Genomic DNA, 55453 nt, shown 5'->3' on the forward strand with positions numbered 1-55453 from the left:
GGGCGGCCTGCGGTACATACCCTCCGGCCACGAGCCACGCCTGTACGCAGGCTCGCGGCGCGGCGTGCCGTACCAGGCGCGCGGCGACAACGCCAAGGGCCCCTACGGCCGTCACGCCCCGCTCGTCCTCACGCCCGAGGTGATCTCGGCCTTCCGCAAGCGCGCCGACTCCGGGGAGGCGCCCGACTTCCTGACGGAGATATGGCCCCTGGTGGCGAAGGAGGTAGAAACGGTTTACTACACGGCCCTCGTCCCTGTGGTACGGCGTCCGGAGTTCGCCGGGCGCTTCCTCTCCGTGCCGCACGGGTCCCCTCAAGAGGCCGCGCTGCTCGATGCGTTCGGCGTGCCGGAGGCCGACCGCTGGAACTGGGACCGGATCTCCCGGCCGTTTACGGGACGGGAGTTCGCGGGTCCGGGGCAGTGGCGGGAGTGGCTGTCGGCGTATCTGCGCCGGGACGCCGCCGAGGCCGCGCTGGGCAACGTACGGGGCCCGTCGAAGGCGGCCCTGGACGTGCTGCGCGATCTGCGCAACGAGGTGCGGCTGGTCGTCGACCACGGCGGCCTGGCGGGCGCCTCCCGCCGGGACCACCTCGACCGCTGGTACACCCCGCTCAACGCCTTCCTGTCCATCGGGCCGCCCCGCCGCCGCATCGAGGAGCTGGCCGCGCTGGTCGAGACGGGGGTCTTGACGGTGCTCGGCCCCCGGCTGGAGGTGCGGGAGGAGGAGGGGGCCTGGCACGCGCACTCCCCGGAGGTGCCCGGGTCGGACGTCCGTGTGACCACCCTCATAGAGGCCCGGCTTCCGGAACCGGATCTGCGGGGCACCGGCGACGCGCTCCTCGCCCACCTGCTGAGGACCGGGCAGTGCCGGCCGCACACGGTGGACGGTTACGAGACGGGAGGGCTGGACGTGACACAGCGCCCTTACCATCTGATTGACCGTCAGGGACGTTGTCACGCACGGCGGTTCGCCTTCGGCGTGCCCACGGAGGGCGTGCACTGGGTGACGGCCACGGGGGCCCGCCCAGGGGTGGATTCGGTCACGCTTTCGGACGCGGACGCGGTGGCCAGAGCCGCCCTACGTGCGATGGCCTCCGAAACGGAACCTCAAACGGAATCCCGGCCGTGGCCAAATGTTGAACTTGCAAGCATTGATTAGGCGCGCCTAACGTAGGTCGCTCATTCGGTACCGCCGCCCCCACGCGGCCTGCTCGCCCCAGGGCATGCCGTACGACCGACACCGAAGGAGTACCCCCCCACATGTCCGCTCGTCTTAACAGCGCACAGCCCTACGCGATCGGCCTGTTCCGGATCGTCGTCGGACTGCTCTTCGCCTGCCACGGCGCCGCCTCGCTCTTCGGCGTCCTCGGCGGAGCGGCCGGCAGCGACGGCGGCACCATCGACGCCGGCACCTGGCCCGGCTGGTACGCCGCCGTGATCCAGCTCGTCTGCGGCAGCCTGACGCTGCTCGGCCTGGGCACCCGCGCCGCCGCCTTCCTCGCCTCGGGCTCCATGGCCTACGCGTACTTCGACGTCCACCAGTCGATGGCCCTGTGGCCGATCGAGAACGGCGGCGAGGCCTCCGCGATGTTCGCCTGGGCCTTCCTGCTGCTGATCTTCACCGGCTCCGGCGCGCTCGGCGCGGACCGGCTGTTCGCCCGGCGTACGACCTCGGAGCGGAAGCCGGCCGCGGAACAGTCCCCGGTCGCGGCCTGACCTCACGCGCCCCCTCGCGCCCTTTCCGCAGCCGCGGGAAGGGCGCTTCGCGCGTGGACGGAGCGTCCTCGTGTGAACACACCGTGTTGAACACACGAGCCCCCGGTGAACCTCCTGTCACACCCCGGGCGTACGCTGTCTGGCTGTCATTGGCCGCACCTGCCGCTCCCCCGCGACACAGCGGCACGGTTCGGTCGCACGGGGGAGACGACGGGGAGATTTCGCGGTGTTCGAGAGTGTGGGGGCGTTGATCGGCGCCCCATGGATCTACGCGTTGGTGGCCCTGTCGGTCCTCCTGGACGTGTTCCTGCCGGTGCTGCCCAGCGGCGTCCTCGTCATCACGGCGGCGACGGCCGCGGCCGCGGGATCGGGGGCGGCGACCGGGCGGCTGCCGCACGAGGTGCCCGACATCCTCGCGCTGATCCTCTCCGCGGCGACCGCCTCCGTCCTCGGAGATCTGGCGGCCTACCGGCTCGCCCGGCGCGGCGGGGCGCGGCTGGACCGCGCGATCTCCCGTTCCCGGCGGCTGACCACCGCGCAGGAACGTCTCGGCGGGGCCCTCGCGGAGGGTGGCGGCGCGCTGGTCGTCCTCGCCCGGTTCGCACCCGCCGGCCGGTCGGTCGTCTCCCTCATCGCGGGCGCCGCGCACCGGCGCGTCCGCGACTTCCTGCCCTGGTCGGCCCTCGCCGGCCTCTCCTGGGCGGCATACAGCGTCGCCCTCGGCTACTTCGGCGCGACGTGGCTCGGCGCGACGTGGCTGGCGACGGGGGTGTCCTTCCTGGCCCTCTTCGCCGCAGGCGCCGGAGCGGCGTACATCATGCGCCGCCAGCCCGCGTAACCCGCTGGGGGTTCGGCAGGCGCCGGAGCGGCCTACTCCACGCAGCGCCGGCCCTCGCACCCCCTGGGGGCTCCGCCCCCAGACCCCCGATCGGCCCTGAACGGGCCTCGTCCTCAATCGCCGGACGGGCTGAATCGCCCCACCCGGCACCACAAAGGCCACCACCACCGGCCACCTGCGGGCACGCACCGCGTCTGCGGGCACGCGGCCTCGCCCGCCCGCCCAGCCTGGGCGCACCCGTTGCCGCCAGCGGGCATCCACCGCCGTCAGCGGCAACCCCCGGCCACCTGCGGGCACCCACCACCGCCTGCGGGCACACACCCGCTGCCAGCGGCCACCCCCCGCCGCCTGCGGCACCCACCACCGCCTGCGGGCACACGCCCGCCGTCAGCGGCCATCCGCCGCCGTCTGCGGGCATGCGTGCCGCCTGGGGCGGCACGGGTGGGCGCAGGCGGCACCCCGGCAGCGCCGGGCCACGCGACCCACCCCGCACCACAGCCGACCCGCACGATGAGCCGCCGCCCGGCGCAGCCGACCCGCACACCGTCACTCCCGCCCGGCGCAGCCGACCCGCACCGTCACCCCCCGCCCGGCGCGGCCGACCGCGCAGCCGACCGCGCAGACCCCCGTACCTCCAGCTCGGCCAGCAGCTCCGCCGTGGCCTCCGCCACCGCGTCCACCGCTCGCTCGAACACCTCCCGGTTGTGCGCGGCCGGCGCCCGGAACCCGGACACCTTCCGCACGTACTGGAGGGCGGCAGCCCGAATCTCGTCCTCGGTGGCCTCCTCGGCCAGCACAGGCGGGCGAAGCGTCTTGATACTCCGGCACATGCCCCCAGTCTCACCCCGCGGACCCCGATCCGTCGCCCCTTTCCTCATCCGCCGCCCCCTGCCATGATCACCTCCGAGGCGGCCACCACACCCGGGGCCGACCGACGAGAGGAACAGCAGCACCATGGCGAACAAGCTCACTCTGGCGATCCTCGGCCCGGGGGGCATCGGCGGTCTCCTCGCCGGCCTCCTGTCCCGCGCGGGACACCACGTGATCTGTCTGTCCGGCGAGGACACGGCCACCCACCTGCGCACCCACGGCCTGCGCGTCCGCAGCGCGCGGTTCGGCGACTTCACCGTCCCCGTGGCGGCCGACACCGAACTCCGCGTCCCCGTCGACGCCGTCCTGATCACCGTCAAGCACACCTCCCTCGACGCGGCCCTGACCCGCATCCCCTCCGCCGCTCTCGGCGACGCCCTCCTCGTGCCGTTCCTGAACGGCGTCGAGCACCCGGCGGCCCTGCGTGCCCGGTACGGCCCGGAGGCCGTCGCCCCGGCCGTCATCCGCGTGGAGTCGACGCGGGCCGCCGCGGGCGTGATCGAGCACGCGAGCCCGTTCGCGGAGGTCGACCTCACCGGCGACCAGGTCTCCCGCCCCCGCCTCGACGCCCTCGCGCGGGCGCTGACGGAGGCCGGCCCGACGACCCGTGTCCTGCCGGACGAGACGGCCGCGCTGTGGGCGAAGATGGCGTTCCTCGCCCCCTTCGCCCTCCTCACGACCCGGCACGCGCTGCCCCTCGGCGAGGTGAGGACACGCCACCGCGAGGATCTGACCGCCCTGGTCGCGGAGACGGCCGCGGTGAGCAGCGCCTGCGGCGCCCCCGCCGACCCGGCGGCGGCACTCGCCCGCTACGACGCCTTCCCGCCGGCCACCAGGTCGTCCATGCAGCGCGACGCCGAGGCCGGTCGGCCGTTGGAACTGGACGCGATCGGCGGGGCGTTGCTCCGCGCGGCCGACCGGCATGAAGTGCCGGTACCGGTGGCGACGCGCCTGGTGCGGGAGTTGCGGGAAGCGGGCTACTGACTCAGGTCGACGTACCAGTCGTTCGACGCGATCCAGTGCCCCTTCGGGTACTCGAAGTCGAACTGGCCGAGCAGAGTGAAGCCCGCTCTGCGGCACACCCCGTTGGACGCGGGGTGATCCACGCTCGGGAAGGCGTGCAGGGTCCGGTGGCCGCCGGTCTCCCGCACGTCCTTCCTGACGGCCTCGGTGACCGCGCGGGCCGCCCGCACCGCCAGCCCTCTGCCCTGGAACTCGGGCAGCACCGCCCACCCCGTCTCCCAGACCGGTTCGCCCTGCCAGGGCCGCTCCCAGTAACCGATCGACCCGACGGTCTCCCCGCCCTCGCCCAGCACGACCCGGTATATCCGCCCCGAGTCCAGCTCCAGATACCGCCGGTGACGGCCGGCGAGCTTCTCCGGGGTCTCCGGCCCGCCCAGATGGTCGGTCATCTCCGGACTGTTGTTCCGCTCCAGCAGCCAGAAGTCGCCCTCCCCCCAGGGCACCAACCGCACCTGCTCCACGCCGGTCTCCACACCAGTGACGTCCATGCAGCCACCGTAGGACAGGGGTCTGACATCACCCCTTCCTTCATTCGAACGGATGAACCACTCCCAGAAACTCGCGACTCGAAATCGAACACGCGTACCATTGCCGCGTGGCTACGACCTATGACTTTCCCAGCGACCTGCGCGCCGGCCAGGAGGAGCTGCATCAGGTCCGGGCCGAGCTGTCGGCCCTGCTGAAGCGGCTGCCCTGGTCGGTCGAGCCGTTGGACGGCTTCAGCGACGACGGCGGCTGGCGCAAGGTGGAGCGCCCTGCCTCCCCCGGCTGGACGGCCGACGAGCAGGCCGAGGTGGAGAAGCTCCGTCGGCGCGAGCACGAACTGGCCGTGTTCGTGTCCGGTCACCGCTTCTGGGCGGAGATGGGCACCACCGACCGCGTGGAGGCCCGCATGCGCCTCAAGCACGCCCACGAGACGCCACCATCCGGTGAGGAAGCCTAGCGCCGCCCACGACATGCGAGAGGGCCCCCGGGAGAACCCGGGGACCCTCGCGCACTCCTGGCGGGCGTCACCTCGGGAAGCGGGCTTCGATGCCGTAGAGCAGGAAGTCGAGGCCCATCCGGAAAGTCCGGTCGGCGTCCAGGTGGGCGGCATCGCGCACCACCGTGGCCAGCGCAGGAAATCGGCCGGGGCGAAGGTCCGCTCCAGATAGGGCCCGAGCGAGGCCTGCCAACGCCTCTCGTCCATCCCGGTGGCCCGCTCGGCACGCCGCTCGGCGATCTCCCGACGCACCGCCCCGATCACGTACGCGTTGACCGCGGTGACCACCGGCATGACGGCGTCCACGTCGACGCCGCCCAGTGCGGCCACCGCGGTCTCCCCGTTGGCCAGCGCGTGCGGCCCGAGCTGGGGTCGGCCACCCAGTGGATCGGCGAGCCATTCATGCTCGTGAGCGGCGTGCCGGGCGGTTTCGGCAAGAGACCGCAGCACCTCCCGCCAGCCGTCCCCGACCGGCCGGATCCCGGCGTGGACGGCGTCGACCATCAGGTCGAGCAACTCCTCTCGAGATCAGCCGCGGTTCAGGTCCCTCGGTCGCCCCACGGGGACGGCGCGGCTGGCCAAGGGGACGGTGAGATGGGCTTCGCGGCTGCACCGCGGGGCTGCCGGCAGGGCGGGTGATGCGGCGGTGCCCCACGTGGAGAAGCCGGCGGGGCACAGGGTCATCGCCCTCCTGGCAGGCACTGTCTACGCGGCGGCAGGCCAGGTGGGGCCAACCCGGGGAGATCGATCACCAGCCAGGGCCTGGCACCGCTCCGCTCACCCCGGCCCCCAGGCACCCAGGCACCCACCGAAGCTCAGCATCCCCCCAGGCAGCGGTGTCGGCGCCTGCAAGACGGTGCCGGACGACGCCGATCCGGTGCGCACACACGTGCGATTGCCGGCGAGACAGGCGTACACACTGTCGGACTTCACCCCGATCAGGTGAATTCCACCGACCTGCGGCAACCGCACAAGCCCTTCACCAGTCACACACCCGCAAGTCATATTCACCTCAGGGGACCACATGAGCCAGCAGCACCCGCAGCAGCCGCACGAGCCCAACCAGCAGCAGCCCGGATGGGGTGGCCCCCAGACACCTCCGGGATACGCCACCCCGCCGTTCCGGCCGCTCCCGCCCAAGAAGTCCAGCGCGGGAAAGATCATCGGCCTGGGCTGCGCCGGCATCATCGGCCTGTTCGTCGTGATCGGCGTCATCGGCGCCGCGACGAGCGGCGGTGACTCCACCGACGACAGCAACAAGGACAAGTCCGTGGCGGCCGCCGACAAGCCGACGACCGACGACGTCAAGGACGAGCCCGCGGAGGAAGGGCCCGCCGAGGAGGAGGCGCCCGCCGAGTCCACCAAGACGCAGGCCGAGCAGTTCCAGGCCTGCGTGGCCAAGACCGGCACCGCGACCGAGAAGACCGCCGTCAAGCACGTCACGAAGGTCACCGGCGCCGACAAGCGCAACGACATCCTCGACGCTGCCGAGGTGTTCACCGACTTCTCCGGCGGCCTCATGGGCCCCCACCAGGGCGACGGCAAGCTCGTCGCCTCCGCCTTCACGTCGTGCTATGAGTCGGACAACGGCCTGGTCACCGTGTACGACAAGGACGGCGAGATCCTCGCCAACGCCAATTACTGACCCGGCCGTAGTTGCATCCGGCGCGCACGGACCCCGAGCGCACCGACGGCCTCCGCCCACCAGCGGGGGCCGTCCTGGACGCCTGGCTCGCGTTCGTCGCTGCCGTGCCGACCGGCGGCGAGCTGGTCCCGGTCGGCCGGACCTGGGACGCCCTGTACCGGAACGTCAGGACCGCGAGCATGCCAGCGGCCCCCCGGAGACAACTCCGGAGGGCCGCCAATACCCTGCTGAGCAGGGCTTATCTACCTGGTGGGCGCGGACGGTTTCGAACCGCCGACATCCTGCTTGTAAGGCAGGCGCTCTACCCCTGAGCTACGCACCCAGGACGAGTCGACAGCCTACATTGCCCGAGGCCGTGCCCGGCAAACCGCATCCGTGGAGCGGGCCGCGCCGGGCGTCACGGGGGTCCGGGGGTTAACCCCACCCCGGATCCGGGAGTCGGCCGGATCGTCCGGCCGACCATGTCTCCCTACCGTCGTGGGTGTCGAGAACAGAGGCATCCACGCGGGCCGCGGGGTCCGCCGCAGGGGGAGATCATCATGGCCCGTTTCACCGTCAAGGTCCGTACGGTGCTCGCCGCGGGGGCCGTCGTCGCGCTCGCCGCCACCGGGACCGCCTGTTCCTCTGCGGGGGACGACGAGCATCCCGACCACCGGTCGTTCGCTTTGGAGGGTGCCACCCTCACCGTGGACTCCGACGACTCGGCGCTCGAGATCGTCGCGTCGGACGAGCACCGCAAGGGCACGGTCCAGGTCACCCGCTGGTTCGACGGCTCGGTCCTGGTGGGCGACGGACCGGAGGTCACCTGGTCGATGAAGGACGACCGGCTGGTGCTGCGGACGCACTGCTCGGGCGTGGTCGCCGACTGCTCGGCCAAGCACCGCATCGAGGTGCCGCGCGGGGTCGCCGTCAAGGTGGAGGAGGACGACGGCAGTGTCCGCGCGCGGGGCTTCCAGGACGCCCTGAGCATCCGCACCGCGGACGGCTCGGTCCGGGTCACCGACTCCAGCGGGCCCCTGGACCTGCGCTCGGACGACGGTTCGGTACGAGCACAGGTCTCCTCGCGCCAGGTCAGCGCCCACACGCGCGACGGCTCGATCCGCCTCGGCCTGGAGGCCGTACCGGACCAGGTGGAGTCCGGCAGCGACGACGGGTCCGTGACGATCGAACTGCCGCGGGCCACCTACAAGGTGACGACCCGCACCGGGGACGGCTCGGTCGACGTGTCCGTACCCCGCGACGACTCCAGCGAGCACGTCGTGTCCGCGCGCAGCGGCGACGGGAAAGTCACCGTGCGGAACGCGAACTAACGTGCCCGTGTGTTCGTCATTAACCGGTGGGAGAATGACTCCGGGCAGGGCGAACCACAGCACGGGAGAGGGATGTGACGGCGACACCAGCGCGGCCGTACTCGCCGTCGGCACCGCGCGCCCGGCTGCGGGCGCTCGGGGACACCCTCGCACTCGCCGCCCTTCCCCTCGTCGCCGTCGTCCTGCTGCCCCCCGCCGCGTTCGCCGGCGGTGGCACCCGGCGCTGGTTCGGCGGGCGGGCCGAGAGCCAGCGGGCGGAGGCGCAGGCCGCGAAGGACGCCGCCGCGGCCGCCTTCTACGAACTGGACACCGCCCAGCGGGATCTGCGGATCTCCATCGAGACGATCACCGCGGTCGACCCCTCGCCCGCCGCCCGGCGCGCGGTCGCCGACTTCGAGGCCATCGGCCGGCGCATCGACGAGGCCAGTCACCAGTACATCCAGGCCGTCGACGCCCATGACCTGGACCGGGACGACCTGGAGGCCTCCGCCGCCACGCAGGCGCGCGGCGAGCTGACCCGCGCGAAGGCCGAACTGGTCCGCGTCAAGGGCGAGCTGGACCGGTTCACGGACGGCCTCGGGCCGCTCCTCGGCAAGGCGGAGACGCAGCTGGCCCGGCTGGCGCCCGCCGTGGAGCGGGCCCGCCAGAGCCTGCTGGCCGCGTCGAACGCGCTGGACGCGGTCCGGGAGACGGGTCTGAAGGCGGACGGTCTCGCCGCCCGGCTGGCCGCGTTGGCGCCCGAGCTGACCAAGCTCAACCAGGGCGCGGGGCAGCACGGCGTGCCGGGGACCCTGGAGCGGGCCGAGCGGGTCTCCCGCGAGGCGCAGGCGGTCCGGGCGGAGGCCGAGCGGCTGCCGGAGAGGGCCGCCGAGATCGACCACCGGCTGGTGTCCCTGCGCACGCGCGCGCAGGCGCTGACGACCCGGTCCGGGCAGGTCGAACCGATCCTGAGCGAGCTGCGCCGGCGTTTCACCGCGGCTTGCTGGCAGGACCTCCAGCACGTCCCCGACCAGTCTGTGGAGCACGTACGGCAGGCGGAGGCGAAGCTCGCCGAGGCGCAGAGGGCGCGGGACGCCCAGCGCTGGCCGGACGCGACGGCGCTGCTGTCGACGGCGCGGGCCCTGCTGAACTCCACCGACGAGGCCGTCTCGGCCGCCGGTGACCGGCTGACCAGGCTGAACGCCGTGCAGAAGGATCCGCGGCAGGAGATCGAGCGGACCCGCTTCGCGATCCGGGACGCGCAGCGGCTGGCGATGGCCGGTCGCCACACGCCCGACCCGCGGGACGCGCGGCCGCTGGACGAGGCGGTGGCCCGGCTGGAGCGGGCGATCGCCACCCTGGAGAACCGCCACCCGGACTACTGGCACTTCCTGACCGAGACGGAGGCCGTCCGGCACGCGGTGTCCGACGTGGTGAGCCGTATCCGCGAGGACCGCGGCGCCGGGCACTGAGCCCACCGCACACCCAGGCTCTGCGTTGCCCCCGACGCGCACCGGGCGGATATTGGAGGGGCGTACGACTCGGCTCACGCAGCGCTTCCAAGGGAGGCGGAGATGGCCACCCAGCTCATGCACTCAGGGACTCGGCGGCGGATCAGGCTGGACGACCACCTGCCCGTCGATCACCGTCTGAACACGGTCTACCGGATCGGCGCCGGTCTGATGGGCCTCGGGCTGCTCGTCTTCGGGATCTTCGGCATCATCGACCGGATCGGCTTCTTCGACACCGGCGGGGACACCGTCTGGAGCCTCAACACCAACGGCGCGCTCAGCTGGCTGTCGGTCGCCGTCGGCCTGCTGCTGCTCGTCGGCATGGTGATCGGCGGGAACTTCGCGTCCACGCTGAACATGACGCTCGGCGTGCTGTTCGTGGCCAGCGGCTTCCTGAACATGGGCCTGCTGGAGACGGACTACAACTTCCTGGCGTTCGAGATCCAGAACTGCATGCTCAGCTTTGTGATCGGCATCCTGCTGCTGGTCTTCGGGATGTACGGCAGGGTCGGTTCGGCCCTGCCGCACGACAACCCGTACTGGCGGGCCCGTCACCCCGAACTGGCGGAGGAACGGGACCGCGACCGTGAGCGGCGGGAGCAGTTCCCGGCGGAGCGCCGGGAGACGTCCCGGCCTGATGATCAGGGCCCGCCGAGGCCCTGATCGGGGACCGTACCGGTCAGGTGCGGTAGGCGTAGTACGCGGCGGTCGGGTACGACGCGATGATGCTCGCCACCGACCTGCTGTAGGTGTTGGTGGAGTGGTAGGTCAGGTACGGGACGCCCCGGCTGCGGGACGTGACGATCATGGTGTGGTCCTTGGAGCCGTCCTTGTCGAAGTCGACCTGGAGGACGTCTCCGACGTCCATCTGGTAGACGTTGGCGAGGCTGGTAGTCCGCTTGGAGTTCTGGGCGAACCAGGACCACTCGTTGACGCCGATGAACGAGTGCGACTGGATGTCGGCGTTGCCGAACCACCTGGTGTAGTCGTACACATAGCCGGGCACGTGCTTCCAGCCGCCCGCCTTCAGGGCCTGGCTGACGAAGTTGGTGCAGTCGCCGCCCGCGCCCTGCCCGTTGAAGTCCGGGTAGGCGGAGTTGTAGTTCGACCAGTACTGCTTGGCGTACGTGGCCATCGCCTTGTAGTCCAGGCCGCCGGCGGTGAAGTCCTTCGCGTTCGCCGGGCCGGGGTACGAGGTCGACGCTTTGGGGGCCGACGGCGTGGTGCTGGTGGTGGTCGCCACCATGGGCGCGACGGACGGCCTGGCCGTCTGGTTCACCGCGAGGCCCTCGTCGGTGTCGCGGATGCCGGTCAGCTGCCAGTTGCCGTGGCGGTCGGCGGTGAACGTCAGCTCGTGGTGGGCCTGGAAGCCGGTCGCCTTCGGCTCGTCGCCGCGGACCTTCTCGTAGGTGAGGGTCGTGGTCTCGGTGACCGCGACCTTGGCCTTGCGGCCCTTCACGTTCGTGGCGTCCAGCGTGACGGAGGTGCTGCCCTTGCTGTACTTCTCGCCGAGCTGGGCGAGCCGCTCCTTGCGCTGGTCCAGCGAGGACAGGGTGGCGTCCTCGGTGCGGTTCTGCTTCGACGACAGCTTGACGTCACCGGAGAAGCCGTCGGTCAGCGGCTTCCCACGGTTGTCCTGCTTGCCGTCGACCAGGGCTTCGGTGCGGTCGGTGAACACCGCGTCGGCGAGGCGCTGGAAGGTGGCCTTGGTCCTGGCGTCCACCTTGGGGTCGTCGACGACCGCCGCGCCGGCGCTCCAGTTGGGCAGCAGGGCCACGCCTGCGACGACGGAGGTGGCGGCTGCCCCGAGTATCGCGGCGCGGCGCCGCGTACGGCTCAATTTCCTTGACTTCACGAATGTTTCCCCTCTTGCCCCGGCGGCTGGATGCCGGGGTAGCGCATCTTTGCATGCCATGTGTGGCCCGTGTGAAGAGGGGGGCGGCCGTGTGGGCGAGGGAGTTATAGGACCGTCACTGCACAACCGCGTCCCGTGTCAACCCGGTTACTGGACGACGGTCGACCAGTCCGGCGACTGGGCCGGGTCGAGGGTGCGCAGCCGCTCCAGCGTGGCGGGCGTCTGCACGTCCATCCAGTCGGCCAGTTCCTTGAAGGACACGCACTTGACGTCCTTCTTGACGCACACGGTCTTGATGAGTTCGTCGACGGCCTTCATGTAGATGCCGCCGTTCCACTCCTCGAAGTGGTTGCCGATGAACAGCGGGGCCCGGCTGCCGTAGTACACGCGGTTGAATCCGGCCATGTAGGAGTCGACGGTCTCCTGCTGCCACTGCGGGTACTTGGCCGGGTCGCCCTGGGTCTCGCCCTCGGACTGGTTGTAGAGGAAGTTGAAGTCCATGGAGAGGCCCTGGTACTTGCCGCCCTCGTACGGGAGCATCTGGAGCGGGAAGTCCCAGATGCCGTCCTTCTTCGTGGGCCAGATCTGGAAGTCGCCGGCCGAGCTGGCGTCGTAGCGCCAGCCGTAGCTCTTGGCGGCCTTCAGCAGGTTGGCCTGTCCCTCCAGGCAGGGCGCACGGCCGCCGACGACGGCCTTCCTGAAGTCGAAGGGCAGCGGGTCCATGTCGGTGTAGCCGGTGTTCGTCTTCCACTTCTCGGCGAAGTCGAAGAACTGGTCGATCTCGCTCTTCCACTCCTCGACGCTCCAGTCGCCGCCGCCCTTGGCGCCGCAGAAGTGGCCGTTGAAGTGGGTACCGATCTCGTTGCCCTCCTCCCAGGCCTTGGCGAGGTCCTCCAGCGTGGTGCGGACGTGCTCGTCGGTGGGGAAGCTGATCGCCGCCGATCCCTTGGGGTGCTGCGGCGGGTTGTAGAGGTCCGCCTTGCTCTTGGGCAGCAGGTAGATGCCCGTGAGGAAGAAGGTCATGTGGGCGTTGTACCTCTTGGCCATCTCCCGGTAGTGGGTGAACAGGCCGTCGTCGCCGGCCAGGGCGCCGTCCCAGGAGAAGACGACGAACTGGGGCGGCTTCTCACCCGGCTTGAGCGGTACGGGCTTCAGGCCGCCCTTCTGCGGGCCGGTGTACGAGGTGGAGCCGTCCCCCAGCACTTTCGTCCTGCCGTCCCACTCCGGCTCCTCGCCCGCCGACGCCGTCGCCTTGCCGCCCTTGCCGGCGGAGGCGGTCGGCGCGGTGTTGTCCGTGCGGCTCAGCACCAGATAGCCCGCCACCAGGGAGGCGACGACGAGGAAGGCCGCCAGGGTCAGGAAACCCGGATGGGCGGCGGCGGGGCGGTTCGTTGCCCGGGCCTTGCGGCGGCGGCCCGACGGTGGCGTCATGTGCGGCTCATTCTCGAGGGGTTCGGGGACTGCGGTGCGGCCCGGCGTCAGTCGAGCGGGCTCATGGCTCTGGACCAGATGCCGTAGGGGACGCTGTCGTCCGCTGTGCCGTCGATGCCCTTCAGCGGCAGCGGTTCGAGACTCTTCGCCAGGTCGATGCGGTAGACGACGACAGCCGTGGAGACGGCCTCGTGCGTGCCGACGTACCAGGCGGACTTGTCGTCCTGGGTGGTGCCGGCCTTCCCCGCCACCTGGACGCCGTCGGGTGCCGCGTCGGGGTGGGCGGTGCGGAAGGACTCGGTGAGCGCGGAGGTGACCTCCTCGGCCGTGTCGGCGCCGACCGCGCGGGCCGGTCTGGGGAGGTTCAGCGGGACCTTGGTGCCGTTGTGGGTGATCTGCCGCACGGAGTACGGCTCGGTGTGCTTGCCGGCCGCGGCGAAGGTGGAGTAGCCGCTGGCCATGCGGATGGCACTCGGTGTGGAGCTGCCCTGCGTCATCGCGGGCACCTGCGCCCCGAGGCTGGAGGAGAGCAGTCCGGCCGCCTCGGCGGTGGCGCGCACCTTGTCCAGGCCGGTGTCCATGCCGAGCTGCATGAACGGCGTGTTCACCGACAGGGCCAGCGCCCGGTGCAGGGAGATCTGCCCGTAGGACTTGTCGTCGTCGTTGCTGGCGGCGACCTTCTTGCCGCTGCGGTCCCAGTACGGCCCCTCCGGCGTGGTCACCGGCACGTCGTCGTCGCCGTCGTAGACGGACTCCCCGGTGACCGGCGTGGCCTCGCCGTCCCGCGTCTTGTGCACCCCGTGCTCGAGCCCGGCCGCGTACACGAACGGCATGAAGGCGGAGCCGGCCGGGACGGTGGTGGCGTTGGACTCGTTGTAGCCCTGCGTACGGTGGTCGGGGCCGCCGTAGACGGCGAGGATCCGTCCGTCCGCGGCCACCGAGGCGGCGCCGTAGTGGGCGGTCTTCGCGTTCTTCGGGTCGTCCTTCAGGGCCTTGTCGCGGGCCTTGGTGACGGCGTCGGTGAGCTGCGTCTCACGGTCCTTCTCGAAGGTCGTGTAGATCTGGTAGCCGCCGAGGTCGAAGTCCTTGTCGCCGATCTTCGCGGACTTCTTGGCGTACTGGGAGGCGAGTTCGACGAGGTAGTCGCTCTGCTCACCGGTGTCGTACATCGGATTGCTCTTGAGCGGCTCGGGGAATTTCCTGTACGTGGCCCGCTCGGCCTTGGAGAGTTTGCCGATGACGACCATCCGGTCCAGGGTCCAGGTCCAGCGCTCGACGGCACGGGCGCGGTTGGCGCTGCTCAGGGTCGGGTCGTAGAGCCCGGCGCCCTTGAGGAGGGCGGCGAGGAAGGCCGCCTCGCTGGCGTTCAGCTCGCTGACGTCCTTGCCGTAGTAGGCCTGGGCGGCGCGCTGGATGCCGTAGGTGCCGCGGCCGAACCAGCTGGTGTTGAGGTAGCCCTCCAGGATGTCGTCCTTGCTCATCTGGTTGTCGAGCTTGAGGGCGATCATCGCTTCGGTGAACTTGCGCCGGACCGTCTGGCTCTGGTTCAGGTAGACGTTCTTGACGTACTGCTGGGTGATCGTGGAGCCGCCCTGGGTGTCGCCCTGGCCGAGGGTGCGGAACAGGGCGCGGCTGATGCCCTTGAAGGAGATGCCGGGATCGCTGTAGAAGCTCTCGTTCTCGGCGGCGAGGACGGCCCAGCGGACGTCCTCGGGGATGTCCTTGAGGGGCATCGCCTGCCGCTGCACCCAGCCGGTGCGGGCCATGGGCGTCCCGTCGGCCCAGAAGTACACGTTGTCCTGCTGGGTGGCGTAGGTGTTGAGGTTGTCCGGGACGTCGGTGGCGGCGTAGGCGACGACCAGGAAGAGGCTGCTCATGCCCAGGGTGGCGAGGACGCCTCCGAGCGACTGCCGCCAGGAGGGTATCCAGCGCCGCCAGCCGGTGCGGCCGGGCCGCGGGTACCGCGGGCGCACCCGGCGTGCGTACGGGGCGAGGAAGGCCGTGAGGCGCGCGGCGTACGGGGCGAGGACGGCGACGAGGGGTGCCAGTCGGGAGCCGAAGGCGGTCGTGAGCCGGGAACGCACGGGCGGGCGGGGGGCTTTTCTGCCCTTCCGCCGGTCTTCGGATACGGAGGATCCGGATATGGAGGATCCAGGTATGGACGATTGGCCCGGTATGTCGGGATCATCCTCACTACCCGGTATGCCCTCCGGTGGCACCCGCAGTTGCATGGTCTCGTCCGCCCTGAAAGAGGCGGGAACCTTCAACTGCATGGTGGCGTCGGCCGGCTCATGGGGCTCCTCCCCCTGCCCCGCCTGGGTCACTATGTCTCCCTCCGCACTCGGTATTGCTCGCGTAGGCAGACGTACAGACGTACGAGGGTCTGACATGGTTGCCGTCGGAACGGCAGCAAACCCTGAATCCCCCAACCTCGCGGTCATCGCGGCGCCCTCAAATTACCAGCGCCCTTCGCAAGTTCTCCACATAAGAAATCGACAGATGTGAACACCATCGAAACAGGAGGACCGGCGTCCGCGCGGAGAGGGATTAATCTTGCGGCATGCCTCGCTACGAGTACCGCTGCCGGACCTGCGGCGACACCTTCGAACTCAGCCGTCCCATGGCGGAGTCCGCCGCGCCCGCCGACTGCCCCGCCGGCCACGACGACACGGTCAAACTCCTGTCCACCGTAGCCGTCGGCGGCACGGTCTCCGCCCCCGCGCCCAAGGCGGGCGGCGGGAGCGGAGGGGGCGGCTGCTGCGGCGGCGGCTGCTGCGGCTGACACCCGGCCTCTCGCCCGGGTCAGGCCGGTCAGGCCCTACCTCTCGCGGACGCCCTTCAGGAACTCCCGCAGGATCCGCTCCCCCGCCAGCACCCCACGCTCGGGCAGCGCCGTGACCTGCGGTGCCGTCCAGGCCGCTTCGTGCAGCTCGCCGTGGCCGGGGCGCCAGCCCCGGTCCGACACCAGCAGCAGATCGGCGTCGAGCAGGGAGTCACCGGCCGCCAGCGTCAGCTCGGCGCCGGTGCGCCGGGCCACCTCGCGCACGGCCGCGCTCTTGGTCAGCGGCTTCGGCACGGCGTAGATCTTGCGGCCCTGGAGCGACACGGTCCAGCCGCGGTTCTCCGCCCAGACCGCCAGCTCCTTCACCCACTCCTCGGGCAGCAGCTCGCGCTCCACCACCAGGTAGGCGAACAGCTCCTCGGCGATGCGCTCCTTGCGCAGCCACAGCGGATCGGCGAAGGCCGCCAGGTGCGCCTGCACCTCCGCCAGCGGGGCGCACTCGTCGGCCAGCCGCGCGCTCACCACGGCCTGCCAGTCCGGGTCGGACACCCCGTCGACCAGCAGATGCCCGCCGTTGGCGCAGATCGCGTACTTCGGCGGCGGCCCCGGCAGGTTGATGCGCTGGTACTGCTTGCGGGTCCGGGTGGTCGTCGGCACGAACACCGCCGCGTCCCCCAGCTCGGTCAGCAGCTGCGCCGCCGTCTCCGTCAGGTACGACAGGGGACGGCTCTCGTGCACCTCCACGCACAGCAGCCTGGGCGCCCGCGCGTCCGGCATGGTCAGCGCGAGGGCCGCCGCGGAGTAGATGAGCGTACGGTCGAGGTCACTCGCCACCAGCACCGGCATCAGACCGCCACCGCCCTGCCGTCGGCGCCGGTCGCTCCGCGCGTGTACTGCGGGTGGATCAGCCCCACGCAGGTGTACGGCAGGTCACCGACCTCCTCCACCGGCACCCCGCGCTGCCCGGCGAGCAGCCGGACGTGGTCCAGGTCGGCGCCCGCCCCGGCCCGCGCCAGGATCTTCCACGGCACCCGGCGCAGCAGCACCCGGGTGGTCTCGCCGACGCCCGGCTTGACCAGGTTCACGTCGTGGATTCCGTACTCCTCGCTGATGCGCTCGACCGCGGCCCAGCCCTCCCAGGTCGGCTCCCGGTCGGCGGCCAGCAGCTCCTTCACCGTGGCGTCCACGGCGTCCGCGACCTCGGGGAAGCGGGCCGAGACGGCGTCCAGGAAGGCGCCCGACAGGTCCGCTCCGGCCAGCTCGCGGTAGAACTTGGCGCCGTGGAAGTCGTCCGGGCCGACCAGGTCGGCGCGCAGCACGGTCCGCGATATCAGGCCGGACACCGTCGAGTTGAGGCAGGCGGACGGGATCAGGAAGTCCTCGCGCGTGCCGTACGTCCGCACGCAGGAGCCCGGGTCGGCCAGCACCGCGATCTCCGGGTCGAAGCCGGTCGCGCCGCCCGCCGCCTCGAACTCCTCGACCGCCGCCGCCAGTTCCCGGGTGATGGCACCCTTGCCGGTCCAGCCGTCGACGAAGACGACGTCCGCCGGGTCGTGGTGCTCGGCCAGCCAGCGCAGCGCGTTGGCGTCGATGCCCCGGCCGCGGACGATCGACACCGCGTAGTGCGGCAGCTCCAGGCCGTGCCGGTGCTGGGCCCAGCGGCGCATCAGCACGCCGACCGGGGTGCCGGCACGGGCCAGCGAGACGAGCACCGGCCGCGGGGACCGCTCGGCGATCACCAGTTCCGTCACGGCGCCGACCGCCTGCGCCAGCCGGGCGGCGGACGTCTCCAGGGCCGCGTGGAACAGCTCCTGGTAGTGCTCGCTGGGCTGGTACTCCACCGGCAGCGACTCCGCGTAGTGCGCGCCGCCGCTCTGGATGGCCTCCTCGCGCTCCTCGGTCGGCGCCTCCAGCGTCACGTCCGAGAGGTCCTGGAGCAGCCAGCCGACCTCCTCGGGCGCGTACGAGGAGAAGGCGGGACCACGGAGGGGGTCGGGCAGCATGGCGGGCCTTTCGGGTACGTACAGCGGCTCGGGAACGTACGAGGGCACGACCGCGAGGACGACGTGCGAGGTGTGCGCGGCGAGCCGGTCCAGGAGGCCGCCGGGGGCGTGCAGCGCCGGGGTGTCGGCGGTGGAGTCGACGACGGCCACCACGGCGTCGAAGCCGGCGCCCGCGACGTTGTAGGCGTAGCGCTCGCCGGGGCCGTCGGCCGGATCGTCGTGGGCGGGGAAGACGATCCGGCTGCGTATCGCGTAGCCCGGGTCGTCGACCGCGAGGACGGGTGACCTGGTGGTGGTGGAGAAGCGCACCTCGGCGGCCGTGACCTGCTCCAGCTCACGGGCCAGCCGCAGCGGGGCGTACATCAGTTCCTCGAAGCCGAGGACGTGCACACGGCGTGCGCCCTCGGGCAGCGCCTCGGCGAGCCGCGCCGCCATCGCGGGCAGAGCACTCTCCAGCCGGATGCGGTGCTGCGGGGTGAAGCCGTGCCGGCCACCGTCGGGGAGGCCGCGGGGCCAGCGGAGGTCGACCCGTGTGACGTGGCCGGTGGCGGCGGGCTCCGTGGGGTCCGTCATGGCCGGCTCGTGCCGTACGACGAGCTCCTGGCCCTTCTCCAGCACCCCCTCCGGGAGCCGGACCGTGCCGGAGGCCGCCGTCACGAGGTCGACGCGGGCGTCGATCTCGCGGGCGAAGGCCTCCAGGCGGCCCGCGTCGGCCGGGGAGCGCATGTCGACCAGGGCGACGACGACGTACCGGCGGCGCGGGTAGCGCTCGTGCAGGTCGCGGATGGTGTTCAGGACGGTGTTGCCGGTGGAGAACTCGTCGTCGACGAGTACCAGCGGGCCGTCCCCGACGAGCAGCGCCGGGTCCTCCGGCAGCAGCAGGTGGGAGGTGGCGTGCGAGTGGGACTCCTCGAAACCGCCCGCCGGGACGACGCCGGGGACGGGGCGCCGGGTGGAGTGCAGGTAGGGCGCCGGGCCGATGCCGTCGGCGACGGAGTGGCCGAGGCCGGTGGCCGTCTCCGCGTACCCGAGGACGACGGCCTCGGCGGCCTCCGCGCCGAGCAGCTCGCTCACCCGGCGGCCCAGGGCGAAGCCGTAGCCGTACACCACGGACGGCGACTGGGGCACGTGCTTGCCCAGCACGTTCGAGACGAGCAGGTGGGCCCGCTTGGGGTTGCGGCGCAGGGCCAGCCCGAGCAGGTCCGTCAGCTTGTCGTCGCCCACGAGCCGGACCCCGAGCCGCTCGGCGACCCAGCTCCCGGGCCAGACCCCGTTGTTCACTGCGTTGTTCATGCGTCCCTATGTCGTGAGGAGGGTGGTGCTGGTGGTGCTGTGGAGGTGCGGAGGTTCAGCCGGGGATGCCCGCGGCGAGCAGGTCGACGAAGCTGACGTCCTCGTGTGCGACGCCGAAGACCTCGGCGCGCAGCATGGTCCGCTCGGCCCAGGCCCGGTGCGGCTTCACCTCGTTCATCTTGTTCGTGTACGCCGACCTCAGCACGCCCCCGCCGCCGCGCTCCGGCCGCAGGATGTCCGCCGCGTCGCCGTACTCCTCGTGGCTTACCACGGACAGCGCGTGCACGGCCGGTACGTGCGAGGGGTGGATGCAGGTCTTGCCCAGCAGGCCGTTGGCGTGGTCGAGGGAGATCTCGCGCAGCAGTCCGTCCATCGCGTGTTCGATCAGTTTCTCACGCAGCTCGACGGCCTGTCCTTCCAGGAAGGGGCTGTGCCGGAGCATCGGCTTGAACATGCGCTCGGGGACCCGGAAGTACTCCCAGACGGGCCCGGTCACCGTGAACCCGGTGCCGTCGGCCCGCCCCAGCATGTTCACCACGTCGGCGATCACGGAGGCGACGATCTGGACGTCGTAGGCGGTCATGTCGGGCGCCCGGCGCAGGCCGTACGACGAGCAGAAGTCGGTGACGCCGAGGCGCAGCGCGAGGACGCGGCTGCGGTACTTCTCGACGGCGCGGGCGATGCCCTCCAGGGCGTCCACCCGCGACTCGCGGTACATCAGCTCGGGCGTCTCCAGGACGGGCATGCCGAACAGCCGCCGGCCGCTGGCCAGCTCGGCGCCGGCCAGGGCCTCCAGGAAGGGGATGCCGCGCTCCTCGGTGAACTTGGGGAACACGAACCCGCTGAGCAGCCGCACGGCCGGGCCGAGGCGCCGGACCAGGTCCGGGATCTGCTCGGGGGTGCGGACACGGATGAACAGCAGCGGCGGATCCAGGCCGGGGCGGGCGGCCAGGTCCGTGAACTGGCGGACGAGGTTCTCCTCGCCCGCCTCCACGTCCTCGTCGCCGATGGAGTCCTCCAGGCACAGCACCATGGACACCACGCCACGCCCGGCCTGCTTCAGGATGTCCTCGGCCAGCCGGGGCCGGGTGGCCGGACTGTAGAGCGTGGCCCCGAGGGCGGCGGACAGCACCCGGGCCGGAGAGTCCGTGTCGAACGCACACGGCTCCCGGTGGAACAGGCGCTGCCGCACCTCAGGGGCGAGGTGCCCGAAATGACGCATATATCTCCCCCGTGGTGCAAGTCGAGCGTGTGGATTCGGCAAGAGGTGGCCGGTAATAGTACGTAGAGACCCATGTCCTGGGTTCCCACCGGCCATGAATTTCAGGTAACTCCAGGTAGCACAGAACGACACAACCCGGCAGGACCCGGCATCGTCCGATACGGGCGTGCCGGTTGCCGTCTACCCGCATTGTCGTGAGCAGAACCGAGAGGGCAGGATGAGCGCATGACGCACGCGATGCTGAAGGGGTCGAACGTCCCGCTGAAGGCCACCACGGTGCGGGCCGTGCTGCGCTGGACACCCGGGCAGGGGGTCCCGGACGTCGACGCCTCCGCGCTGCTCCTCGGCCCCGAGGGTCGTGTGCGATCCGACGAGGACTTCGTCTTCTACAACCAGCCCCGGCACCCCTCCGGGAAGGTCTGGCGACTCGGCAAGAAGCGTGGCGCCGAGGGCCTCACCGACACGATCCAGACAGATCTGGCCGGTGTCGAGTCCGACGTCAGCCAGATTCTGCTGGTCGCTTCGGCGGACGGCGCCACCTTCGACCGCGTACGCGCCCTCAGCATCCTGCTGTACGACGCGGCGGCCGCCGAGGGTGAGCCGCTGGCCACCTTCGACATCCGTCCGGAGACCGGCGAGGAGACGGCGCTGATCTGCGGCGAGCTGTACCGCCGCGGGGAGGGCTGGAAGTTCCGCGCGCTCGGCGAGGGCTACTCCAACGGCCTCAAGGGCCTCGCCACGGACTTCGGCATCTCCGTCGACGAGTCGGAGGGAGCCGCGGCCAACGCCGACATCGACGCCGGCTCCACCCCCAGCCTCTCCCAGCCGCTGCCGCCGGAGCAGCCCACGACGGGCGTCCCCCAGCAGCCCGCGGCCTACGGCTTCCCCGCGTCCCTGCCGACGTACGGCTACGGCTATCCGGAGGCGGCGCCGGCCGGGTCGGCCCCCGCCGCGGAGTTCCGCATGCCGCCGCAGGGACCGCAGTTCATCGGCCGGTGAGTCCGGTGCGGACGACCGGGGCGGCGGGAAGCTAGCGCTCGGCCTTGGTCTTGTAGCCGCGCCCCCACTGCAACCCCCACCCGTACAACCGGTCCAGCTCGGCCTGGAAGCCGTACACGAACCGCACCTCGCGCCTGACCATCATCTCGCCCTTCACGTTCTCGATCATCACCACCGCGCACGAGCGGGCCTGGGGGTGCCGCTCATCGAGGCCTATCTCGATGCGCGGCCCGTTGCTCGGGTAGAGCGTGACGATCGCGTGCGTACGGTCGAAGGCCGGCGTCTGGTCGTAGATGTAGACGAAGACCAGCAGCCGCTTGATGGAGTCCCGGTGGTCCAGGTTGACGTAGATCGTCTCGCCGGACGCCGAACCGAACCGGTCGTCACCGCTCAGCTTCACGAACGGCGCCGCGTTGATCTCGCCGAGCAGGCCGCCCAGCGGCTGGACGACGCCCTTCGTCCCGTCCGCCAGCTCGTACAGGCAGCCCAGGTCGAGGTCGACGTTGACCATGCTCTGGCTGTGTCCGATGACCTCCGGCGGGCGCAGCGCCTTCAAGGGGTGACGCAGCAGGCTCTCCCGCGGGTTGCCGCCGAAGTCGGAGGTGCGCATCCGCCACGCCAGGTTGATGCGCAGGTGCCCGGTGGCGGCGTCCTGCTTGGTGAGCGAGACCTGGCTGTGCCGTTTGGTCAGCTCTATCGCATTGCTCGCCGCACTGCCCGAGTCGAAGTCTCCGGCCCGACCGGGCCGGAGTCCGTCGAAGAAGCCCATTACCGCCCCCAAGTTCCACGCCCGAAAAACGCCTGTCCGCACAGTCCCCCGGAAACGACCGGCGGGGCGGCCGTCGAGGACTCGTCCTCGACGGCCGCCCCGCTCAGAGCGTTCCTCACCGGGAAGCTGATCACACTCCGGACGAGACCTCAGTCTTGTCGTCCGAGCCAGAGTTCCCCTCTGCCGCCGCCAGTGCCCGGTTACGGCGCACGGAGGACCAGAAGGACCAGGCGATCAGGACCACACCGACCATGCCGGTGATGAACTCGTGGATCTCGTACTGGATGGTGACGAGCAGGATCACCGCGAGGGCGCCGATCGCGTAGTGCGCGCCGTGCTCCAGGTAGACGTAGTCGTCGAGGGTGCCCTGGCGGACCAGGTAGACCGTGAGCGACCGGACGTACATGGCGCCGATACCGAGGCCGAGCGCCATCAGCACGATGTCGTTGGTGATGGCGAAGGCGCCGATCACACCGTCGAAGGAGAACGACGCGTCCAGGACCTCGAGGTAGAGGAACATGAAGAAGGCGGCCTGGCCGGCCAGGACGATCGCGGGCTTCTTCCGGCCGGTCCGCTCGGCCTCTTCCTCCGCCTCGTGCTCGCGCTCCTCCTCTTCCTCGAGCTTGCCCTCGAAGTAGCCGGAGAGGCCACCGACCACCATGTACGTGATCAGGCCGCCGATGCCGGAGAGCAGGACGGTCTCGGCCTTGTCCGCGGGCCCGGCGTGCAGGTGGGCGTGGGTGGCGAAGGTCATCGAGGTGACCAGCAGGACGATCAGGGCGATGCAGACCGACAGCATGTCGACCTTGCCCAGCTTGGCCAGCGGGCGCTCCAGCCAGCCGAGCCACTTGATGTCCCGGTCCTCGAAGATGAAGTCGAGGAAGATCATCAACAGGAACATGCCACCGAAGGCAGCGATCGCGGGGTGCGCGTCGGTGACCAGTTCCTGGTAGCGGTCCTTGTCGGTCAGGGCGAGGTCGACGGCCTCGATCGGCCCGAGCTGCGCGCTGATCGCGACGATCACGACCGGGAAGACCAGCCGCATGCCGAAGACGGCGATCAGGATGCCGATGGTGAGGAAGATCTTCTGCCAGAAGGCATTCATCTTCTTCAGGATTCCGGCGTTGACTACTGCGTTGTCGAAGGAGAGCGAGATCTCGAGGATGGACAGGATCGCCACGACACCGAAAGCGGTCCACCCCCCGTAGAACACCGCTGCGACGAGGCCGAGCGCGGTGACCGCGAACGACCACCCGAAGGTTTTCAGAACCACTGGCTACCCAATCCTGTCTCTGGGTCCCGGTCCCCCCAAGCGAAGCCTGGGGGAGGGTTTCCCCCGCGCCGTACGCGGCTTTACGAAACGTTGACTCCGAAGTCTAGAGCGATGCCCCGCAGTCCCGACGCGTACCCCTGGCCCACCGCACGGAACTTCCATTCCCCCTGGTAGCGGTAGAGCTCGCCGAAGATCATGGCCGTCTCGGTCGAAGCGTCCTCGCTGAGGTCGTACCGGGCGAGTTCCTGGCCGTCGGCCTGGTTCACGACCCGGATGAACGCGTTGCTGACCTGGCCGAACGTCTGGCCGCGCTCGTCGGCCAGGTGGATGGACACGGGGAAGACGATCTTGTCGCACTGGGCGGGCACCGTGGCGAGGTCGACGATGAGCGACTCGTCGTCGCCGTCGCCCTCACCGGTGAGGTTGTCGCCGGTGTGCTCCACCGAGCCGTCGGGACTCCTGAGCTGGTTGTAGAAGACGAACCACTCGTCACCCATGACCCGTCCGCCGGTGCACAGCAGCGCGCTGGCATCCAGGTCGAAGGGGGCTCCGGTGGTGGAGCGCGCGTCCCAGCCGAGGCCGACCATCACCTGAGTGAGGTTCGGCGCGACCTTGGACAGGGAGACGTTGCCTCCCTTGGCGAGCGTGACGCCCATGTGCTGGTCCTCCCCTAGGTCGTGCTTCTTCGGTTGTCTGCACGTCCGGCGCCGCCCGTAAACGGTGCGGCGCCGGACGAAGCCGTCACGTCATGGACGACGGCGTCTCTCAGGAATCGGCTCAGACGTTGACGCCGAAGTCCTGCGCGATGCCGCGCAGGCCCGAGGCGTACCCCTGGCCGATGGCGCGGAACTTCCACTCCGCGCCGTGCCGGTACAGCTCGCCGAAGACCATGGCGGTCTCCGTCGAGGCGTCCTCACTGAGGTCGTACCGGGCGATCTCCGCCTCGCCGGCCTGGTTCACGACGCGGATGAACGCGTTGCGCACCTGGCCGAAGGACTGCTGGCGGTTCTCGGCGTCGTAGATCGAGACCGGGAAGACGATCTTCTCGACCTCCGTGGGCACGGCGGCGAGGTTGACCTTGATCTGCTCGTCGTCGCCCTCGCCCTCACCGGTGATGTTGTCGCCGGTGTGCTCGACGGAGCCGTCGGCGCTCTTGAGGTTGTTGAAGAAGACGAAGTTGGCGTCGCTGGCGACCTTCCCCGAGCTGTTCAGCAGCAGCGCGCTGGCGTCCAGGTCGAAGTCGGTACCGGTCGTGGTGCGGACGTCCCACCCCAGACCGACGATGACCGCGGTCAGGCCCGGGGCCTCCTTGGTCAGCGAAACGTTGCCGCCCTTGCTGAGGCTGACTCCCACGAGTCCTCCATTGGTGTCCAGGGGCGGGGAGCCCCGTAGTGCGTCGGATATCGGATCAACGATTCGATCCTAGTGAGGGGTTCCCGCACCCCGCAGGCCCTGGAGCCGAAGAATCACGGGGTGTCGGCCGCGACGGCCACGAGATGGCACCGGACTGCGGAGCCGGCCGGGAACGCCGGTGACGGCCGGGATCAGAGCGCGTCGAGTGCCGAGACGTACGCACCGAGGTCGCGGGCGTCCGGCAGCGCGTTGACGACGGTCCAGCGCACGACGCCCTCCTTGTCGATGACGAAGGTGCCGCGCACCGCGCAGCCCTTGTCCTCGGCGAAGACCTCGTAGGCGCGGGACACCTCGCCGTGCGGCCAGAAGTCGCTCAGCAGCGGGTAGTCCAGGCCCTCCTGCTCGGCGAAGACGCGCAGGGTGTGGATGGAGTCGTTGGATACGGCGAGCACCTGGGTGTCGCGGTCGGAGAACTTCGGCAGGTTGTCGCGCACCTCGCACAGTTCGCCGGTGCACACACCGGTGAAGGCGAAGGGGTAGAACAGCAGGACGACGTTCTTGCTGCCGCGGAAGTCGGACAGCTTCACGGACCGGCCGTGGTTGTCCTTGAGCTCGAAGTCGGGGGCCTTGTCGCCGACCTGGATCGCCATCGTCGTGGAACCCTTTCTGGGGCTTCGCCGGAACCGGTTACGGCATTCGGGTGAGAACACCCCCGGAACGCCGTGAACCACCCTACGCAGCGGCCACGACGCACCTGTGGACGGGCCGATGCGGGATCGGCCCGTCCACAGGTGCTTGAGAGGGGTTTGTTGCGGTTTTCCGCTACCTCGACGAGGTCATTTCCTGGACGTGGTCACTTCTTGGACTTGGCGGCCTTGGGCGTCACCAGCCGGCTGCCACTCCAGTCCTTGCCCACGCTGACGCTCTTGCTGGCCGACAGACCCGCCGTCGTCGCGGCTTCAGAGATGTCACTCGGTTCCACGTACCCCGTCCGGCCGGTCTTCGGCGTCAGGAGGAGGATCGAACCGCCTTCTTCGATGTACGTGGTGGCGTCCACCAGCGCATCCGTCAGGTCGCCGTCCTCGTCGCGGAACCAGAGCACCACGGCGTCTGCGACGTCGTCGTAGTCCTCATCCACCAGGTCGCTGCCGATGACTTCCTCGATGGACTCGCGGAGCTCCTGATCGACGTCGTCGTCGTAGCCGATCTCCTGGACCACCTGCTCGGGCTGGAACCCCAGCCTGACGGCAGGGCTCGTCCGCTCCTCCGCGTGGTCCGCGGTCGCGCTCACGGGTTGCCTCCTGATCATGTTTCGGGAATAACTCAGCCACGCGCGTGCGCGAAGCATTGGCCGTAGTCCACACGGGCCGGACGGATCGCGCAAGTACCCGGCGGTTCGGACCGCCGAAACGGTGACGATCCTGGCGGTGTCGACGCAACTCCCGGCACGCGAGGCGGACGGAAGGTGACGTGCACCACACCTATCTGCCCCGTTTGCGTATTTGAGAACCACCCAAGGGTACGAGACTCGAACGGGTGCCGGTTACCTCGGGGTAGAGATGACGTTTGCGGCCCCTAGGTACACGATGGGGGCGGTGCAGGTACTGGAGAACGTACGGGACGTCCAGCCCCGCAGACAGCCCCACGCACAGCCCCACAGCCCCACACAGCCCCTCTGACAGGTAAGGAACAGCGTGGCTTCCGGATCCGATCGCAATCCGATCATCATTGGCGGCCTTCCGAGTCAGGTTCCTGACTTCGATCCCGAGGAAACCCAGGAGTGGCTCGACTCCCTCGACGCCGCCGTCGACGAGCGCGGCCGGGAGCGGGCCCGCTATCTCATGCTGCGCCTGATCGAGCGGGCCCGCGAGAAGCGCGTGGCCGTGCCCGAGATGCGCAGCACGGACTACGTCAACACCATCCCCACACGAGCCGAGCCGTTCTTCCCGGGCAACGAGGAGATCGAGCGGAGGATCCTCAACGCGACCCGCTGGAACGCGGCCGTGATGGTCTCGCGCGCGCAGCGGCCGGGGATCGGCGTCGGCGGCCACATCGCCACCTTCGCCTCCTCGGCGTCGCTGTACGACGTGGGCTTCAACCACTTCTTCCGCGGCAAGGACGAGGGCGACGGCGGCGACCAGGTCTTCTTCCAGGGCCACGCCTCCCCCGGCATCTACGCGCGCGCGTTCATGCTCGACCGGCTGAGCGAGCAGAACCTCGACGCGTTCCGCCAGGAGAAGTCGAAGGCACCGTACGGCCTGTCCTCGTACCCGCACCCGCGGCTGATGCCGGACTTCTGGGAGTTCCCGACCGTGTCCATGGGCCTCGGGCCCATCGGCGCGATCTACCAGGCGCGGATGAACCGCTACATGCACGCGCGCGGGATCGCCGACACGTCGAAGTCCCACGTGTGGGCCTTCCTCGGCGACGGCGAGATGGACGAGCCGGAGTCGCTCGGCCAGCTGACCATCGCCGCGCGCGAGGGCCTGGACAACCTGACCTTCGTCGTCAACTGCAACCTCCAGCGCCTGGACGGCCCGGTGCGCGGCAACGGCAAGGTGATCCAGGAGCTGGAGTCGGTCTTCCGGGGCGCCGGCTGGAACGTGATCAAGCTGATCTGGGACCGCACCTGGGACCCGCTGCTCGCGCAGGACCGCGACGGCACCCTCGTCAACAAGATGAACACGACCCCGGACGGGCAGTTCCAGACCTACGCCACCGAGTCCGGCGCGTACATCCGCGACCACTTCTTCGGCGACGACCAGCGGCTGCGCGCCATGGTCGAGGGCATGACCGACGACCAGATCCTGCACCTGGGCCGCGGCGGACACGACCACCGGAAGATCTACGCGGCGTTCAAGGCGGCCGTGGAGCACACCGGCCAGCCGACGGTCATCCTGGCGAAGACGGTCAAGGGCTGGACCCTGGGCCCCAACTTCGAGGGCCGCAACGCCACGCACCAGATGAAGAAGCTGACGGTCGACGACCTCAAGCGCTTCCGCGACCGGCTCCACCTCCCCATCTCCGACAAGGAGCTGGAGAGCGGCGCGCCGCCGTACTACCACCCGGGGCGCGACTCCGAGGAGATCCAGTACATGCACGACCGGCGCAAGGGGCTCGGCGGGTACGTCCCGACCCGTGTCGTGCGCGCCCAGCCGCTGCCGCTGCCCGACGACAAGACGTACGCGAGTGTGAAGAAGGGGTCCGGTCAGCAGTCCATCGCCACGACCATGGCCTTTGTGCGGCTCCTGAAGGACCTCATGCGGGACAAGGAGATCGGCAAGCGGTTCGTGCTGATCGCGCCGGACGAGTACCGCACGTTCGGCATGGACTCGTTCTTCCCGAGCGCGAAGATCTACAACCCGCTGGGCCAGCAGTACGAGTCGGTCGACCGTGAGCTGCTGCTCGCGTACAAGGAGTCCCCGACCGGGCAGATGCTGCACGACGGCATCTCCGAGGCAGGCTGCACGGCCTCGCTGATCGCGGCCGGTTCGGCGTACGCCACGCACGGCGAGCCGCTCATCCCGGTGTACGTCTTCTACTCGATGTTCGGCTTCCAGCGCACCGGCGACCAGTTCTGGCAGATGGCGGACCAGCTGGCGCGCGGTTTCGTGCTGGGAGCGACCGCCGGCCGTACGACACTGACCGGCGAGGGCCTCCAGCACGCCGACGGGCACTCCCAGCTGCTCGCCTCGACGAACCCTGGCTGTGTGGCGTACGACCCGGCGTTCGGCTTCGAGATCGCGCACATCGTCAAGGACGGTCTGCGCCGGATGTACGGCCCGGACAGCGAGGACGTCTTCTACTACCTCACCGTCTACAACGAGCCGATCCAGCACCCGGCCGAGCCGGAGAACGTGGACGTCGAGGGCATCCTCAAGGGCGTCCACCGCTTCAGCGAGGGCACCTCGGGGTCGATCCCGGCGCAGATCCTCGCCTCGGGCGTGGCCGTCCCCTGGGCCGTGGAGGCCCAGCGGATCCTCGCCGAGGAGTGGGACGTCCGTGCGGACGTCTGGTCGGCGACCTCCTGGAACGAGCTGCGGCGCGAGGCGGTCGAGGTCGAGCGGCACAACCTGCTGCACCCGGAGGAGGAGCAGCGCGTGCCGTACGTGACGCGCAAGCTCAGCGGGGCCCAGGGGCCGTTCGTGGCCGTCTCCGACTGGATGCGGTCGGTGCCGGACCAGATCGCGCGCTGGGTGCCCGGGCCGTACCAGTCGCTGGGCGCGGACGGCTTCGGCTTCGCGGACACCCGTGGGGCCGCGCGCCGCTTCTTCCACATCGACGCCCAGTCGGTGGTCCTGGCGGTGCTGACCGAGCTGGCCAAGCAGGGCAGGGTCGACCGGTCGGCGCTGAAGCAGGCCATCGACCGGTACCAGTTGCTGGACGTGGCCTCGGCCGACCCGGGGGCGGCGGGCGGCGACGCGTAGCGGCATCCCCCGACGGGGCGGCCGAGGGGCGGCGGAGCCCGATGGCTCCGCCGCCCTTACGCGTTCTTTACCATGCGGGCATGGAGCAACAATCGGCGCAGGAACGCTGGGAGCGGCGGACGCAGCGGCCGCTGCTGGCGCTGGCCGTGGTGTTCGCCGTCGCCTACGCCGTACCCATCGTGCACAGCTCGGCCGGACCCTCGCTGAAGTCCGCGTGCGCCTGGATCGAATGGGGGGTGTGGGCGGCCTTCGCCGTGGACTACGTGGTCCGGCTGGTGCTGGCCGAGCAGCGGCGGGCGTTCGTCCGTACGCACTGGCTGGACCTGTGCGCGGTGCTGCTGCCGCTGATCCAGCCGCTCAGGCTGCTGCGGCTCGTGTCGACCCTGCTGCTGGTGGGGCAACGGGCCCGGATGGCCTCGCAGGTCCAGCTGACGACGTACGTCGCGGGCTCGGTCGTGGGGCTGCTGATCTTCGGCTCGCTCGCGGTGCTGTCGGTCGAGCGGGAGTCACCGGAGGGGAACATCCGGTCGCTGGATGACGCGCTGTGGTGGTCCTTCACGACGATGACGACCGTGGGGTACGGCGACCACGCGCCGACCACGGGGCTCGGGCGGCTCATCGCGGTCGGGCTGATGCTGTCCGGGATCGCGCTGCTGGGTGTCGTGACCGCGAACATCGCCGCGTGGTTCATCGAGCGGTTCGAGAAGGACGACGTGGAGGAACGCGAGCAGACGGAGGCGATCCGGACCCTCACGGACGAGGTCCGCGCCCTCCGTGCGGAGGTGACGGCCCTGCGTGCCCCGGCCTCCACGGGGGCCTCCGCCCCCGGATCCCCGACCTATGTCCACTCGCCACCCGACTCGGCGGGATAGAAAGCGGGGGCGAAGGACGGGTCTGGGGGCGCGGCCCCAAGGTTCGGGACGGGAAGGGGCGGCGAGGGCGAGGACACCCCCGCCGGAGCCCCCCGCCTCACAGCAACCCGTTCCCCGCCGCCCCCGAGAGCCAGACCAGCGCCAGCAGCGTGTCGATCGCTCCGAGGACCACGGCGACCAGGGCCGGCACCGGGCGGGGTCCCGCCCAGCTGCGGCCCATGGCCAACCAGCCGCAGACGATCGCCGCGGGGCCGAGAACGATCCCCAGCGCGAAGAATCCGGCGACCGCGCAGACCAGGCCGACAATGCCGAGCGTCGCGCTGTCCGGCCCGGTCCGTGACCACGTCCGGCCTCGTGAGCGGGGGTTCCTGCGCGTTCCGTGTCCGAAGCCCGCCATCGTCAACTCCCTTGAACCTGGGGCTGCTTCGATGGTTCGGGTACCCGCCTCACGCCGGTTATGCAGCAACGGGCGAGGGCCGGCGGCGCGCTGTCCCCCTCCGGCAGCGCGCCGCAGCCCTGGCCGCCCTCCCATCCGGAGGGCTTGACCCACTGTGACCTGCGGCGCGTACCGGAGGCGAGAAACCTTTAGCGTTGTCACCCTGATAGGGGAATTCCGCTGAAGTTCCGTCAGGATCGGAGATCCGGCAGCACCGAAGTCCCGTCAGGCGTAGGTCCCGGCAGAACCGAAGCCGCGTCAGGGCCGAGGTCAGATGTGACCGACCCCGGCGCCCGCCTCCGCGTTCACCCCGCGCTTGGTGAGCAGCGCGACGAACACGGCCACCACCGCGACCCCGGCCGCGACGAGCGACGCGAGGCTCATCCCGGAGATGAAGGTGTCGTGGGCGACGTCGGTGATCTTCGCGGCGACCTCCGCGGGCGTGCCCGGCGCCACCGGCGCCACCCCGACCTGGACGGCCTCGGAGGTCTGGTCGAGCTGGGCCGGGGTGAGTTCGGGCAGGCCCGCGCCCGTCCAGTTGCCGGGCAGGTCGCTGTCGACCTTGGAGGCCATCACGCCACCGAGGACGGCCGTACCGAGGCTGCCGCCGATCTGCATGGCGGCCTGCTGGAGACCGCCGGCGACTCCGGACAGCTCCATGGGGGCGTTGCCGACGATGACCTCGGTGGCGCCGACCATGACGGGGGCGAGGCCGAGGCCGAGCAGGGCGAACCAGACGGACATCGCGAGGCTGCCGGTGTCCGTCCCCAGGGTGGACATGCCGAACATGGCGACCGCCACGCACACCATGCCGCCGGCCAGCGGGATGCGCGGGCCGACCTTGGTGATCATCGCGCCCGCGAGCGGGGAGCCGACGATCATCATGCCGGTGAGCGGGAGCAGGTGCAGGCCGGCGTCGATCGGGCCCATACCGTGCACGTTCTGGAGGTAGAACGTCACGAAGAAGAGGCCGCCCATGAAGGCGATGGCCATCAGGACCATCAGCACGACACCGGCGGACAGCGGCACCGAGCGGAACAGGCCCAGGGGGACGAGCGGTTCCCCGACGAAGTTCTCCCAGAGGGCGAAACCCGCGAACAGCAGCACCGAGCCGCCGACGAACGCCCAGGTCCTGCCGTCCCCCCAGCCCCACTCGGGGGCCTTGATGAGGGCCCAGACGAGGCAGAACATCGCGCCGGAGAGCAGCACGATGCCGAGGATGTCGAAGGAGCGCGGGGCCTTCTCGGCGCGGTGGTCGAGCAGCATCACCACGCCCAGGGCGACGGCGAGGATGCCGACCGGCACGTTGATGAAGAAGACGGACTGCCAGTTGACGCGCTCGACGAGGACGCCGCCGAGGATCGGGCCGCCGGCGGTGGACGCGCCGATGACCATGCCCCAGATGCCGATGGCCATGTTGAGCTTCTCGGCCGGGAAGGTCGCCCGCAGCAGGCCTAGCGCGGCCGGCATGAGCAGCGCGCCGAAGACGCCCTGGAGAACGCGGAAGGTGACGACGAACGCGATGCTGTCGGACAGGCCGATCGCGCCGGAGGCGGCGGCGAAGCCGACGACGCCTATCAGGAAGGTCTGGCGGTGGCCGAAGCGGTCACCGAGCTTGCCCGCGGTGATCAGGGAGACGGCGAGGGCGAGGAAGTAGGCGTTGGTTATCCACTGCACCTCGGCGAAGGTGGCGCCCAGGTCCTTGGCGATGGCCGGGTTGGCGATGGCCACGATCGTGCCGTCCAGGGCCACCATCATGACCCCGACGGCGACGGTGATGAGCGTGAACCACGGGTGGCCGCGCAGCCCCTTGGCCGGTGGCTGGTCCGACGGGGTGGAGGGCGACTTGTCCGCCGGCCCCGTCGTGTCGATGGTGGTCTGACTAGTCATGCGTCCGAGGCTAATGACAGCCACTGACAGTTGACAAACCGATTCACAAGTCGGTAACTGACACGTCACTTGCCCTTGCCCCAGCGGGGTGGACGGCAGAAGGAGAGGGCCGCCATGGAGACCACCACGCCGCCACGGCCAGGGCTGCGGGAGATGAAGAAACGCCGCACCCACGACGAGCTGCTGCGGGCGGCCGTCCGTCTGTTCACCTCGCAGGGGTACGAGCGGACGACCGTCGACGAGATCGCGGAGGCCGTGGACGTCTCGCAGCGCACCTTCTTCCGCTACTTCGCCGGCAAGGAGGAGGCCGCCCTCGCCCTGGAGGGCATCACCGTCGGGCATTTCGTCGCGGGGGTGCGCGCCCGCCCGGCCCACGAGGCGCCGATGGAGGCCCTGCGACAGGCGGTCCTGGAGGGCTGGAGCTCCCTCAGCGAGGCCATCGAGTCGATCGCGTCCGTCGAGCTGTATCTGCGCATGTACCGCGTGATCGAGTCGACGCCCGTCCTGCTCGCCGCCCATCTGCGGCGCTCGGCGGAGACCGAGGAGGCGATCGCGCGGGTGCTCGCGGAACGGGAGGGGCTCGACGTGGACGCCGACCCCCGGCCGCGGCTGGCGGTGGCCGTGTTCGGCGCGGTGATGCGGGTGACGGAACGGCAGTGGATCACCGGCGAGGACTACAGCCTGGAGGGGATGCGCGAGCTGACGTCCCGCTACCTCGATCAGGTGGGACCGGCCCTGCTGGGCGGCTGGCGCGCCGACACGTGACGTACGACGTGATCGCGTCCGCCTGGACGGGTGTGGGGTCCGAAGGGTGCTATGACCACCGACACGCCCGATGAAACGTGATCCCCGTCACTCCTGTCACCCGAGACCTTCTCGTTCTCCTAGTGTGTCCTCCCAGTGACTTCCTTCGACACCTCCCCGCAACTGACGGCATGGCGCACACTGCTCGCGCTGGCCGTGGTGTTCGTGATGCTGGCGACCACCGGTTGGACCGCCATGCACCGGCACGAGGGGACCACCGCGCTCAAGTCCTCGCTCAGCGCCTGGGAGCGCGGCCGGGTCGCCGGGCGGCAACTGCCCGACCCGCAGGCGGCCCCGGCCCGGCTCGCGCGGTTCTTCGCCTCCCTCACCGCGGCCCAGCGCGGCAGACTCGCCGAGCGCTATCCCCTCGCCGTCGGCAACATGAACGGCGCCCCCGCCACGCTCCGCTACCGCGCCAACCGGATCGCGCTCCAGGAGCAGATCGGGGTGGAGCGGGCCCGGACCCGGGACAAGCGGCTCTCGCCCGCCGGACAGCACGAGGCCGGGCGGCGCATGCACCGCCTCGAGTCGATGGCCGGCGTCGACCGCCAGATCCTCGCCTTCGACCCGGAGGGCACCGGCCGGGTCGCCGAGGTGTTCGGCGACCTCGACCGCGCCGAGCGGATATCCGTCGTCGTCCCCGGCGTGGACACGGCCCTGCTCACCTTCCAGCGCACCAACCGCGAGTACTCGGCGCCGGTCGGCATGGCCCAGGCGCTGTACGCGGCCGAGCGCGAGGTGCGCCCCTCGACGCGTACGGCCGTGATCGCCTGGGCCGACTACACCTCGCCGGCCGGGCTCGGCATCGACTCGGCCACCGCGATGCGCGCCGAGCGAGGCGCCGTACGGCTGAACGCGCTGGTGCGCGGCCTGCCCGGCACCTCCCCCGTATCCCTGTTCTGCCACAGCTACGGCTCCGTGGTGTGCGGGGTCGCCGCGCACACGCTGCCGGACCGGGTGTCCGACATCGCGGTCGCCGGCAGCCCCGGGATGCGGGTGGAGAACGCCGCGCAACTGCACACCGGGGCCCGGGTGTGGGCGATGCGGGACTCCGACGACTGGGTGCAGGACGTGCCGTATCTGGAGCTGGGCGGTCTCGGGCACGGCGCGGACCCGGTGGCGTCCGGGTTCGGCGCGCGGGTGCTGTCGGCCCGCGAGGCCAGGGGCCACGGAGGCTACTTCGAGCCCGGCACGGACAGCCTGCGCAACTTCGCGGACATCGGCACCGGCGAGTACGGCTCGGTGCGGTGCGCCGACGACGATGACGCGTGCCGGGCGGATCTGCCCGGCACGACCACGGCCGGACGCGCGTAGAGACGCAGGAATTGCGGTGCGCGCGGGGAGGGGACGAGGGAGCGAGTGCCACATACGATGAGCCGCATGGGTGACGTACTGGCCGGATTTCATGCCGCCTGGGAGTTCGAGTCCGACTCCGTCCTCATCCGCTACGAACGGGGCATCCGCACACCCAAGCTGTTCTCCGCGCTGGGCGAGCGACGGATCCCGCTGGCCGCGATCGAGGCGGTCACGCTCGAACCGGGCAGGCGCGGGACGGTGGTGCTGCGCATCGCGCCGCGGCCCGGCGCCGATCCGCTGACCGAGGCGGCGGCAGGACAGCTGAAGGACAACTGCGATCCGTACCGGCTGGTGCTGCCGGGCGAACGGGACGCGCTCGCGGAGTACTACGCCGACGAGCTGCGGGCGGGGCTGACGGAGTCCGGTCCCGCCGAGCGGTTCCTGGTGGCCGCTCCGGAGGTGCCGCTGTCGTTCAAGGCGTACGACGCGAAGGCGTCCTTCGACGGGCGGACCGTACGGTTCCGCTGGTTCTGGACGGGGGCCTCGTCCGCGAAGTGGAAGGCCGGCGACCAGAGCTTCGCGGTGTCGGAGCTGAGCGGGGTGGAGTGGCGCTCGCCCGAGGTCTTCGAGGGGTATCTGCGGCTGCTGCGCGGGGACGACCTGCCCGCGCAGGCCGACCAGGACCCGGCGACCGTGGTGTTCGGGCTGGGGTACGGGGCCGTGCACGAGTCGCTGCCGTTCGCGGCGGCCGTGCTGTCCGCGGTACGTCGCGGCGGTGGGCCCATGGCCGCGGTGGCGGCCTCGAGCCCACGCCGCGATCCGGCGGACGTGGCCGAGCGGATCCGTCATCTCGGCGAACTCCACACGGCCGGACTGGTCACCGACGAGGAGTTCTCCGCGAAGAAGGCGGAGCTGCTCGCGGAGCTCTAGTCCCTAGCGGAGCTCTAGTCCCTAGGAGAGGGCTTCCCGGCCGGCCGAGGTGAAGGTCATGTCCGCGTACCGGTCGCCCGCGACCTTGTCCGCGATCGGCTCCAGGAGCGCCAGCTCGTCAGCGCTCAGCTCGATGGCCGTCGCGCGTACGTTCTCCTCCACCCGGCCCGCCTTGCGGGTCCCCGGGATCGGGATCACCGGCAGGCCGTGGACGCCGGCCTGCTGCTGGACCCAGGCCAGGGCTATCTGGGCCGGGGTGGCGTCGTGGGCCCGTGCGACCGCGCGGACCGGCTCCAGGAGGGCGGCGTTGGCCGCCGCGTTCTCGCCGGTGAAGCGGGGCTGCTGACGGCGGAAGTCGTCGGCGGTGAGGTCCTTGTCGGCGTCGGCGAAGGAACCGGTGAGGAAGCCTCGCCCGAGCGGGGAGTACGGCACGAGCGCGACACCCAGCTCACGGGCGGCGGGCACCACCCGGTCCTCGATGTCCCGGCTGAACAGCGACCACTCCGACTGCACGGCGGCGATCGGGTGCACGCCCTGCGCGGCCCGCAGCTCGGCGGCCGTGACCTCGCTCAGGCCCAGGTGCTTGACCTTGCCCTCGCGCACCAGCTCGGCCATCACGCCGACGGTGTCCTCGATCGGCACGGCGGGATCGCGCCGGTGCATGTAGTAGAGGTCGATGACGTCGACGTCCAGGCGCTTCAGGCTGGCCTCGACGGCCTGGCGGATGTAGGGCGCGTCGTTGCGGATGACCCGGCGGGAGGGATCGTCCGCGGGGATCGACAGGGCGAACTTGGTGGCGATGACGACCTCGTCGCGGTGCGCCTTGAAGAACGGGGCGAGGAACTCCTCGTTGGCGCCGGCGCCGTACGCGTCCGCCGTGTCGTACAGGGTGACGCCCAGGTCCAGGGCGCGGTCCAGGGCGGCCCGTGACTCCTTCGCGTCCGAGGGGCCGTAGGCGAAGCTCATGCCCATGCAGCCCAGGCCCTGCACGCCCACCTCCGGGCCCGCGTCGCCGAGTCGTGCCATGGGGATCCTGCTGTCGGTCATCGGGTCCTCTCCGATTCGTACGCCCGTGTGGCGTCCGAGTAGAACGTGATCTTCCGGTCGAGTACGGCGAGGGTGTCCTGGAGTTCGGCGATCCGCGCCCGGACGTCCCGGCGGGTCTGTTCGAGCAGCTCGCGGCGCTCGCCGAACGTGTCCTCGCCCTCGCGCACCAGCTCCGCGTACCGGACCGTGTCGGCGACCGGCATACCGGTCAGCCGCAGCTTTCCGACGAGGTCGAGCCAGTCGAGGTCGCGGTTGCTGTAGCGGCGCTGGCCGGTGTGCGAACGGTCGACGTGGGCCATCAGCCCGATCCGCTCGTACCAGCGCAGGGTGTGCGCCGTCAGGCCGGTGAAGGCGGCCACCTCGCTGATCGTGTAGCTGTCCTGCCCGTCGGGGCGGGGATGCCCCGGTGGCGGGGCGGAGCAGACGTCTGCGGGGTGGTCTTCTTCGGTGGTCACGGGTGTGGTCTGCAACACCGTCATGCCCTCCACGCTATGACCTTCGAGCGCACTCCAAGCAAGCGATTACGGTAAGAAGTCCGAAGGTAGGCTCATGGCCATGTCGCTCACGAGCCTCGCGCTGATCGAGAACTGGCCGGTCCCCTCCGCCGCGGCGGGTGTCGTACGGGCCGACGGTACGGTCCTGGGCACGCACGGCCCGGTCGGCCGGCGTTTCCCGCTGGCCTCGGTGACCAAACCGCTGACCGCGTACGCCGCCCTCGTCGCCTACGAGGAGGGCGCGGTCGAGCTGGACGAGCCGGCCGGGCCGCCCGGAGCGACCGTCCGCCATCTGCTCGCGCACACCTCCGGTCTGGCCTTCGACGAGCACCGCGTGACGGCGCCGCCCGGCGACCGCCGGCTGTACTCCAACGCCGGTTTCGAGCAGCTCGGGGACCACATCGCGAAGGCGACGGACATCCCGTTCGCGGAGTATCTGCGGCAGGCGGTGCTGGAGCCGCTGGGGATGGCGGCGACCTCGCTGGAGGGCTCGCCCGCCAAGGACGGCGTGTCGACCGTCGAGGATCTGCTGCGGTTCGCCGCCGAGGTGCAGGCGCCGCGGCTGCTGGACCCGCGGACGGTGGCGGCGGCGATGACCGTCCAGTACCCCGGCACCAAGGGTGTGCTGCCGGGATACGGCCACCAGAACCCCAACGACTGGGGGCTCGGCTTCGAGATCCGGGACTCCAAGTCGCCGCACTGGACCGGCGGTTCCTCCTCGCCGCGGACCTTCGGACACTTCGGGCAGTCCGGTACGTTCCTGTGGATCGACCACGAAGCAGGGGCCGCCGCCGTGGCGTTGACGGACCGCGCGTTCGGACCGTGGGCGGCCGAGGCATGGCCCGTGTTCACGGACGCGGTGCTCGGCGAGGTGCGGGGCGCCGGTGCCGCCCGCTGATCTCCTCCGCTAACCTCCCTCTGCACAGCACCCAATGCGTGGATCTCGGGGGAGAACGATGACAGGCGTTCAACAGGGCGGCCATTTCCGTCCGTTGGAGAGCGGTGACCCGACCTCGGTCGCGAGCTACCGGCTGGCCGCGCGGCTCGGCGCGGGCGGCATGGGCACGGTCTACCTGACGTACACGCCCGGCGGGCATCCGATCGCCCTCAAGACGATCCGTCCGGAACTGAGCGAGGACCCGGAGTTCCGCCGCCGGTTCCGCCAGGAGGTGCAGGCCGCCCAGCGTGTGCAGGGCTTCTACACCGCGCCGGTCATCGACTACGACACCGAGCACGCCCAGCCCTGGCTGGCCACCGCCTATGTGGCCGGGCCCTCGCTGGCCGCGGCCGTCGGCGAGCACGGGCCGCTGCCGGTGCCGTCGGTCCTGCTGCTGCTCGCGGGCATGGCCGAGGCGCTGTCGGTCATCCACGGGGCGGGCATCGTCCACCGCGACCTCAAGCCGTCCAACGTGCTGCTCGCCTCCGACGGTCCGCGGGTCATCGACTTCGGGATCGCCCGCGCCGCCGACGCCACCGCGCTGACCGGTACCGGCGTCTCCATCGGCACGCCCGCGTTCATGTCGCCCGAGCAGGCCGCCGGGAAAAAGGTCACGCCCGCGTCGGACGTGTTCGCGCTCGGTCAGGTGGCCGCGTTCGCGGCGCGCGGCACCGGGGCGTACGGGGACGGGCCCTCCCACGCGGTGCTGTACCGGATCGTGCACGAGGAGCCCGATCTGAGCGGGCTCGCGGAGCAACTCGGCTTCATCGCCCGCTGCCTGGCCAAGGACCCGGCCGAGCGGCCCTCCCCCGCCGAGATCATCACCCTGTGCCAGGAGGCGTCGCCGACGCCGCTGCGCCAGTCCGGGTCGTGGCTGCCGGAGGCCATCGCCGCGCAGATCACCCAGCGGGTGTCGGCCTCGGCCGCGCTGGCGGCGCCCCCCGCACCGACGGCGCCGGTCACCCAGCCCGACCTGAGCCCGCCCCCGCAGCCCCCGCAGACCCCCGCGCAGGCCCCGGTGCACGCGGCGCCCACCGCCGCGGCCACGCATGTGCCGCCGACGCCCTCGTTCGGGCCGGTCGTCCCGCCGCCCCACCCACAGGCCCCGTACCAGCCGTCGTACAGCCCGCCGACCGGGCCGCAGCCGCCCTTCCCTCATCAGCAGCACGCCCATCCACAGCCCGCCTGGCGTCCGCTGCCGCTGCCGCCGAAGAGGAGCCAGACCGGAAAGTGGATCGGGATCGGCATCGCGGCCGTGGTGGGCCTGTCCTGGCTCGGCGGCTGCGCGTCCTTCATCAAGGGCCTCGGCGACTCGTCGGACGCCTCGGCGACGAGTGGCGGCACCAGCGGCGGAACCAGCGGCAGCACCGACTCGCAGAGCACGCGGCCGCAGCCCGATCCCACCCCGGTCATCTACCGGGGCATCAACATTCCCGAGAGCTACTCCGTCCGGTTCGCGGACTCCCCACCGAAGCCCATCGAGGCCCCCGACGGCAGCAGCCCCCGCTACGAGTCGGACAGCGACCTCTACTACTACGACGCGGGCGGCTCGAGCAGCGACCCTGTGCTGGGCAGCAGCGGCGAGAAGGTCGTCCTGCTGAACAACGCCCAGAAGGGCTCGCTGGCCACCTGCCGCGCGGAGACCCGGTACACCAAGGAGATCGCGCTCTCCCAGGTCTCCAAGGGGTCGCAGATGTGCGTGCACAGTTCCTTCGGCCACATCGCCCTGGTCACCTTCAAGGGCAGCGCCCCGGAGAACGACCCCAGCGACTACGTCACGGTGGACGTCACGGTGTGGCGCAACGCGGAGGACCCCAGCTCGGAGGGGTAGGCCGGCTCAGGCCGACATCTCCCAGACCAGCACCTCGGCCGGGCTCGCCCCGGCCACCAGTTGCAGATCCTTCTCGTCGGCGGCGCGCACCGCGTCCCCCGGCCCCAGCTCGTGCGGGCCGAGCCGGACGGTGCCGCCGACGACATGGACGTAGACCCGCGGCGCGTCGGGCACGGCCGTCCGCTCCCCCGCCGACAGCCGCCGTACGTGCAGCATCGCGCCGGCCTCCGGGACGGCGTACGGCGTGGAGTCGGCGATGCCGCGGACGAGGTCGTAGGCGGGCTCGCCGCCCGGCTCCAGCGGGGCCAGCCACATCTGCACGAAGGTCAGCGGTCCCGTGCCGTCGTTGCGCTCGACGTGCCGCACCCCGGCCGCCGAGCTGAGCCGCTGCACGTCGCCGGGGCGCACCGACGTCTCGTGGCCGCGGGAGTCGCGGTGGGTCAGCTCGCCCTCGACGACCCAGGTGACGATCTCCGTGTGGCTGTGGGGGTGTTCGCCGAAGCCGGCGCCGGGGGCCAGGCGCTCCTCGTTGCAGGCGATCAGGGCGCCGAAGCGGAGGTTGCCGGGGTCGTAGTGGGGGCCGAAGGAGAAGGCGTGCCGGGTCTCGATGCCGGCCGCCGGGTCCCCGCCCGGGTAGCGCTCGTCGGCGCGGCGTACGTCCATCACGGGACCACCGTAGACCCGCCGGCGGACGGGCCGTGCCCTCGCCCGCGACCCGCCCACGCATGGTCGCGTCCCGATAAGGCAGTCTTGTCCACGTGCCCGAACCCGAAGTCCGCAACACCCGAGCCGCAGCACACGCCGCCCACGCCCACACCGCGACCCTGAAGCGGCTGGAGAAGTCCTCCGGGAGTCTCGCCGCCCAGGCCATCACGCGCATGGACGAGACGCTGCCGTGGTACCGGGCCATGCCCCCGGAGAACCGTTCCTGGATCGGTCTGGTGGCCCAGGCGGGCATCGCCGCGTTCACGGAGTGGTTCCGCCGTCCCGACGCCCCGCAGGCCATCTCCACCGATGTGTTCGGGACGGCGCCGCGCGAGCTGACCCGGGCCATCACCCTGCGGCAGACCGTCGAGATGGTGCGCACCACGATCGAGGTGATGGAGAGCGCGATCGACGAGGTCGCGGCCCCCGGCGACGAGAACGTGCTGCGCGAGGCGCTCCTGGTGTACGCCCGCGAGATCGCCTTCGCCACCGCCCAGGTGTATGCCCAGGCCGCCGAGGCACGCGGTGCCTGGGACGCGCGGCTGGAGTCGCTCGTCGTGAACGCCGTGCTCAGCGGGGAGGCCGACGAGGGCGCCGTCAGCCGGGCCGCCGCCCTCGGGTGGAGCGCGCCCGAGCATGTGTGCGTGGTCCTCGGGACCGCGCCGGACGGGGACTCCGAGCTGACGGTGGAGGCGATCCGGCGGGCCTCGCGGCACGCCAAGCTCCAGGTGCTCACCGGGGTGCTCGGCTCGCGGCTCGTCGTCATCGCGGGCGGCAGCGACAATCCGATGGCCGTGGCCAAGTCCCTGATCGGGCCGTTCGCGGCGGGGCCGGTCGTCGCGGGCCCTGTGGTGCCCGACCTGCTCGCCGCGACCCGCTCCGCGCAGGCCGCCGCCGCCGGACTCAAGGCGTGCTCCGCCTGGCAGGACGCGCCGCGGCCGGTGCTGGCGGACGATCTGCTGCCGGAGCGCGCGATCGCCGGTGATCCCGGCGCGCGCGAGCAGTTGGTGGAGGAGATCTACAGACCGCTGGAGGAGGCGGGCTCCGCGCTGCTGGAGACCCTCGCCGTCTATCTCGAGCAGGCGTCCAGTCTGGAGGGTGCCGCGAGGATGCTGTTCGTCCATCCCAACACCGTGCGCTACCGGCTTCGACGTGTGACTGACGTCACCGGTTGGTCGCCGTCGGATGTACGCTCTGCGTTCACCTTGCGCATCGCGCTGATCCTGGGGCGTCTCGTCGACGGGGACCCCCAGAGCTAGCGTTTTGTCGGAGGCCCACAAAACCCCCTGCCGTTCTTCGTCCCTGTCCCCACGGGCGGCCGTGCCCGTACCCAAGAGAGAGTGTGAGAGTGCTCGTACTCGTCGCTCCCGGCCAGGGCGCACAGACGCCCGGCTTCCTGACCCCCTGGCTCGAACTGCCCGGCGCCGCCGCCCGTGTCGCCGGGTGGTCGGACGCCATCGGACTGGACCTCGCCCACTACGGCACCCAGGCCGACGCGGACCAGATCCGCGACACCGCCGTGGCACAGCCGCTGCTGGTCGCGGCCGGAATCCTGTCGGCCGCGGCACTGGGCGACCTCGCGGACATCGCGCCCGGCGCGGTCGCCGGTCACAGCGTCGGCGAGATCACCGCCGCCACGTTCGCGGGTGTCCTCGACGACACCGCCGCGCTGACCCTCGTCCGCAAGCGGGGCCGGGCCATGGCCGAGGCCGCCGCGATCACCGAGACCGGCATGTCGGCGCTGCTCGGGGGCGACCCCGAGGTCTCCGTGGCGCACCTGGAGAAGCTGGGCCTGACCCCGGCGAACGTCAACGGCGCCGGCCAGATCGTCGCCGCGGGCACGCTGGAGCAGCTCGCCGTGCTGAACGAGGACAAGCCGGAGGGCGTGCGCAAGGTCGTTCCGCTGAAGGTCGCCGGCGCGTTCCACACGCTCCACATGGCCCCCGCGGTCGAGACGCTGGCCGCCGCCGCCAAGGAGCTGTCCCCCGCCGACCCGAAGATCGCCTACGTCTCCAACAAGGACGGGCAGGCCGTGGCGACCGGCGCCGAGGTCCTGGACCGGCTGGTCGGCCAGGTCGCCAACCCGGTCCGCTGGGACCTGTGCATGGAGACCTTCCGGCAGCTCGGCGTGACGGCGCTGATCGAGGTGTGCCCCGGCGGTACGCTCACCGGTCTCGCCAAGCGCGCCCTGCCCGGCGTGAAGACGCTGGCGCTGAAGACCCCCGACGATCTCGACGCGGCCCGCGAGGTCATCGCCGAGCACAGTGCCTGACAAGGAGCCGACGAGCATGTCGAAGATCAAGCCCAGCAAGGGCGCCCCGTACGCGCGCATCCTCGGCGTGGGCGGCTACCGCCCCACCCGGGTGGTGCCCAACGAGGTGATCCTCGAGACGATCGACTCCTCCGACGAGTGGATCCGCTCGCGCTCCGGCATCGAGACGCGGCACTGGGCGAACGACGAGGAGACCGTCGCCGCCATGTCGGTCGAGGCGTCCGGCAAGGCGATCGCCGACGCCGGGATCACCGCCCAGCAGATCGGCGCCGTGGTCGTCTCGACCGTGTCGCACTTCAAGCAGACCCCGGCCGTGGCCACCGAGATCGCCGACAAGCTCGGTACGAACAAGGCCGCCGCCTTCGACATCTCGGCCGGCTGCGCGGGCTTCGGCTACGGCCTGACCCTCGCCAAGGGCATGATCGTCGAGGGTTCCGCCGAGTACGTCCTGGTCATCGGCGTGGAGCGGCTGTCCGACCTGACCGACCTGGAGGACCGGGCCACCGCGTTCCTGTTCGGCGACGGCGCGGGCGCGGTCGTGGTCGGCCCCTCGCGGGAACCGGCGATCGGCCCGACGGTCTGGGGTTCCGAGGGCGACAAGTCGGAGACCATCAAGCAGACCGTGCCGTGGACGGACTACCGCGACGGCGAGGTCGCGAAGTTCCCGGCGATCACCCAGGAAGGCCAGGCGGTGTTCCGCTGGGCCGTGTTCGAGATGGCGAAGGTCGCCAAGGAGGCGCTGGACGCCGCCGGCATCACCTCCGCCGAACTGGACGTCTTCATCCCGCACCAGGCCAACGAGCGGATCATCGACTCGATGGTGAAGACCCTCAAGCTGCCCGAATCCGTCACGGTCGCGCGTGACGTACGGACCACCGGAAACACCTCGGCCGCCTCGATCCCGCTCGCGATGGAGCGGCTTCTGGCGACCGGCGAGGCGAAGAGCGGCGACACCGCGCTCCTCATCGGATTCGGGGCGGGTCTCGTGTACGCCGCGACGGTCGTTACCCTCCCCTAGGCACTCCGTGCCGGATCATGCGGTCCGGAACGGAAGACACCCAATGCCACACCCTCTGGAACACAACGAAGGAGCGCCGACATGGCCGCCACTCAGGAAGAGATCGTCGCCGGTCTCGCGGAGATCGTGAACGAGATCGCCGGCATCCCGGTCGAGGACGTCCAGCTGGACAAGTCCTTCACCGACGACCTGGACGTCGACTCGCTGTCCATGGTCGAGGTCGTCGTCGCCGCCGAAGAGCGCTTCGACGTCAAGATCCCCGACGACGACGTCAAGGACCTCAAGACCGTCGGCGACGCGACGAACTACATCCTCAAGAACCAGGACTGAGCCACTGCTGGGGCCGGATGATCCGGCCTGCCCCGCCACCCGGCGGTGGCGCCGCTGAATCCCGATCGTTGGAGAAAGAATTCCCGTGAGCCCGACCAATCGCACCGTGGTCGTCACCGGTATCGGCGCAACCACACCGCTGGGTGGCGACGCAGCCTCTACCTGGGAGGGCCTGATCGCCGGCAAGTCCGGCGTCAAGCCCCTTGAGCAGGACTGGGCGGCCGAGCAGGCCGTCCGTATCGCGGCGCAGATCGCCGTGGAGCCCACCGAGGTCATCCCGCGGCCGCAGGCCCGCAAGCTGGACCGCTCGGCGCAGTTCGCGCTGATCGCGGCTCAGGAGGCCTGGAAGGACGCCGGGTTCGAGGCCAGGGCCGGCGCCGAGACATCGGACGCTGCCGCGTCGGGCGCGTCCGTCGACCCGGACCGCCTCGGCGCGGTCATCGCCTCCGGCATCGGCGGTGTGACGACCCTGCTGGACCAGTACGACGTGCTGAAGGAGAAGGGCGTCCGCCGCGTCTCCCCGCACACCGTGCCCATGCTGATGCCGAACAGCCCGTCCGCCAACGTGGGTCTGCTCGTGGGCGCCCGCGCGGGCGTGCACACGCCGGTCTCGGCGTGCGCGTCGGGTGCCGAGGCCATCGGCTACGCCATCGAGATGATCCGTACGGGCCGCGCGGACGTCGTCGTCGCCGGGGGTACGGAGGCGGCGATCCACCCGCTGCCCATCGCCGCGTTCGGCAACATGATGGCGATGTCCAAGAACAACGACGACCCGCAGGGCGCCTCGCGTCCCTACGACACCGGGCGCGACGGCTTCGTGCTCGGCGAGGGTGCCGGTGTGATCGTCCTGGAGTCCGCCGAGCACGCCGCCAAGCGCGGGGCGCGGGTGTACGCCGAGGCGGTCGGCCAGGGCATCTCCGCCGACGCCCACGACATCGTGCAGCCGGAGCCGGAGGGCCGCGGCATCGCGCACGCCCTGCAGAACCTGCTGGACCGCACCGACCTGGACCCGGCGGAGATCGTGCACGTCAACGCGCACGCGACGTCGACGCCGGCCGGTGACGTGGCCGAACTGAAGGCGCTGCGCAAGGTGTTCGGGGACGACACCGACCACATGGCGGTCTCGGCGACGAAGTCGATGACCGGTCACCTGCTCGGCGGCGCGGGCGGTGTGGAGTCGGTGGCGACGGTCCTCGCGCTTTACCACCGGGTGGCTCCGCCGACCATCAACGTCGAGAACCTCGACCCCGAGGCCGAGGCGAACGCGGACATCGTCCGCGGCGAGGCGCGCAAGCTGCCCGTCGAGGGCCGTATCGCCGCGCTGAACGACTCGTTCGGGTTCGGCGGGCACAACGTGGTGCTGGCGTTCCGGACGGTCTGAGAACCGCTTGTACGTGTGTGAAGGGGCCCCACCCGGAGGTGGGGCCCCTTCGCGTTCGGTCTCGCGGCGTCCGGTCCCGCATGTCACACCACCTGGTGCAGCCACCTCACGGGGGCGCCCTCACCGGCGTAGCGGAACGGCTCCAGTTCGTCGTCCCAGGGCTTGCCCAGGAGCTTGGCGATCTCCGCCTCCAGGTCCGTCTCACCGCGCTGGGACCGGGTCAGGGCGGCGCGCAGCCGGTCCTCGGGGATGAGGATGTCGCCGTGGATGCCGGTGACGGCGTGGAAGATGCCCAGGTCGGGGGTGCAGCTGTAGCGCTCGCCCTCGGCGGTGGCGCAGGGCTCGGCGGTGACCTCGAAACGCATCAGGTGCCAGCCGCGCAGCGCCGAGGCGAGCTTGGAGGCGGTGCCGGCCTCGCCCCGCCAGGAGAACTCCGAGCGCCAGGTGCCGGGCGCGGCGGGCTGCCGGATCCAGTCGAGGCTGACGCGTGTGCCGAGCACCCCGGCGACGGCCCACTCGACGTGCGGGCACAGCGCGCGCGGCGCGGAGTGCACGTACAGAACTCCACGTGTCGTCACCGGGACCTCCGGGCAGAGCGGGACAGTCTTGCAGGCTGGCATGGCGGCTGTGGCGGGCGGCCACGCTGATGGCGAGGCTACCGTGCGGCGGCGCGAGGAGTGTGACGTACCGTCGGTCCCGGGCCGCCGAACGGCCCCCATTCACCCGGCAGGACGCCTGTACCGGCGTGATCGTTGCTTCCTGTCGGGTTCGGGAACTCCCGGACGTTGTCCTGGGTGGGCCGGCGAATCGTCCGGCCGGGGACCGGCCGGCGAGCGGGACGACCGAGGGGACACCAGGGGATGCCGAAGTTGAGCCACCGCTCGCGGGCCGTGGCCGCGGTGACGGCCGCGGTCGTGCTGGGCGCGGCGGGCTGCGACGTGCTGGGCGGGGACGGGCCGGGCGAGTCGGACGCCCAGGAACAGCGGAAGCCCTCGGCGTCGCCGGCTCCGGTGTGGGACAGCAGCCCCGCCTCGCTGGCCGCGGTGGGCGACTCCATCACGCGCGGCTTCGACGCGTGCTCGGTGCTGTCGGACTGTCCCGAGGTGTCCTGGGCGACCGGCGACAGCGGCGAGGTGAACAGTCTGGCCGTACGGCTGCTGGGGGTGGCGAAGGCGGCCACGCACAGTTGGAACTACGCGGCGTCCGGGGCGCGGATGGCGGATCTGCCGGCGCAGATGGCGCGGGCGGCGGCGAAGAAGCCCGCGCTGGTGACGGTGATGGCGGGGGCCAACGACGCCTGCCGGGCGTCGGTGGAGGCGATGACGCCGGTCGCCGACTTCAGGTGGGGGTTCGAGGAGTCGCTGCGCACCCTGCGCCGGACCGCGCCCGCCGCGCAGGTGTACGTGGCGAGCGTGCCGAACCTGAAGCGGCTGTGGTCGCAGGGGCGGACGAACGTGCTGGGCAAGCAGGTGTGGAAGCTGGGCGTCTGCCCGTCGATGCTGGGCGACGCGGACGCGCTGGACTCGGCGGCGAATCTGCGCCGGGAGACCGTGCAGCAGCGGGTGGAGGACTACAACACCGTGCTGAAGGAGGTCTGCGCGAAGGACCTGCGGTGCCGGTTCGACGGCGGCGCGGTGTACGAGTTCCGCTTCGGGACCGACCAGTTGAGCCACTGGGACTGGTTCCACCCGAGCAAGGACGGTCAGGCCAGGCTGGCCGAGATCGCCTACCGCAAGGTCACCGCCCGCGGCGCGTGACTTAGGGTTTCACCCATGAGCGAACACTTCGGAACACTTTCCGACGGCACCCCGGTGCACCGCTGGACCCTGGAGCGGGCGGGCGTCCGGGTGCGGGTCCTGTCGTACGGCGGGATCGTGCAGTCGGTGGAGGTCCCGGACCGGGACGGGCACATGGCGGACGTGGTGCTCGGGTTCGCGGACCTGGACGGCTATGTCACGCATCCGGAGCCCTATCTCGGCGCGCTGGTCGGGCGGTACGCGAACCGGATCGGCCGGGCCCGCTTCCCGCTGGACGAGGTGACGTACTCCCTCGCGCCGAACAACGGCCCGAACTCGCTGCACGGCGGTCAGCGCGGTTTCGACAAGCGGGTGTGGGAGGTGCGGCCGGTCGAGCACGGGCTGCGGCTGAGCCGGGTCAGCCCGCACGGCGAGGAGGGCTTCCCGGGCCGCCTCGAGGTCACGGCGACGTACACGCTGGACGCGTCGGGAGCGCTGCGGTTCGTGTACGAGGCGGTCACGGACGAGCCGACGGTGGTGAACCTGACCAACCACAGCTACTTCAACCTGAGCGGCTCGGGCCACGCCGGCGGGCACGAGCTGCGGCTGGCCGCCTCCCGGTACACGCCGGTCGACGACGGCCTCATCCCGACGGGCGAGCTGGCCGAGGTGGCGGACACCCGCTTCGACTTCCTCACGGCCCGCAAGGTCGGGGGCGGCTTCGACCACAACTTCGTGCTCGACAAGGGCGTCACGGCGGAGCCGGTCGAGGTGGCGGAGCTGTACGACCCGGCGTCCGGGCGGGTGCTGACGGTGGCCACGACCGAGCCGGGGATCCAGCTGTACACCGCGGACCACCTGGGCGAGCCCTTCGGGCCCGGCGAGGGCATCGCGCTGGAGACCCAGCACTTCCCCGACTCGCCGAACCGCCCCGAGTTCCCGAGCACCGAGCTGCGGCCGGGCGGGGTGTACCGGTCGGAGACGGTTTACGGGTTCTCGGCACGGTAGCCGGGGCTTCTCCGCACGGTGGCCGGGGACCGCTTCCGGGTGGCTCTCGGGCCCGGGGAACGTAAATAGCCCCGGTCCAGGGGTCAGGTCCCGGACCGGGGCTGCTCTTGGGGCGCAGGTCCCACGTCAGACGTTAATCGTCGCGGTGCTCCTGCGGTCCGCGAGAGACCTACCCACCTGGATTTCGTACGAACCCTTCACAAAGAACCACCGGTGGGCCGCCTCCTCCCAGATCTCGAACGCGCGGCGCGGGAGGGTGACGACGGCCTCGGCGCGCTCCCCCGGGCCCGCCTCGACGGCGGCGAAGCCGGGCGGCCGGCGTGCCGGGCGGCCGGCGTCGGGCTCGGTGGGCGCGAGGTGGGCCTAGAGCTCGACGGTGTGGAGGGTGTCGTGGGTGACGCCGTCGGGGAGGTCCGTGCCCTCCACTGGATCTGCCCGTTGGGGGCCGAGCCGGTGCCGATGAGACGCCCGGACAACCAGGCGGCCAGACCCCGGACACCCGGAACACGCACGCGGCCTTCGCGCGGTGCGGACGGGTGCCCCATGGCGTGAACCACACCTGTCACGCGATACTTCCGGCGTCCCGCGCCACGCGCCCCACCGCGACGGAAGGACCTCAATGGCCCCGCGTTCCCCACGAGTTCGTGCAGGACTCCTCGGCCTGGCCCTGGCGGCCTGCCTCTCGGTGCCGACCTCGGCCACCGCGGCCACCTCGCCCGCCGCCGCGGCCGATGCGTCCTCGGTCGCGGCCCCCACCGTCGAGGAGCTGCGGCTCGACCGGGCGGCGCCGCGGGAGATTCTCGCGGCGTCCGGATTCGACACCGTGACCCCCGAGTTCGCGCGGCTGCTCGGCGCCGCGCGCTCCTATGCGCAGGCCCGCCGTGTCGTCGTACGCGAGGGTGCGGCCCTGTGGCGGCGGGCGGTGGACCGGGCGCAGGGGCGGGGGCCGGCCGGCGGGGAGCTGAGCCGGGACGACGACCGGCCGCTGTACTGGGCGCGGTTGGGAATGTCGCGCGAGGTGCGGGAGTGGGAGCCCGGGTTCGGGCTGAGCGAAGGGCGACGGGCGGCGCTGATCGGCGACTTGGAGCGCGCCTCGCGCGGGCAGACCGACATTCGCCATCCACGGGGCGCCACGGGGCTGAAGCGGGTTCTCGTCACCGGTTTCGACCCTTTCACGCTGGACCGTGACGTGCGGATCTCCAACCCGTCCGGGGCGAGCGCGCTGGCGCTGGACGGCACGGTGATCGAGACCGCCCGGGGTCCGGCCCGGGTGGAGACGGCCGTGTTCCCGGTGCGCTGGCGGGACTTCGCGGAGGGCACGGTGGAGCGGGCACTGCGGCCGTATCTGCGGCAGGTGGACCTGTTCACGACCGTCAGCCAGGGGCGCGTGGGCCGGTTCGACGTCGAGCGGACCAACGGGGCCTGGCGGGGCGGTTTCCCGGACAACGAGAACGTGAGCCGGACCGGGACCGTCCCGGTCGCCGATCCGGCCTCACAGCCCCAGTGGACGACCACGACCCTGCCGTACCGGGAGATCGTGGCGGCGGACACCGGCCGGTTCCCCGTCTACGACAACACGAGCGTGACCGAGATCCCGGTGGGCGGCACCGGTCCCGTCGTACGGCCGGACGGGCCCACCGCCGGGTCGAGCGCGCGGGCCGGGGGCGGCGGCGACTACCTCTCCAACGAGATCGCCTACCGGGCGACCCTGCTGCGCGACCGGCTCGGGCTGCGCGAGGCGCTGCCGGGCGGCCATGTCCACACGCCCGTCCTCCAGTTCGGCGCCGGGAACACCGATCCGGCCACGGGGACGGTGACGGACCCGGAGTTCGTGCGCAACCGGCTGGACATCATCGCTCAGGTGCGGGCGATCGTGGCCGTGGCGGTCAGTGGGACCGCGGGATAGCGTCCGGCTCCTCGCGGTCGTTCTCGTCCCTGGTCTCCTCGCCCAGCAGGTCCCGTGCCATGAGCGTCGCTCCCGCGACCGCGCCCGGCATCAGGAACACCGCGACGAAGGGGACCAGGAAGGCGACCGCGAGGGGTGTGCCGAAGCCCCAGACGAGGGTCCGGCGGGAGCGCAGCAGGGCGAGCCGGGACCGTGCGTCGACGGTACGGCGCTGGAGGGCGACGGACGTCAGTTCCTCGGTCAGGAAGAAACCGGTGACGAAAAGGCCGATCACCGGCACGACCGTCTGGCCGAGAAACGGGATGAAACCGAGTGCGAAAAGCAGCACGCCCCACACCAGCGCGCGCAGCACGACCCGCAGGCTGTCGCGGGCCGAGATCCACAGCTCGCGCCAGAGCGGCAGCCCGGACACCGGGGCCGAACCGTCGGGGGAGACATCACGGTCGACCGTCTCGGAGAGGGTCTCGTAGAACGGCTGGCCGATGAGCAGCGTGGCCGCGGTGAAGGTCACCACGGCGAGCAGGAGGGCCAGGGCGAACAGCACGGCGGTGAGGAACCCGCGGAACAGTCCGCCCCAGGGACTCGACCAGTCGTCGGCGAACGGTGTCGCCCAGCCCACGAAGTCCGCGCCCCACACGGCGAGCGCCACGAGCGCGCCCAGGTAGAGGACCAGCGTGATCAGGCCGGGCACGAGCCCGAACCCGTACTGCTTCCCGTGCCGGGCCACCCAGCGCTGGCCCTGCAGGAGATATCCGAAACCCGCCCCGAGATCATGCATGGCCGGATCCTATCGGGGCGCGGGCATGCCATCCGCGCCGCTGCGCACCGGGCGCGGGACCGGTGCGGAGAGACGGGCGGTTCGGTGCCCGAACTCCTGTCCCGGCGACACCCGTAGGCCATCCGGGCTATCGATGACACCAACACCGTCTCGTTGCAGTTGAGTCGAACGGGTAGACCTCGCCGTACCGATCCACGGAAGCACTCACGATCACGGCAAGTACAGAGGAGGTACGCGTGCGCACCACGAAAGCCACCCCTGCCGGACCGTTGCCGATCACCGCCCTCGACACCTTCTCCCCACAGGCATGGTCGACCATGGCACACGCAAGCAGCGGTCTTGTTGAGGAGAGCGGATGACCCAGGAGATCCATGGCACCGTCGCGGCGGGCTTCGAGGCGGTGCGGGACGAGTTCGCCGCGTTCGTGGCGACCGAACGGGACGATTACGAGGGTCAGTTGTGCGTGTACGTGCACGGCCGGCGGGTCGTCGACCTGTGGGCCGGGGACGGCGCGGACGGCGACTCCCTCTACGGCGTGTTCTCGTCCACCAAGGGTGCCGCGCACCTGGTTGCCGCGCTCCTCGTCCAGGAGGGGACGCTGGAGCTGGACCGCAAAGTCACCTACTACTGGCCCGAGTTCGCCTCCGAGGGCAAGGGCGCGTTGACCCTGCGCGACCTGCTCGCGCACCGGGCCGGTGTGGTCGGCACCGACTCCGGATTCTCCCGTCAGGAACTGGCGGACGACCGGCAGATCGCCGAACGCCTCGCCGACCAGCGGCCGTTCTGGCGCCCTGGCACCGCGTTCGGCTACCACGCGCTGGTCATCGGCGCGCTCAGCGGCGAGGTCGTACGGCGGGCCACCGGCCGCACGCTCCAGGAGGTGTACGAGGAGCGGGTGCGGGCGCCGTACGGGCTCGACTTCTTCCTGGGGCTGCCGGGGGCGCACGAGCCGCGGTTCCGGTCGACGCAGGCGATGGCGCCGACGGATGAGCAACGGGCGCTGCTCGACGCGCTGCCGAGCGGGCCGCACACGCTTGCCGCCGTCGCCTTCAACCGGCATGCCGCCGAGCCGACCGATCTCGAAACGCTGCCCAACGATCCGCTCGTCCGGGCGAAGGGGCCGGCGTCGGTCGGTGGCGTCGCCTCCGCGCGGGGGCTGGCCGGGATGTACGCGGCGGCCATCAGCGAGGTCGGGGGGAAGGTGCCGCTGTTGAAGGACGACACGGCGGCCGAGTTCGGGCAGTTCCACTCCGTGGGGTACGACCTGGTGGCGCGGGCGCACAAGTCGTACGGGCTGGGGTTCCAGGCCACCGCCGACACCTGGTACCCGGCGCTGGGTGTCGGGGCCTTCGGGCACAGTGGGGCGGCGGGGAGTCAGGGGTTCGCGGATCCGCGGAGCGGGGTGGCGTACGGGTACACGCGGCGGCGGTTCGCGTTTCCGGGTGGGGCGGGGGTGGAGAACGAGAGGTTTGTCGCCGCGGTGCAGGGTGCTGCGCCGGCTTTGGGGTGAGGGGGGCGCTGGGGGGGGTGGGGGTTCGGTCGCCCCCGCCGCCCCTTCCCGTCCCGAACCTGGGGGCTCCGCCCCCAGACCTCCCGGCCTCTGCCCACCCACCGCCCGACTCGGTGGGGAGAAGGGTGGGCGCACCCCGGCCCGTCTTACAGCTTCACGATCATCTTTCCCGTGTTGTCGCCCCGGAGCACGCCGAGGAACGCCTCCAGGTTGTTCTCGATGCCCTCGACGATGGTCTCGCGGTACTTGAGGGCGCCCGAGGCGACCCAGGGGCCGACCTCCTGGACGAACTGGGGCTGGAGGTCGTAGTGGTCGCCGACCAGGAAGCCCTCGACGCGGCCGCGGGTCTGGATGAGGCGGGCGAGGTTCCTGGGGCCGGGGGCCGGCTCGGTGTTGTTGTAGACCGAGATCATGCCGCAGATGGCGATGCGGCCGCCCTCGTTGAGGGAGCCGATCGCGGCCTCGAGGTGGTCGCCGCCGACGTTGTCGAAGTAGACGTCGATGCCGTCCGGGGCGGCCTCGCGGAGTTGCTCGCTCACGGAGCCGTTCTTGTAGTTGAACGCCGCGTCGAAGCCGTACTCCTCCACCAGGAGCTTGACCTTCTCGTCGGAGCCGGCCGAGCCGATCACCCGCGAGGCGCCCTTGAGCCTGGCGATCTGGCCGACCTGGCTGCCGACCGCGCCGGCCGCGCCGGAGACGAAGACGACGTCGCCCTCCTTCAGGGCGGCGGTGCGCAGCAGGCCGGCGTAGGCGGTGAGGCCGGTCATGCCGAGGACGCCCAGGTAGGTGGAGAGGGGGGCGGCCTCGGGGTCGACCTTCACGGCCTGCGCGGCGTCGAAGGTGGCGTACTCGCGCCAGCCGCCGAAGTGAAGCACATGGTCGCCCACGGCGATGCCCTCGGCGTTGGAGGCGACGACCTCGCCGACCGCGCCGCCCTGCATGGCCTTGCCCAGCTCGAAGGGGGCCGTGTAGGACTTGGCGGCGCTCATCCGGCCGCGCATGTACGGGTCCACCGAGAGGTACGCGTTGCGGACGAGCACCTCACCGGCGCCGGGCTGCCGGATCTCCGCCTCGGCCAGCTCGAAGTCCTCGGCCTTGGGCCAGCCGACGGGACGGCTGAGCAGACGCCATTCGCGGCTGACGGACGGGAGCGTGGGGGTGTCGGACATGGTGCCCTTCCTTGTGTGCTGTGTGGCGCCTGTGCGGTGACATGCGCGCGGCCCAAATACTTCAGTACCTGAAACAACCATGCGCCTGGATATTTCATGATGTCAAGTAAGCGGGTACCCTGGAAGGCATGTCCACACCCCAGACGACCCGCCGGCCCGACGCCCTCACCCTGGAGGTCGTCGAGCTGATCGGCGAGGTCGTGGCGCGGTTCTACCAGGACTACGAGGAGGCCGCCGCCGGGCACTCCCTCACCGGCGCGCAGGCCCGGCTGCTCAGCCTGCTCTCCCTGGAGCCCCTGCCCATGCGGAAGCTCGCGGTGAAGCTGAAGTGCGAGCCGTCCAACGTGACCGGCATCGTCGACCGCCTGGAGGCCCGCGGCCTGGTGGAACGCCGGCCCGACCCGGCCGACCGCCGCGTGAAGCTGGCGGCGGCGACGGACGAGGGACGCCGGATCGCCAAGGACCTGCGGGAGTCCCTGCGGTTCGCCCGCGAGCCGCTGTCGGGGCTGGACGAGGAGGAACGGATCCTGCTGCGGGGAATGCTCCAGCGGATGCTGGCGGCCTAGGCCGCGCCGGGCAGACGACCGTGCCCGGTCCGCGGCCACCGGGCCGCGGACCGGGCACGCCGGCTCAGGTCAGGATCAGGATCAGGATCAGGTCTTCTTGCGGGTCGTCATGAAGCGCTGGATCAGGATGAACGCGCACAGCAGCACACCGGTGGCGATCTTCGTCCACCAGGAGCTGAGCGTGCCCTCGAACTGGATGAGGCTCTTGATCAGGCCCAGCACCAGTACGCCGAACAGGGTTCCCAGCACATATCCGGAGCCACCCGTCAGCAGTGTGCCGCCGATGACGACCGCGGCGATCGCGTCGAGTTCCATGCCGGTGGCGTGCAACGGGTCGCCGGACTGGATGTACAGGGTGAAGAGGAGTCCGGCCAGCGCCGAGCAGAACCCGCTCACGGTGTACACGGCGATCTTCGTGCCGCCCTGCGGGAGTCCCATCAGCAGGGCCGACTGCTCGTTGCCGCCGACGGCGTACACCCGGCGTCCGAAGCGGGTGTAGTGCAGGACGTAGAACGCCACCGCGAGGACGACCAGCGAGATGATCGCGCCGAGCGACAGGAATCCCATCCCCAACGACACCTGCGTCTCGGCCATGCTGCTCACCGAGGAGTCGCTGATCGAGATCGACTCCTTGCTGATGACCAGGCACAGGCCGCGGAAGAGGAAGAGGCCGGCGAGGGTCACGATGAAGGGCTGGATCTCGAAGTTGTGGATCACATAGCCCATCAGGAAGCCGCCGAAGGCTCCCACGGCCAGCGCCATGGGGATCACGACCAGCAGCGGTAGTCCCTGGCGCTCCACCAGCCAGGCCGTGAACATCGTCGTGAAGCCGATCACCGAGCCGACGGACAGGTCGATGCCGCCGGACAGGATGACGAAGGTGACACCGACCGCGGCGACCAGCAGATAGCCGTTGTCGATGAACAGGTTGAGGAAGACCTGCGGTTCGGTGAACCCGAAGTTCTGGTACCGGGCCAGGCCCCCGAGGTACATGACCAGGAACAGCAGGGCCGTCACGGCGACGGGGAGGCGTCGGTCGCCGAGCAGACGCGCGGCCTTGGACGGCGTACGGCTGTCGGAGGCCTTGGGGCTCTGGGTGGTCGCGCTCATCACGACACCTCCATCTTGGGAGCGGCCTCGGTCGCCGCGGCGGAGTCCGCCGGGGCCGCGGCCGGCGTGGCGCTTCCCTTGGAGCCGAACCTGGCACCGAACACCTTGGCGCGGAACTTCGGGGACTGCATCAGGCATACGGCGAT

The 55453-nt window shown here is 71.0% G+C and carries 52 protein-coding genes, 1 tRNA gene and 2 pseudogenes (2 of these 55 running past the window's edge); 28 read left to right on the forward strand and 27 right to left on the reverse strand.

Translation table 11 applies throughout. From position 1 onward, the window contains the following. The 3 genes from ACFWJX_RS21175 to ACFWJX_RS21185 form a co-directional block, all read left to right on the forward strand. On the forward strand, positions 1-1159 hold the 3' portion of the coding sequence (locus tag ACFWJX_RS21175) for an FAD/NAD(P)-binding protein (RefSeq protein WP_383245309.1). The gene continues 767 nt to the left of window position 1, outside the view; only the last 1159 of its 1926 coding nucleotides appear in the window; its start codon lies off the left edge, out of view; it ends in the stop codon at positions 1157-1159. 101 nt (positions 1160-1260) lie between these two features. Further along, complete coding sequence (locus ACFWJX_RS21180) at positions 1261-1716, forward strand: DoxX family protein (protein ID WP_383245312.1); 456 nt, start codon at positions 1261-1263, stop codon at positions 1714-1716. Between the two features lie 226 nt (positions 1717-1942). Then, positions 1943-2554, forward strand: a complete 612-nt coding sequence (locus ACFWJX_RS21185; RefSeq protein ID WP_383245314.1) for a DedA family protein — start codon at positions 1943-1945, stop codon at positions 2552-2554. 578 nt (positions 2555-3132) lie between these two features. On the opposite strand, the gene ACFWJX_RS21190 is transcribed toward ACFWJX_RS21185, so the two are convergent. Further along, complete coding sequence (locus ACFWJX_RS21190; RefSeq protein ID WP_383245317.1) at positions 3133-3384, reverse strand: DUF2277 domain-containing protein; 252 nt, start codon at positions 3382-3384, stop codon at positions 3133-3135. Positions 3385-3508: 124 nt separating this feature from the next. On the opposite strand from ACFWJX_RS21190, the gene ACFWJX_RS21195 reads away from it, so the two are divergent. Next, positions 3509-4408 (forward strand): ketopantoate reductase family protein, encoded by a 900-nt coding sequence (locus tag ACFWJX_RS21195; protein ID WP_383245320.1) that lies wholly within the window; start codon positions 3509-3511, stop codon positions 4406-4408. Here the strand turns inward: ACFWJX_RS21195 and ACFWJX_RS21200 are convergent. Further along, on the reverse strand, positions 4402-4935 hold the full coding sequence (locus ACFWJX_RS21200) for a GNAT family N-acetyltransferase (protein WP_383245323.1): 534 nt from the start codon (positions 4933-4935) through the stop codon (positions 4402-4404). The two genes, ACFWJX_RS21195 and ACFWJX_RS21200, sit on opposite strands and share 7 nt — an antisense overlap. Before the next feature lie 107 nt (positions 4936-5042). Between ACFWJX_RS21200 and ACFWJX_RS21205 the strand changes: the two genes are divergently transcribed. Next, entirely contained in the window at positions 5043-5390 is a 348-nt protein-coding gene (locus tag ACFWJX_RS21205; RefSeq protein ID WP_383245326.1) for a hypothetical protein, read from the forward strand. Between the two features lie 67 nt (positions 5391-5457). On the opposite strand, the pseudogene ACFWJX_RS21210 reads toward ACFWJX_RS21205, so the two are convergent. Continuing rightward, positions 5458-5933: pseudogene (locus ACFWJX_RS21210) on the reverse strand (TetR/AcrR family transcriptional regulator C-terminal domain-containing protein). A gap of 520 nt (positions 5934-6453) precedes the next feature. Between ACFWJX_RS21210 and ACFWJX_RS21215 the strand changes: the two are divergent. Further along, positions 6454-7074: a hypothetical protein gene (locus ACFWJX_RS21215; RefSeq protein ID WP_383245329.1), complete on the forward strand. Its 621-nt coding sequence runs from the start codon at positions 6454-6456 to the stop codon at positions 7072-7074. A gap of 247 nt (positions 7075-7321) precedes the next feature. Here ACFWJX_RS21215 and ACFWJX_RS21220 read toward each other — a convergent pair. After that, positions 7322-7396: transfer RNA gene (locus ACFWJX_RS21220), tRNA-Val, on the reverse strand. A 217-nt stretch (positions 7397-7613) separates the two neighbouring features. On the opposite strand from ACFWJX_RS21220, the gene ACFWJX_RS21225 reads away from it, so the two are divergent. The 3 genes from ACFWJX_RS21225 to ACFWJX_RS21235 all read left to right on the forward strand — a co-directional run bounded on the left by ACFWJX_RS21225 (position 7614) and on the right by ACFWJX_RS21235 (position 10537). Beyond that, positions 7614-8384 carry a DUF4097 family beta strand repeat-containing protein gene (locus tag ACFWJX_RS21225; RefSeq protein ID WP_383245332.1) on the forward strand — a complete coding sequence of 257 codons (771 nt, stop codon included), beginning with the start codon at positions 7614-7616 and terminating at the stop codon, positions 8382-8384. A gap of 74 nt (positions 8385-8458) precedes the next feature. Beyond that, the gene (locus ACFWJX_RS21230) at positions 8459-9835 is read left to right on the forward strand and encodes a hypothetical protein (RefSeq protein WP_383245335.1); all 1377 of its coding nucleotides are present in this window, start codon (positions 8459-8461) and stop codon (positions 9833-9835) included. Between the two features lie 102 nt (positions 9836-9937). Further along, positions 9938-10537 (forward strand): DUF4383 domain-containing protein, encoded by a 600-nt coding sequence (locus ACFWJX_RS21235; RefSeq protein WP_383245338.1) that lies wholly within the window; start codon positions 9938-9940, stop codon positions 10535-10537. 16 nt (positions 10538-10553) lie between these two features. Here ACFWJX_RS21235 and ACFWJX_RS21240 read toward each other — a convergent pair whose 3' ends face one another. The 3 genes from ACFWJX_RS21240 to ACFWJX_RS21250 all read right to left on the reverse strand — a co-directional run bounded on the left by ACFWJX_RS21240 (position 10554) and on the right by ACFWJX_RS21250 (position 15433). Further along, positions 10554-11729: an amidase domain-containing protein gene (locus ACFWJX_RS21240; protein ID WP_383245341.1), complete on the reverse strand. Its 1176-nt coding sequence runs from the start codon at positions 11727-11729 to the stop codon at positions 10554-10556. Positions 11730-11876: 147 nt separating this feature from the next. After that, positions 11877-13160: a hypothetical protein gene (locus ACFWJX_RS21245; RefSeq protein WP_383245344.1), complete on the reverse strand. Its 1284-nt coding sequence runs from the start codon at positions 13158-13160 to the stop codon at positions 11877-11879. Between the two features lie 47 nt (positions 13161-13207). Continuing rightward, a complete protein-coding gene (locus tag ACFWJX_RS21250) occupies positions 13208-15433 on the reverse strand; it encodes a transglycosylase domain-containing protein (protein WP_383245741.1) in 2226 nt (741 codons plus the stop codon). Between the two features lie 287 nt (positions 15434-15720). Here ACFWJX_RS21250 and ACFWJX_RS21255 point away from each other — a divergent pair, with 287 nt between their 5' ends. Next, positions 15721-15942, forward strand: coding sequence for a zinc ribbon domain-containing protein (locus ACFWJX_RS21255; RefSeq protein WP_383245347.1), 222 nt, complete (start codon positions 15721-15723; stop codon positions 15940-15942). 36 nt (positions 15943-15978) lie between these two features. On the opposite strand, the gene ACFWJX_RS21260 is transcribed toward ACFWJX_RS21255, so the two are convergent. Genes ACFWJX_RS21260 through ACFWJX_RS21270 form a run of 3 tightly spaced genes read right to left on the reverse strand, consistent with a single transcriptional unit; the run spans position 15979 to position 20460 of the window. Beyond that, positions 15979-16788, reverse strand: coding sequence for an HAD family hydrolase (locus ACFWJX_RS21260; protein WP_383245349.1), 810 nt, complete (start codon positions 16786-16788; stop codon positions 15979-15981). Continuing rightward, the gene (locus ACFWJX_RS21265) at positions 16788-19238 is read right to left on the reverse strand and encodes a phosphoribosyltransferase (RefSeq protein WP_383245352.1); all 2451 of its coding nucleotides are present in this window, start codon (positions 19236-19238) and stop codon (positions 16788-16790) included. The genes ACFWJX_RS21260 and ACFWJX_RS21265 overlap by 1 nt, the downstream gene beginning before the upstream one ends. A 55-nt stretch (positions 19239-19293) precedes the next feature. Then, on the reverse strand, positions 19294-20460 hold the full coding sequence (locus ACFWJX_RS21270) for an HpcH/HpaI aldolase/citrate lyase family protein (protein ID WP_383245355.1): 1167 nt from the start codon (positions 20458-20460) through the stop codon (positions 19294-19296). A gap of 225 nt (positions 20461-20685) precedes the next feature. Here ACFWJX_RS21270 and ACFWJX_RS21275 point away from each other — a divergent pair, with 225 nt between their 5' ends. Further along, a complete protein-coding gene (locus tag ACFWJX_RS21275) occupies positions 20686-21459 on the forward strand; it encodes a TerD family protein (protein ID WP_383245358.1) in 774 nt (257 codons plus the stop codon). A gap of 31 nt (positions 21460-21490) precedes the next feature. Here the strand turns inward: ACFWJX_RS21275 and ACFWJX_RS21280 are convergent, their stop codons facing one another. From ACFWJX_RS21280 to ACFWJX_RS21305, 6 genes are all read right to left on the reverse strand, one after another. Beyond that, positions 21491-22228 carry a Tellurium resistance gene (locus ACFWJX_RS21280; RefSeq protein WP_383245359.1) on the reverse strand — a complete coding sequence of 246 codons (738 nt, stop codon included), beginning with the start codon at positions 22226-22228 and terminating at the stop codon, positions 21491-21493. Positions 22229-22358: 130 nt separating this feature from the next. Then, the gene (locus tag ACFWJX_RS21285; RefSeq protein WP_383245362.1) at positions 22359-23501 is read right to left on the reverse strand and encodes a DUF475 domain-containing protein; all 1143 of its coding nucleotides are present in this window, start codon (positions 23499-23501) and stop codon (positions 22359-22361) included. Positions 23502-23581: 80 nt separating this feature from the next. Beyond that, a complete protein-coding gene (locus ACFWJX_RS21290) occupies positions 23582-24157 on the reverse strand; it encodes a TerD family protein (protein ID WP_383245364.1) in 576 nt (191 codons plus the stop codon). Positions 24158-24278: 121 nt separating this feature from the next. Further along, positions 24279-24854, reverse strand: coding sequence for a calcium homeostasis/redox stress adaptation protein (locus ACFWJX_RS21295; RefSeq protein WP_383245367.1), 576 nt, complete (start codon positions 24852-24854; stop codon positions 24279-24281). Positions 24855-25045: 191 nt separating this feature from the next. Continuing rightward, on the reverse strand, positions 25046-25504 hold the full coding sequence (locus ACFWJX_RS21300; protein WP_073493220.1) for a peroxiredoxin: 459 nt from the start codon (positions 25502-25504) through the stop codon (positions 25046-25048). Between the two features lie 203 nt (positions 25505-25707). Beyond that, positions 25708-26145 carry a DUF3052 domain-containing protein gene (locus tag ACFWJX_RS21305; RefSeq protein ID WP_167396176.1) on the reverse strand — a complete coding sequence of 146 codons (438 nt, stop codon included), beginning with the start codon at positions 26143-26145 and terminating at the stop codon, positions 25708-25710. Positions 26146-26548: 403 nt separating this feature from the next. Here ACFWJX_RS21305 and aceE point away from each other — a divergent pair, with 403 nt between their 5' ends. After that, entirely contained in the window at positions 26549-29281 is a 2733-nt protein-coding gene (gene aceE / locus ACFWJX_RS21310) for a pyruvate dehydrogenase (acetyl-transferring), homodimeric type (protein WP_383245370.1), read from the forward strand. 80 nt (positions 29282-29361) lie between these two features. Continuing rightward, a complete protein-coding gene (locus ACFWJX_RS21315; protein ID WP_383245373.1) occupies positions 29362-30153 on the forward strand; it encodes a potassium channel family protein in 792 nt (263 codons plus the stop codon). Between the two features lie 97 nt (positions 30154-30250). On the opposite strand, the gene ACFWJX_RS21320 is transcribed toward ACFWJX_RS21315, so the two are convergent. Then, complete coding sequence (locus tag ACFWJX_RS21320; protein ID WP_383245376.1) at positions 30251-30550, reverse strand: small hydrophobic protein; 300 nt, start codon at positions 30548-30550, stop codon at positions 30251-30253. 309 nt (positions 30551-30859) lie between these two features. Further along, positions 30860-32479, reverse strand: a complete 1620-nt coding sequence (locus ACFWJX_RS21325; RefSeq protein ID WP_383245379.1) for an MFS transporter — start codon at positions 32477-32479, stop codon at positions 30860-30862. A gap of 114 nt (positions 32480-32593) precedes the next feature. Between ACFWJX_RS21325 and ACFWJX_RS21330 the strand changes: the two genes are divergently transcribed. From ACFWJX_RS21330 to ACFWJX_RS21340, 3 genes are all read left to right on the forward strand, one after another. Continuing rightward, entirely contained in the window at positions 32594-33244 is a 651-nt protein-coding gene (locus ACFWJX_RS21330; protein ID WP_383245382.1) for a TetR family transcriptional regulator, read from the forward strand. Positions 33245-33379: 135 nt separating this feature from the next. Next, positions 33380-34597 (forward strand): alpha/beta hydrolase, encoded by a 1218-nt coding sequence (locus tag ACFWJX_RS21335; protein ID WP_383245385.1) that lies wholly within the window; start codon positions 33380-33382, stop codon positions 34595-34597. 57 nt (positions 34598-34654) lie between these two features. Continuing rightward, positions 34655-35509, forward strand: a complete 855-nt coding sequence (locus ACFWJX_RS21340; protein ID WP_383245387.1) for a DUF4429 domain-containing protein — start codon at positions 34655-34657, stop codon at positions 35507-35509. A gap of 21 nt (positions 35510-35530) precedes the next feature. Here the strand turns inward: ACFWJX_RS21340 and ACFWJX_RS21345 are convergent, their stop codons facing one another. After that, positions 35531-36556 (reverse strand): aldo/keto reductase, encoded by a 1026-nt coding sequence (locus ACFWJX_RS21345; RefSeq protein ID WP_383245390.1) that lies wholly within the window; start codon positions 36554-36556, stop codon positions 35531-35533. Next, positions 36553-37035, reverse strand: a complete 483-nt coding sequence (locus tag ACFWJX_RS21350) for a MerR family transcriptional regulator (RefSeq protein ID WP_383245393.1) — start codon at positions 37033-37035, stop codon at positions 36553-36555. The genes ACFWJX_RS21345 and ACFWJX_RS21350 overlap by 4 nt, the downstream gene beginning before the upstream one ends. 76 nt (positions 37036-37111) lie before the next feature. Between ACFWJX_RS21350 and ACFWJX_RS21355 the strand changes: the two genes are divergently transcribed. Both ACFWJX_RS21355 and ACFWJX_RS21360 read left to right on the forward strand, forming a co-directional pair. Further along, entirely contained in the window at positions 37112-37948 is an 837-nt protein-coding gene (locus ACFWJX_RS21355) for a serine hydrolase domain-containing protein (RefSeq protein WP_383245396.1), read from the forward strand. A gap of 58 nt (positions 37949-38006) precedes the next feature. Further along, positions 38007-39818: a serine/threonine-protein kinase gene (locus tag ACFWJX_RS21360; protein WP_383245399.1), complete on the forward strand. Its 1812-nt coding sequence runs from the start codon at positions 38007-38009 to the stop codon at positions 39816-39818. 6 nt (positions 39819-39824) lie between these two features. On the opposite strand, the gene ACFWJX_RS21365 is transcribed toward ACFWJX_RS21360, so the two are convergent. Beyond that, positions 39825-40484, reverse strand: a complete 660-nt coding sequence (locus tag ACFWJX_RS21365; RefSeq protein ID WP_383245402.1) for a pirin family protein — start codon at positions 40482-40484, stop codon at positions 39825-39827. Positions 40485-40576: 92 nt separating this feature from the next. Here ACFWJX_RS21365 and ACFWJX_RS21370 point away from each other — a divergent pair, with 92 nt between their 5' ends. The 5 genes from ACFWJX_RS21370 (at position 40577) to ACFWJX_RS21390 (ending at position 45524) form a co-directional block, all read left to right on the forward strand. After that, complete coding sequence (locus ACFWJX_RS21370) at positions 40577-41782, forward strand: PucR family transcriptional regulator (protein WP_383245405.1); 1206 nt, start codon at positions 40577-40579, stop codon at positions 41780-41782. Positions 41783-41871: 89 nt separating this feature from the next. Next, positions 41872-42795 (forward strand): ACP S-malonyltransferase, encoded by a 924-nt coding sequence (locus ACFWJX_RS21375; RefSeq protein ID WP_383245408.1) that lies wholly within the window; start codon positions 41872-41874, stop codon positions 42793-42795. Positions 42796-42811: 16 nt separating this feature from the next. Further along, positions 42812-43813: a ketoacyl-ACP synthase III gene (locus ACFWJX_RS21380; protein ID WP_383245411.1), complete on the forward strand. Its 1002-nt coding sequence runs from the start codon at positions 42812-42814 to the stop codon at positions 43811-43813. A gap of 81 nt (positions 43814-43894) precedes the next feature. Continuing rightward, positions 43895-44143, forward strand: coding sequence for an acyl carrier protein (locus ACFWJX_RS21385; RefSeq protein WP_073493203.1), 249 nt, complete (start codon positions 43895-43897; stop codon positions 44141-44143). An 85-nt stretch (positions 44144-44228) separates the two neighbouring features. Further along, entirely contained in the window at positions 44229-45524 is a 1296-nt protein-coding gene (locus ACFWJX_RS21390; protein ID WP_383245414.1) for a beta-ketoacyl-[acyl-carrier-protein] synthase family protein, read from the forward strand. A gap of 83 nt (positions 45525-45607) precedes the next feature. On the opposite strand, the gene ACFWJX_RS21395 is transcribed toward ACFWJX_RS21390, so the two are convergent. After that, a complete protein-coding gene (locus ACFWJX_RS21395; RefSeq protein WP_383245417.1) occupies positions 45608-46102 on the reverse strand; it encodes a DUF3145 domain-containing protein in 495 nt (164 codons plus the stop codon). A gap of 282 nt (positions 46103-46384) precedes the next feature. Here ACFWJX_RS21395 and ACFWJX_RS21400 point away from each other — a divergent pair, with 282 nt between their 5' ends. Together ACFWJX_RS21400 and ACFWJX_RS21405 are read left to right on the forward strand one after the other, a co-directional pair. Beyond that, positions 46385-47281: an SGNH/GDSL hydrolase family protein gene (locus tag ACFWJX_RS21400; RefSeq protein ID WP_383245418.1), complete on the forward strand. Its 897-nt coding sequence runs from the start codon at positions 46385-46387 to the stop codon at positions 47279-47281. Positions 47282-47296: 15 nt separating this feature from the next. Continuing rightward, on the forward strand, positions 47297-48268 hold the full coding sequence (locus ACFWJX_RS21405) for an aldose epimerase family protein (RefSeq protein WP_383245420.1): 972 nt from the start codon (positions 47297-47299) through the stop codon (positions 48266-48268). A gap of 126 nt (positions 48269-48394) precedes the next feature. Here ACFWJX_RS21405 and ACFWJX_RS21410 read toward each other — a convergent pair. Then, positions 48395-48628: pseudogene (locus tag ACFWJX_RS21410) on the reverse strand (fibronectin type III-like domain-contianing protein); the annotation flags it as partial. 259 nt (positions 48629-48887) lie between these two features. Between ACFWJX_RS21410 and ACFWJX_RS21415 the strand changes: the two are divergent. Next, complete coding sequence (locus ACFWJX_RS21415; protein WP_383245423.1) at positions 48888-50174, forward strand: pyroglutamyl peptidase; 1287 nt, start codon at positions 48888-48890, stop codon at positions 50172-50174. On the opposite strand, the gene ACFWJX_RS21420 is transcribed toward ACFWJX_RS21415, so the two are convergent. Then, the gene (locus ACFWJX_RS21420) at positions 50155-50952 is read right to left on the reverse strand and encodes an EI24 domain-containing protein (RefSeq protein ID WP_383245425.1); all 798 of its coding nucleotides are present in this window, start codon (positions 50950-50952) and stop codon (positions 50155-50157) included. The two genes, ACFWJX_RS21415 and ACFWJX_RS21420, sit on opposite strands and share 20 nt — an antisense overlap. 355 nt (positions 50953-51307) lie before the next feature. Here ACFWJX_RS21420 and ACFWJX_RS21425 point away from each other — a divergent pair, with 355 nt between their 5' ends. Continuing rightward, positions 51308-52462, forward strand: coding sequence for a serine hydrolase domain-containing protein (locus ACFWJX_RS21425; protein WP_383245427.1), 1155 nt, complete (start codon positions 51308-51310; stop codon positions 52460-52462). Positions 52463-52608: 146 nt separating this feature from the next. Here the strand turns inward: ACFWJX_RS21425 and ACFWJX_RS21430 are convergent, their stop codons facing one another. Then, positions 52609-53631 carry an NADP-dependent oxidoreductase gene (locus tag ACFWJX_RS21430; RefSeq protein WP_383245430.1) on the reverse strand — a complete coding sequence of 341 codons (1023 nt, stop codon included), beginning with the start codon at positions 53629-53631 and terminating at the stop codon, positions 52609-52611. A gap of 128 nt (positions 53632-53759) precedes the next feature. Here ACFWJX_RS21430 and ACFWJX_RS21435 point away from each other — a divergent pair, with 128 nt between their 5' ends. Continuing rightward, positions 53760-54197 (forward strand): MarR family winged helix-turn-helix transcriptional regulator, encoded by a 438-nt coding sequence (locus ACFWJX_RS21435; RefSeq protein ID WP_383245433.1) that lies wholly within the window; start codon positions 53760-53762, stop codon positions 54195-54197. 87 nt (positions 54198-54284) lie between these two features. Here ACFWJX_RS21435 and yjfF read toward each other — a convergent pair whose 3' ends face one another. Beyond that, positions 54285-55307, reverse strand: coding sequence for a galactofuranose ABC transporter, permease protein YjfF (gene yjfF, locus ACFWJX_RS21440; protein WP_383245436.1), 1023 nt, complete (start codon positions 55305-55307; stop codon positions 54285-54287). Continuing rightward, positions 55307-55453, reverse strand: the final stretch of a protein-coding gene (locus tag ACFWJX_RS21445) for an ABC transporter permease (protein WP_383245438.1). Its footprint extends 951 nt past the window's final position; 147 of the gene's 1098 nt are visible here — the last part of the coding sequence; the start codon falls outside the window, past its right edge; it ends in the stop codon at positions 55307-55309. The genes yjfF and ACFWJX_RS21445 overlap by 1 nt, the downstream gene beginning before the upstream one ends.

The sequence above is a fragment of the Streptomyces sp. NPDC058335 genome (genome assembly GCF_042723915.1).
Classification (GTDB): Bacteria; Actinomycetota; Actinomycetes; order Streptomycetales; family Streptomycetaceae; genus Streptomyces.

What these genes read in the sequence shown, in the direction of transcription:
- ACFWJX_RS21330 (WP_383245382.1), top strand. Translation starts at nt 32,594, where the DNA reads ATGGAGACCACCACGCCGCCACGGCCAGGGCTGCGGGAGATGAAGAAA.
- ACFWJX_RS21260 (WP_383245349.1), bottom strand. Translation starts at nt 16,788, where the DNA reads ATGCCGGTGCTGGTGGCGAGTGACCTCGACCGTACGCTCATCTACTCC.
- ACFWJX_RS21320 (WP_383245376.1), bottom strand. Translation starts at nt 30,550, where the DNA reads ATGGCGGGCTTCGGACACGGAACGCGCAGGAACCCCCGCTCACGAGGC.
- ACFWJX_RS21430 (WP_383245430.1), bottom strand. Translation starts at nt 53,631, where the DNA reads ATGTCCGACACCCCCACGCTCCCGTCCGTCAGCCGCGAATGGCGTCTG.
- ACFWJX_RS21425 (WP_383245427.1), top strand. Translation starts at nt 51,308, where the DNA reads ATGACCCAGGAGATCCATGGCACCGTCGCGGCGGGCTTCGAGGCGGTG.
- ACFWJX_RS21265 (WP_383245352.1), bottom strand. Translation starts at nt 19,238, where the DNA reads ATGAACAACGCAGTGAACAACGGGGTCTGGCCCGGGAGCTGGGTCGCC.
- ACFWJX_RS21355 (WP_383245396.1), top strand. Translation starts at nt 37,112, where the DNA reads ATGTCGCTCACGAGCCTCGCGCTGATCGAGAACTGGCCGGTCCCCTCC.
- ACFWJX_RS21190 (WP_383245317.1), bottom strand. Translation starts at nt 3,384, where the DNA reads ATGTGCCGGAGTATCAAGACGCTTCGCCCGCCTGTGCTGGCCGAGGAG.
- ACFWJX_RS21180 (WP_383245312.1), top strand. Translation starts at nt 1,261, where the DNA reads ATGTCCGCTCGTCTTAACAGCGCACAGCCCTACGCGATCGGCCTGTTC.
- yjfF (WP_383245436.1), bottom strand. Translation starts at nt 55,307, where the DNA reads ATGAGCGCGACCACCCAGAGCCCCAAGGCCTCCGACAGCCGTACGCCG.
- ACFWJX_RS21405 (WP_383245420.1), top strand. Translation starts at nt 47,297, where the DNA reads ATGAGCGAACACTTCGGAACACTTTCCGACGGCACCCCGGTGCACCGC.
- ACFWJX_RS21350 (WP_383245393.1), bottom strand. Translation starts at nt 37,035, where the DNA reads ATGACGGTGTTGCAGACCACACCCGTGACCACCGAAGAAGACCACCCC.
- ACFWJX_RS21270 (WP_383245355.1), bottom strand. Translation starts at nt 20,460, where the DNA reads ATGCGTCATTTCGGGCACCTCGCCCCTGAGGTGCGGCAGCGCCTGTTC.
- ACFWJX_RS21280 (WP_383245359.1), bottom strand. Translation starts at nt 22,228, where the DNA reads ATGGGCTTCTTCGACGGACTCCGGCCCGGTCGGGCCGGAGACTTCGAC.
- ACFWJX_RS21400 (WP_383245418.1), top strand. Translation starts at nt 46,385, where the DNA reads ATGCCGAAGTTGAGCCACCGCTCGCGGGCCGTGGCCGCGGTGACGGCC.
- ACFWJX_RS21250 (WP_383245741.1), bottom strand. Translation starts at nt 15,433, where the DNA reads ATGCAGTTGAAGGTTCCCGCCTCTTTCAGGGCGGACGAGACCATGCAA.
- ACFWJX_RS21380 (WP_383245411.1), top strand. Translation starts at nt 42,812, where the DNA reads ATGTCGAAGATCAAGCCCAGCAAGGGCGCCCCGTACGCGCGCATCCTC.
- ACFWJX_RS21345 (WP_383245390.1), bottom strand. Translation starts at nt 36,556, where the DNA reads ATGACCGACAGCAGGATCCCCATGGCACGACTCGGCGACGCGGGCCCG.
- ACFWJX_RS21275 (WP_383245358.1), top strand. Translation starts at nt 20,686, where the DNA reads ATGACGCACGCGATGCTGAAGGGGTCGAACGTCCCGCTGAAGGCCACC.
- ACFWJX_RS21415 (WP_383245423.1), top strand. Translation starts at nt 48,888, where the DNA reads ATGGCCCCGCGTTCCCCACGAGTTCGTGCAGGACTCCTCGGCCTGGCC.
- ACFWJX_RS21195 (WP_383245320.1), top strand. Translation starts at nt 3,509, where the DNA reads ATGGCGAACAAGCTCACTCTGGCGATCCTCGGCCCGGGGGGCATCGGC.
- ACFWJX_RS21385 (WP_073493203.1), top strand. Translation starts at nt 43,895, where the DNA reads ATGGCCGCCACTCAGGAAGAGATCGTCGCCGGTCTCGCGGAGATCGTG.
- ACFWJX_RS21255 (WP_383245347.1), top strand. Translation starts at nt 15,721, where the DNA reads ATGCCTCGCTACGAGTACCGCTGCCGGACCTGCGGCGACACCTTCGAA.
- ACFWJX_RS21200 (WP_383245323.1), bottom strand. Translation starts at nt 4,935, where the DNA reads ATGGACGTCACTGGTGTGGAGACCGGCGTGGAGCAGGTGCGGTTGGTG.
- ACFWJX_RS21225 (WP_383245332.1), top strand. Translation starts at nt 7,614, where the DNA reads ATGGCCCGTTTCACCGTCAAGGTCCGTACGGTGCTCGCCGCGGGGGCC.
- ACFWJX_RS21235 (WP_383245338.1), top strand. Translation starts at nt 9,938, where the DNA reads ATGGCCACCCAGCTCATGCACTCAGGGACTCGGCGGCGGATCAGGCTG.
- ACFWJX_RS21315 (WP_383245373.1), top strand. Translation starts at nt 29,362, where the DNA reads ATGGAGCAACAATCGGCGCAGGAACGCTGGGAGCGGCGGACGCAGCGG.
- ACFWJX_RS21245 (WP_383245344.1), bottom strand. Translation starts at nt 13,160, where the DNA reads ATGACGCCACCGTCGGGCCGCCGCCGCAAGGCCCGGGCAACGAACCGC.
- ACFWJX_RS21290 (WP_383245364.1), bottom strand. Translation starts at nt 24,157, where the DNA reads ATGGGCGTCACGCTCGCCAAGGGAGGCAACGTCTCCCTGTCCAAGGTC.
- ACFWJX_RS21435 (WP_383245433.1), top strand. Translation starts at nt 53,760, where the DNA reads ATGTCCACACCCCAGACGACCCGCCGGCCCGACGCCCTCACCCTGGAG.
- ACFWJX_RS21360 (WP_383245399.1), top strand. Translation starts at nt 38,007, where the DNA reads ATGACAGGCGTTCAACAGGGCGGCCATTTCCGTCCGTTGGAGAGCGGT.
- ACFWJX_RS21300 (WP_073493220.1), bottom strand. Translation starts at nt 25,504, where the DNA reads ATGGCGATCCAGGTCGGCGACAAGGCCCCCGACTTCGAGCTCAAGGAC.
- ACFWJX_RS21215 (WP_383245329.1), top strand. Translation starts at nt 6,454, where the DNA reads ATGAGCCAGCAGCACCCGCAGCAGCCGCACGAGCCCAACCAGCAGCAG.
- ACFWJX_RS21420 (WP_383245425.1), bottom strand. Translation starts at nt 50,952, where the DNA reads ATGCATGATCTCGGGGCGGGTTTCGGATATCTCCTGCAGGGCCAGCGC.
- ACFWJX_RS21340 (WP_383245387.1), top strand. Translation starts at nt 34,655, where the DNA reads ATGAGCCGCATGGGTGACGTACTGGCCGGATTTCATGCCGCCTGGGAG.
- ACFWJX_RS21325 (WP_383245379.1), bottom strand. Translation starts at nt 32,479, where the DNA reads ATGACTAGTCAGACCACCATCGACACGACGGGGCCGGCGGACAAGTCG.